Origin of the sequence: Gallibacterium genomosp. 1 (genome assembly GCF_000771875.1) — a bacterium.
Classification (GTDB): Bacteria; Pseudomonadota; Gammaproteobacteria; order Enterobacterales; family Pasteurellaceae; genus Gallibacterium.
Genome location: NZ_JPXX01000018.1, coordinates 115,344 through 173,014 on the forward strand (window position 1 = coordinate 115,344; position 57,671 = coordinate 173,014).

Consider the following 57,671-nt stretch of genomic DNA (forward strand, 5'->3'; position numbering starts at 1 on the left):
CGATAAAATTCTATATAAATTAAATTTTTATTTTTTTTATAACAAGCTTATGTTATCGTGCACGATAAATATAAAAAGAGATAAAACATTACAACACGGAGAACAATAATGGAAGTTTTACACCAATTAATTAAAAACATTAATGATCCTCTGTGGAATATCGTCACAATTATGTTGTTAGGTACAGGGCTTTATTTCACATTATCAATGTTTTTTGTCCAAATCCGCTTACTGCCACAAAGTATTCGCGAAATGCTTGGAGCCCGTAGTGTTGATAGAAAGCACGCCATTAGCCCGTTTCAAGCTTTTGTAACCGGATTAGCGAGTCGAGTCGGAGTTGGCAACATTGCAGGTGTATCATTAGCAATCACTTATGGTGGTCCTGGCGCAGTATTTTGGATGTGGATGACGGCTCTGCTTGGAATGAGTAGTGCATTTGCTGAATCCTCTTTAGCGCAATTATTCAAAGTAAAAGATCTTGCCGGACATTTTCGTGGTGGCCCAGCTTATTATATTACTTCCGGCTTAAAACAGCGTTGGTTCGGCTGGCTATTTGCGATCTGTCTGATTATTACTTATGGTTTTGTATTTAACGCTGTACAATCAAACACCATTGCTGAAGCAGGAAACGGGGCTTGGGGATGGACACCGGAAGCAACTGGTGTTGCACTAGTCATTCTCACTGCACCAATGATTTTTGGTGGAATTCGTAGAATTTCTAAAATTGCAGAAGTCTTAGTGCCTTTGATGGCATTGCTCTATATTGCTATGGCTGTTTTTATTTTATGCAAAAATTTTTCGTTATTACCAACTACCATTCATCTAATTATTTCTTCCGCATTCAATTTTGATGCTGCCGCTAGTGGTTTTTTCGGTGCAATATTTTCACAAGCTATGATGTATGGCATCAAACGCGGTCTATACTCCAATGAAGCAGGAATGGGATCTGCACCTAATGCGGCTGCAACTGCAGATGTTGATCACCCTGTCAGCCAAGGCCTCATTCAAATGTTGGGCGTTTTTGTTGATACTATTGTTATCTGTACCGCAACTGCCGTTATTGTTTTACTTTCTGGTGAATCCATCTCTTCTGAAATTACTGGAGCTCAATTAACTCAACTTGCTATTGAGCATCAAGTTGGTGCTTGGGGAAAAGATTTCCTTGCTTTAATTTTATTTATGTTTGCCTTCTCAACCATTATCGGTAATTACGCTTATGCAGAAGGAAACATTAAATTTATTAAAAATAATCCAACAATGATTATGTTATTTAGAATGTTAGTGCTAGCAATGGTTTATTTTGGTGCAGTTCAAAAAATGCAATTAGTTTGGGATATGGCGGACACTTTTATGGGATTAATGGCAATGATTAACTTAATTGCAATTCTATTACTTTCGCCAATCGTCTGGTTGCTTTTAAGAGATTACCAACAACAATTAAAAACAACTAAATCGCCTATATTTAAGGTTGAAAAATATCCTCATTTAGCCTCTCGAGTTAAAGCGAATATTTGGCGTTAATCAAAATAAAAATGGCAGGGTTAATCTCATTATTAAACCTGCCATTTTATGATTAGTTTACAGCAACTACTTAATTCCCTTATGCCTTAACAACGCGTCCAACTTAGGTTCGCGTCCTCTAAAACGTTTAAACAATGTCATCGGTTCTTCTGATCCACCCTGCGTCAAAATATTATCTAAAAATGATTTCCCTGTTTCTGCATTAAAAATACCTTCTTCTTCAAAACGAGAAAACGCATCTGCCGATAATACCTCTGCCCAAAGATAACTGTAATAACCAGCGGAATAACCACCTGCAAAAATATGACTGAAGCTATGAGGTGTGCGTACCCAATCAGGAGTTTGGAATACTGCCACGTCTTTTTTCACCTCTTTTGCAATCTGCTTCAATTGATCTTTTTTATTCGGATCAAATTCATAATGCAAACGGAAATCAAATAAACCAAATTCCAACTGGCGCAATACAAACATCGCTGCGTGGAAATTCTTCGCTTTAATCAATTGCGATAATTTCTCTTTTGGCAATGGCTCGTGAACTTGATAATGACCAGAAATAAAGTTTAGAGCCTCTTCTTCCCAACACCAATTTTCCATAAATTGACTTGGCAATTCGACTGCATCCCAAGGCACACCATTAATCCCAGAAACATCACCAGTTTCAATTTTCGTCAACATATGATGAATACCGTGACCAAATTCATGGAATAAAGTTGTTACTTCATCGTGTGTAAACAATGCCGGTTTATCTCCTACCGGACGATTAAAATTACACACTAAATACGCTACCGGTTTTTGCAATGAACCATCCAATTTCCGTTTGCGACTAATGCAATCATCCATCCAAGCGCCACCACGTTTATGTTCTCGAGCGTAAAGATCCAAATAAAAACTTCCTCTGATTTCCCCAGTTTCATCAACCAAATCGAAAAAACGAACATCAGGATGGTAAGTATCCACATCAAAACGTTCTACTGCATTAATCTTAAAAATCCGTGAAACCACCTCAAATAAACCAGATAATACGCGATTTTCTGGGAAATATGGTCTAAGTTCTTCATCATTAATGGCAAAAAGTGCCTGTTTTTGTTTTTCACTGTAGAAGGTAATATCCCAAGGCTCTAAATGCTCAATACCAAAATTGTTTTCACAAAATTGCTGTAATTCAGCAAACTCTCTATCCCCTTGTGCTTTCGAACGATGGGCAAGATCAGTTAAGAAATCCAACACCTGTTTTGGACTTTCCGCCATTTTAGTTGCTAAAGATAGATCAGCATAAGTTTTAAAACCTAACAATTTTGCCAATTCATATCTAAGCGTCAAAATTTCTTGCATAATCGCAGAATTATCCCATTTACCAGCATTCGGACCTTGATCTGACGCTCTAGTGGTAAATGCTCTATACATCTCTTCACGCAATGCTCGATTCTCACAATAAGTCATTACCGGCAAATAACTTGGGAACTCTAACGTAAAACGATAACCTTCCACACCTTTGCTTTCTGCCGATGCTTTTGCAGCCAACAACGCACTCTCAGGCAAACCGGACAATGCTTGCTCATCAGTAATAACTTTATCCCAGCCCATTGTGGCATCCAGCACGTTATTGCTAAATTGCGAACTTAATTCTGATAAACGCGCAACAATTTCTGCATAACGTTGTTGCTGTTCAGCAGGCAATGAAATCCCAGATAATTCAAAATCACGCAGACTATTTTCAATTGCTTTCTTCTGATCTTTAGCTAATGTTTCAAACTCGGCACTATTTTTTAACTGTAAATAGGCTTGATACAAACCTTGATGTTGTCCAATCCAAGTGCTGTATTCAGAAAGCAACGGTAAACACGCTTGATACGCTTCCCTTAACTCCGCACTATTCTTAACCGCATTTAAATGCGCTACCGGCGACCAAGCTTTGCTTAAACGGTCATTCACTTCTGACAGTGGTAAATAAAAATCGTGCCAAGTAAATTTGCCCTGTTTTAACACTTTTTCAACCATATCACGACACTCTTGAATTAATTTTGTAATTGCTGGCTGAATGTGTTGAACTTCTATCTTAGAAAATTGAGGTAACCCTTGAAAATTAAGTAATGGATTTGACATTGTTATTATCCTTTTTTCATACAAACATAGCTGTTGTATTTGGGGAAAGTTTGATAGATTTCAAGGGGAATTCACAAAACAAAAAAACCTCCTAAAGCTGACTATCTAGGAGGTCTCACTTTATTAATTTACATTACTATTAACTAAATTCTTCTGTGGCTTTTCTACTTTAAATGCCTCAATCAAATTATAAACAGCTTCCTTTGCCATATTATATCTTGTTTCAAAAGTCGCCGATCCTATATGTGGAGTCATTACTACATTATCTAATTTCAATAATTCCGAATCCAATGGTAAGGGTTCTTGCTCAAACACATCTAAACCAGCAGCTAAAATTCTTTTTTCTTTTAATACTTCTATTAAAGCATTTTGATCAATTATCTTACCGCGACCACCATTAATCAAAATAGAAGAAGGCTTCATTAATAACAATTTTTCTTTATTAATCAATTTTTCTGTTTCTTTTGTTAATGGCAAAGTAATACAAACAAAATCAGATAACTTCAATAGTTCATCTAAACTATACCATTTAGCCTTATAATCATTTTCTACATCAAATTTTCTACTTCTATTTGTATATAAAACTTCCATATCAAACCCTAAGTAAGCCCTTTTTGCCACAGCTGCACCAATTTTTCCCATCCCAATAATACCTATTTTTTTATGGTGTACATCTGTTCCAAATAAGGATTCATCAATACCCTTTTTCCATTTTCCTTGATATATAAAATTTGATGTTTCTACTACTCGTCTAGCCGTTGACAATAATAATGTAAAAACTAGATCTGCTGTAGTATCAGTCAAAACATCAGGTGTATGCATTAATCTTATACCTTTTTCTGTTAATTGATTAACATCAAAATTATCATAACCTGCTGAAATAGTAGAAATAACTTTTAAATTATCGGCGCTATCTAAGATATCTCCTTTTAAATCAAAACTAGAACCGACTAACCCTTCGGCAGAAGGTAATTGCTTAATAAATTCAGAATAATTTTCCTTATTAATTTTATTAAAAAATACTATATCAAAATTATCTTTCAAAATATTTAGTAAATCATCCGGAATTTTTTTATATAAAATAACTTTTTTCTTTTTCATAACTCATAAATCCTATATATCATATTTTGATAATTGTTCTTTATTCGGTAAACCGTCATTATCTCCAGGAAATTGAATAGCCAAAGCACCAAAAAAATTTCCTCTTTTAGCAGCTTGCTCTAATGTCTTATCTTCTAATAAAGCACTAATTACTCCCACAGCAAAAGCATCGCCAGCACCGACAGTGTCAATAATATTATCAACTTTAACCGCCGGAACAGTCCCCTCATTCCCAATTGAATCTCTAAAATAAGCACCTTTTTTTCCTAATTTTATAATGACCTTTTTGGCTCCATTTTTTATATAAAAATTAGCAATATCTTCATTAGAGTCATATCCTGTCAATATCTTTCCTTCATTAACTCCCGGTAAAACAATATCTGACTTAGAAGCTAAATAATTAATCTTCTCTCTCATAATATTTTCGTTTTTCCAAAGAACAGGGCGAAGATTAGGATCAAATGTGATTATTCCGGATTTACTACGAACTTGATTTATCAAATATTCTGCTACATCAAAACAATTATCCGATAAAGCCGGAGCAATTCCTGTAATATGCAAGAATTTAGTATTTATTACTTTATCCAGATCTGCAATAGATAAATAACTAGCAGCAGATCCTCTTCTAAAGTATTCAACTTCAGGATCACCGTTCATATTTTTTAATTTAGATTTTAATTGAAATCCGGTTCTATGCGTAGAATCTATTTTAACAAAATCACTATTAATATTTTCCTTATTTAAATAATTTAATATTGTTCTACCAAAAGAATCCTTTCCTATTTTACTAATCCAACTTACATTAAAACCTAATCTGGCTATGCCCGTAGCAACATTCAATTCTGCTCCTGCAACTCCTTTACTAAAATAACTAACATCATCTAAAGGTTTTTCTTCCCCTGCAATAAACATTATCATTGCCTCACCAAAAGTCACTACATCAAAAATATTTTTCATATTTTATCCTCTATAATATTGTAGAACCTCGTTCAATTAACCTTCCGGAATAAGCAATATTATTTCTTTCTACAACTGATTTATTAATCCTATTTATTAGTAATTTACAAGCCATATAACCAATATCGTAAGTAGGTTGCTCTAATACAGATATTCCTCCTGGTATAATATTACTCCAATTAGGATTATCAAATGTAATAAATCCAATATCCTTACCCACCTTTATCTCTATTTTTTCAAGCATAGATAATAAATTCAATGCTACCTTTCCATTTACAGAGATAATAGCTATTTTTTTATCTTTATTCTTGATAAAGAAATTTAAAATTTCATTTTTTAAAAAAGAAGAATTTTCTGAATAATTTACTTCTAAAACTTTCCCTATCACATTAATATTACTTACAATATATTCTTTAAATGTTTGTACTCTGATTGATCTCGCTTGACTTAACTGCACATTTTCTGTCACGAATAGTAATGCATTAAATTTCTTATTTAATAAATAATCAATCATCATTCTAGTAGATTTTTTATTATCCAATCCCACTAGATCACATTTGTAATTAGATATCTCTCTATCTACAGAAACAACAGGAATACTATAAGAAGAAAGAACATAATTTTCTATCTGTAAACTTTGAATAATTACTCCCTCAACCTGATAACTAGATAATGATTTTAAAATTTTTGTTTCTCTTTCAAAACTATCATTTGTACTAAATAACAATAGTGCATAGTCATTCTCAAAAGCATACTTTTCTACGCCTTGAAATAATTCAATTGAATAAGAGTTATTTATATCAGAGACAATGAGAGCAATCAGTTTAGTATTTCCTCTTTTTACTCCTTGTGCAATTTGGCTAGGGAAGTAATTTAATTTTTCAACTGCCTTTTCTATCCTAGCTACAGTATCTGGAGCTATTAAATTAAATTTTTTATTTAAAAATCTTGATACTGTAGCTTTACTTACTCTTGCTAATTTTGCTACATCATTTATCGTCGTTTTTTTTTGCATATCTCGTAACATAATTAACTGATAACAATATCACTTAACAGAATACTTGGGATAAATATAACAACTGCTAATACTGCTACAATAATTGCTATATATGGTAAAACTGCTTTAAATGATCTATCTATAGATAATCCACCAATTACACTAGAAATTAGCAAACACAATCCATAAGGCGGTGTAATCAATCCTATAGATAATGTAATAATAATTACAATACCTAACTGAACAGGATCAACACCGATAGATTGAGCCACAGGATAAATGACAGGAACAAATAATACCATTGCCGGAATAGCATCCATAAATGTTCCAATGAATAGGAAGAATAAAATAATTAATAAGAAAAACACATATTCTCCACTATATAAATTACTAAAAAATCCAGCAACAATATGGTTGATTCTCATATATCCTAAGAACTCTCCCAATGCGGAGGCTGCTGCCAGTGCAAATAAAGATAAACAACTTAGCTCTAAAGTTTCTATTAATATTTTAGGAATATCTCTATAACTAATTGTTTTATAATAATACGCACTCACTAAATAGGCATAAATCGCCGAAAATGCCGCTGCTTCAGTTGCAGTAAATATACCGAATACAATGCCTAAAATAATAATTAATGGCGTTAATAATGCTGGCAATGATTGCTTAAAAAGTTGCCAAAATAGAGATAATGTTATTGGTTTTTCTTTCGGCAAGTGTTCTTTTATTGCAACATAATAAACAAAAGCCATCATTCCAAGACCAATTAATATTCCTGGTAATAATCCACCAATAAATAACTTACCAACAGAGGTATTAGTTAATCCGGCATAAATAACCATAGTAATACTCGGAGGAATAATACTGCCTATGGTCGAAGATGCCGCAGTAACGCCTACAGCCATCTCTTTACTATAGCCTTTATCTATCATATTCGGGATCAATATTTTTCCTATTCCTGCTGTATCTGCTTGAGATGAACCGCTTACTCCAGCAAATAACATAGAAACTAAAATATTTGCATGTCCTAAACCACCAGGATAACGTCCTACAATTCCTAATGAAAAGTTGATTAATTTCTTTGAAATATTTCCTCTATTCATAATAGAAGCAGTTAAAATAAATAAAGGAACAGCTAATAAAACATAGGAATTTAAACCATAAAACATTTTCATTGGAATAACTGTATACGGGACATTGCCAATAAAAACAATGCCAAGTAAAGCAGAAATAGCAATAGAATATGCAATAGGAATTCCAATAAATATAAATAATATGAATAATATAGTAATCGCTAAAAGTGTCATTGTTTCTTCCTTATCAGCAAGCTCATTTGCTCAAAGCTATCTTCTAATAAAAATAGGATAATACTTGAAAAAGTAATTGGTAAAATTAACCAAACATATCCCTGTCTAAAGGCTGGGATAGTGACCCATTTAGAATTCCAAAATGATGAAGTAATTTCAGCTGAGTAGACTAGACATATTATAGAAAAACATAATATTATCCCATTCTGAATAAGAGATAATATACATTTATATTGTTCTGATTCTATTTTGTTTTTTAAGAAAGAAAAGCTGAAATGTCTTTTTTTTCTTGTCATTACTGCTGCGCCTAATAATATCGACCAAATAAAAGCATTTACTGAAAGCTCTTCTGTCCAAATAACGCTGATATGGAAATAGCGACTAATAACTTGTATAAATGTTGTAACTACAAATATTGAAAGAAAACAAGCACTAATCACGAGCTCCAATTTAGCTATGAAATCAATTATCTTACGCATAATTAATCCTTAGCTAATTTTCTAATTTGCTCTATCACATCTACCATATTATGTTCTTTACCCCATTTATCTTGAATTTCTACAGCTTTTAGAACAAATGGTGTAGTATCAAGACTATTAACTTTTGCTCCATCAGCGATAGCTTTTTCTTTATAATTTTTTTCTTCCACATATACTGCATTTCTTTCAGCATCTGTCGCTGCTTTCATTGCATTTTCAAATACTTCCTTATGTTTATCATCTAATTTATCCCACAATCCTGCACGTACTAACAAAAATCTTGTTGTATAATCGTGACCTGTTTCAGAAATATATTTACCATTATTTGTTTTGTGGTGTTCCATTGGAACTAAATAAGGATAAGCATTTTCAGCACCATCAACGACATTACTGCTTAATGCTTGATATAACTCTGCCCAAGCAACAGATGTAGGAATTGCACCAATGCTAAGCCAATAATCGGAAACCACTCCTGATGTTTGAGTTCTAATTTTAAGCCCTTTTAAATCCTCAGGTTTAAATACTGGTTTCTTACCATACCAATGACGAACACCGGCAGTCCAATAACTTTTCACATAATATTTCTTACCTGATTTTTCATAGATAATATCTGCAATTTTCTTACCGATATCTCCATCAACAACTTTTTCCCAATGTTTATAATCATTGAAAAGATAGAGTAGAGAAAATATATCTACCTCATCAATTCCTAATGAAGTCATAAATCCTGGTGAAACTAAAACAACATCAGCACCACCTAAAATAAGTTTTTCAACTAATTCATTTTCATTTGTACCAATAGTTCCGGCATGCACCTCAATATTAAATAGTTGAGATTGTTCCGCATCATCTTTAAGTTTTAACATTCCTGTCTGATAAGGACTATCTAAATTTGTCTGATTATGTGCAGCAACAACATTTACTTTTCCTGTATCAGAAGTATTTTTATCATCACATCCATTGAGTAATACTAAAGAAGATAATAGCAATGCTAAAATTGATTTTTTCATAAGGAACTCCCGTTAACATAATGACTAAATTTATACTTAAACCTATTATGAAACCGGTTTCACAACAATAAGGAAAGTAAAGAAAGGTGATCACTATCACAAAAAATTTACGCTTTTTATTTATTAATCTATATCAAATATCCAAAACACCTTTCCAATTTTGATCTAGATACTTTAGAATATTGCTTACATTTCCATCATTACCGATTCCTTTTACTATGAATACATCAATGAAAGTTGAAGAATTAGAAAATAAAATTAGAGAACGTTACGACAGTTTAAGTAAACGATTAAAACAAGTTGCCAAATATATTTTAGATAATCCAAATAGTGTTGTTTTTGATACTGTTGCCGTCATCGCTGAACGAGCGGGTGTTCCTCCTTCTACCTTAATCCGTTTTGCCAATGTATTTGGTTTCAACGGTTTCAATGAAATGAAACAAATTTTCAAAGAAAGCTTAATGGAATCAACTGCTGATTACCAAGAACGTGCGGAGTTATTCCATAAAATGGGGGAAAAAAGAAATGAGCAAAGTAGTCCTGAAAATATTCTCGCCGTTTTTTCACACGCCAATGCTACAGCGCTCACGCAATTATCTAATAGCATTGATCCAAAACAACTCAATGAAGCTGTAAAATTGCTGGATTCTGCTAATACAATATTCATTATCGGCTTAAGACGTTCATATAGTGTGGCGTGTTATTTAAATTATGCCCTACATCATCTCAATCGCAGCTCCTTTATTATTGATGGTTTAGGCGGAATGTTTGAAGAACAATTAAATGTTATAAAACCGGGAGATGTGGTCGTCGCAATCAGTTTTTCACCTTATGCCAAAGAAACACTTAATATTTTGGACTCTGTAGCTAAAGCTGGAATTAGACAAATCGCGATTACAGACAGTCAGTTAAGCCCTTTAGTCAGTTTTAGTGATATCGCGTTCATTATAAAAGAGGCTCATATCAATGGATTTCGCTCACAATGTTCAACAATGAATCTTGTGCAAAGTTTGGCAATTTCACTTGCTTTTAAACAAAAATCATAATAAAAACGGCTAATTTCCCAACAAAATTAGCCGTTTAACACATATAATGATAACTAATCTTTACCCTTTATACTTTTTCCATAAATGAATCAACCGCTGATATTTTTCACGAACAGACTTCATTAACACATCATCATTAATTTCATTTGCTAACCATTTGGCTGACGCTTCTGCAAAAATAGTTCTTCCAACTGCAAATCCTTTGACGATATCTGCATTAGCGGCTTCTTTAAAAGTTTCATCAAAGACACTTTCCGGCGCATCTAGACCTAAGATCAAGACGCCACGACAATAAGGATCATTGGCTGAAATCACCGCTGTAAGCTGCTGCCAAGTGACTGCTTTTAACCCCGGCAATTTCCACCAATCCGGTTTTATACCTAATTGATACAAATGACGAACAACATCAAGATAATAGCTCTCTTTTTGTTCCATTGTTGATGGTAAAATGATCTCTAACAATAATTCGTGACCTGTACGACAACAAGCCTGATACACCTCAAGCAATTTTTTATCCTGAGTTTGTCTCATTACTTCATTATCATTTGGATGATAAAAAACCAAACATTTTACAATATGCTCTTTAGGCCATAATATTAATTGACTACCTAAATCACCGTATTCCAAGGCCAATGGACGAGATGCCGGTTGCTCTATCGGACGACCAATCCACCATTTCTTTCCGGTAACTGCATTTAATACATCTTGACCATATGTAGTATCTGCTAAAATCCCAGCCTGACCATTTGCAATTCCCTCTTTCTCTGCTGTTTTTTCTGCTGCTTTCAATAGCAATTTTTTTAGCACAGGGATCCGATGAAGATCAGCCCCACATTTATTTGCCATTTCCTCAAGTTGTAAACGGTGATCGAAAGCAAAAATACAGACATTATCCCATTGTTGCTTTCTAGTGGTAACACGATGTAAATGATTTAGTCTATCATCTAGATCCGGTCTAGGGACATCCTCAGAACGAGATAAATAATCATCCAACTCCGCTTTTGTTGGCATCGCTGGCGCACAGCCATGACGAGAGACCACTAAAGCCCCACAAGCATTAGCATAGCGACACGCTTGTTCCCAACCTTCTCCATTAACATAACCACGCAATAGCCCAGACATAAATGCATCACCAGCACCCAATACGTTCAATACAGCAACACGAACGCCATAAACATTTAAGCCACCATCCAGATCATTAGGAATATCCCCCTCAAAGACAGAACACCCTGATGCACCTCGTTTACACACTAAAGTCGCCTGACTATATTTACGGATATTCTTCAATGCTGTCAAAGTATCCGTTGATCCTCCTGCAATATGAAATTCTTCTTCTGTTCCAACCAGTACATCAAAATGATGTAATACTTCCTGCAATGATTTCGTTACCTTTTCAGAATCTATATAGCGTGTTTCACCATCACCTAGAGAAGTCAATCCCCACAGCACTGGCCGATAATCAATATCTAATAAACGTTTTGTTCCATTTCGTCCAGCATATTCTAAAGCGGTTAAAACTGCTTGACGTGTTTTAGGATGAGAAAGATGCGTACCTGTAATGGCTAATGCTTTTGCTGAGGCAATGTATTCTTCATCAAAATCATCCGCTGTGATCGCCATATCTGCACAATTATCACGATAAAAAATAAGAGGAAATGTTTCCTTATCTTTGATTCCTAAAATAACTAATGCAGTAAGACGCTCTTTATCAGTAATTAAATGACTGGTATCCACGCCAACACTTTGCAATTCTTCTCGCAAAAAACGCCCCATATGCTCATCGCCAACTCTTGCCAACATTGACGACTTCAAACCTTGAATCGCCGTTCCATACGCAACATTACCGGAAGAACCACCTAAATATTTTGAAAAACTGCTCACATCTTCCAAACGAGAACCAATCTGTTGTGCATAAAGATCGACTGCGACACGCCCCAAACAGATTACATCTAATGTTTTAGACATTTTATGCCTCCTAAAATCTATATGATGAAATAAACGATTTAATATTTCACAACTTATAGTTATAGCCGTTATATTTAAATAAACTTCTTATCTAAATAGGTGCTTCACTAGCATATTTATAATTTATTCAATCAAACAAATAATATTTATGAAAGTATCCTAGGAATCCACAATGAAAAACTTGGAAATAAAATCATTAATAAAATAACAAAAAATACTATAGACAAATACGGTAATAGATATTTTAAAGTTTTATCTAATTTAACCTCTGCTATCCCCATAGTAATAAATAAGACTCCTCCTACTGGTGGAGTAACTCCAGCATAAACTAAAACAACGATCATTATAATTGCAAATTGAATCGGATCTATACCGTACTGATAAGCTATTGGCATTAATATTGGAGCAACAATAATTGTCGCCGCTATTGTTTCGACAAACATACCAATAAATAGCAGAAATAAAACTAATAAAAATAAAATTACATATGGACTATCCGTAATTCCTGTTAAAAAATTTATAATAACCTCTGGCAATCTTGTAAAAGCAATAATCCAAGATAATACAGTTGCTCCAGAAATAATTAGAGTACACATAGCAGTCATTGTTGCCGCATTAATTATAGCTTTTTTAACTTTATAAAAGTTTAATTCCTTATAATATATTCCAACAAAAAAAGCATATATAACAGCTATTGCTCCTGCTTCTGTAGGAGTAAATAATCCAGCTAGAATTCCTCCAATAATAATAAACGGCATTAATAAAGCTAAATATGAATTTTTCATAGCCATACATAATAACTCTCTTGATGCCTTACTATCTCCTCCTAATTTTAATTTTTTAGCATAAATATAAGTAACAATAACTAAACCTAATGCTATTGCTATACCAGGAACAACACCCGCTAAAAATAAATCTTTGATAGATAACCCTGTTAAAGAAGCAAAAATAATAGCCGTAAGTGAAGGAGGGATAATAGGTCCTAGAGAGCCAGCAACAGCTTGCAATACAGCGCTTAATCCAGCTGGATATCCATTTTTTTTCATAGATGGGATCATTAAAGAACCTACGGCTGCAGTATCTGCTGCTGCAGAACCGGAAACTCCAGCAAATACTACGGATGTAGAGATATCTATCATTCCCAGTCCTCCTTTAAAATGACCGACCAGACATTTTGATAAATATATTAATCTTTTAGATATACCACCATGTTCCATTAATTCACCTGCCAACATAAAAAAAGGAATAGCTAACAGGGAAAAAGTATTTAATCCAGAAAATAGGCGTTGAGATATCAAAGTCAATGGCAAATCATTAGCCATTATTGCAATCACTGCTCCTAATCCCATAGAAAAAGCTATAGGTACTCCAAGAATAATTAATATAAAGAAAGTTAAAAATGCAATTACTAACATAATTTTCCATCCTTATGTTTTATAAGAAAATGTATTTGCTCTATTAACATCAACACACCACCTATAGGAATTGATAAATTAATCAGCCACATTGGAATATTTAATAATGGAGAAAAGACTAATAAATTATTTATACATAACTCATATCCGAAATAGATTACCAATCCCACATAGAAAATAGAAATAATATCTACTAATATATATGGTACTCTGCCTAATTTATCACCAATGGACTGTAATAATATATCAAAAGTGATATTTGCTCCCCTAGCTATAGTAAGGCTGGATGATACCCATGCCAGCCAAATAAATAAAAATCTAGACAATTCTTCAGTCCAAGCAAATGGAGTCGAAGTCAAAAACCTAGAGAAAATACCTATTGAAACAGTAATTACTAAAAAAGAGAATAAAAAAACAACTACCCATTCTCTAAAAACATTTATATATTTCATTTTGATATTTCCTCATATAAATTATGCAAATTATTTTTATTAATAAAATTGTCTACCATAGATTTTGTTTTTTCTTTTAAAATAGAGAAATCTACTTGATTGAAAATTACACCTTTATCCAATAAATACTTTCTCCATTTTTTATCTGTATCTTGACTTTTTATATAAAAATTATCTACCGCATAATTTACAGCATCAGAAACCCATTTTTTTTCTTGTTGACTTAACGATTGATATTTTTTATTACTAATATTTAATGCTGTAAACGTCATGGCATGTTGAGTTTCATACCAATTTTTAGCGACTTCATTAATTTTTATAGAACTAAGAAATTCAGGATTTCCCTCCATTCCATCCACTACTCCCGTTTGTATTGCTGTATATGCTTCTCCTGAAGGAATCGGGTTAGGAGTAGCTCCAATACTTTTAATTATGTCAATTAATGTAGGAGAATTTGGAGTTCTAATTTTTATTCCAGAAAAATCACTATTTTTTACCAATGGTGATTTCAAGATGATATTTCTATAAGCAACAGGTTGAATACTAAGGATTTTTACCTCTGAAATTTTTTGTATCTCATCAATCATTGGTTGCATCACATTGCTTGAAAAAATTTTTTTAATTGACATACGATCTTTAAATATATATGGCAAATCTAGTATTCCTATTGGGGGATAATAAGAGCCAATAATACTAGTATCAGAAATTGACATATCTATTGTTCCTAGCTTCATCCCTTCAAATAATTCAACTTGTCCTCCTAAAATACCATTAGGATAAACATCTACAGTTAATGTCCCATCTGACAATTCTTTCAACTTATTTGCAAAATCTAAAACAAGGATATGATTCACATTATCTGTCGTCATATGATGCGCCAATCTTAGAACTGTAGCAGAACTTCCAAAAGAAACAGCTCCAGCCAATAAAAATGTCATTGTTTGTCTAATAAATAAATTACGCATAAGATTCTCCTTAGTTAGTGAATCAATTGATATATAGAACTTTTAACACCTCTCAAAAGAGATATTTCAATAATATTGAATTTAGAATAAAAATTCTGTGATGATGCTCACATTTCTATCATTAAAATATTCTTTTGAATAAAAATTAATCAAGTTAAATTAAATATATGATTTATATAAAATAAATTCATTAATATTCTGAACTTAAGTATATAAATCAACTCATTTAATACGTATAACATAAAATAAGATATTGATTTCTTTTAAATTAATTAAAAAATTAATTTTTCATTTATTTTAAATTGAAATTTTCATTTCAAAAGAGTATGTTATCTCCATCATCAACCTAAAGAATGTTAAACAGAGAGGATTACTATGAACTCAATTATTCCAAATTTTATCAATGGTCAACCTATAGAAAGTGAAAGCCAACGTATTAGTTTTGTTTATAATCCTGCCACTGGTGAGCAGACAAAACAGGTGAAACTTAGTACGACTGCTGAAATGGAAAATGCAATCAGTGCAGCTCAAGATGCTTTTCCGGCTTGGTCTCAACAATCTCCATTACGTCGAGCGAGAATTTTATTTAAGTTCAAATCATTATTAGAAGAAAACTTCGATGAATTAGCTCGTCTTATCAGTAATGAACACGGAAAAATTTATTCTGACTCCATTGGAGAATTGACTAGAGGGTTAGAAGTAGTCGAGTTTGCAACTGGTATTCCACATCTATTGAAAGGAGAATATTCAGCTAATGTAGGACGCGGTATTGATAGTTTTTCACTAATGCAGCCTTTAGGTGTTGTTGCAGGCATCACCCCATTTAATTTTCCTGCAATGGTGCCAATGTGGATGTTTCCTATTGCATTAGCTTGTGGTAATACCTTTGTATTGAAACCTTCTGAAAAAGATCCTTCATTATCGATTCGTTTAGCAGAATTATTAAAAGAAGCTGGATTACCGGATGGGGTATTTAATGTAGTTCAAGGAGATAAAGAGGTTGTTGATGTATTATTAAAAGATCCTCGTATTCAAGCTGTAAGTTTTGTTGGTTCAACGCCAATTGCACAATATATTTATGAAACCGGTTCTAAATATGGAAAACGTGTGCAAGCATTAGGTGGAGCAAAAAATCACGCATTGATTATGCCTGATGCAGATATTGAAACTACGGCTAACTCACTATTAGGAGCAGCTTTCGGCGCCGCTGGCGAACGTTGTATGGCGCTTTCTGTAGCCGTTACAATTGATGATAATTATGCAGATACACTTGTCCAACATTTAATACCAAAAATAAAAGGATTGCGCATTGGTCCTGGAGTTTTACCTGAAGGTAAACCAGAAAATGAAATGGGACCATTAATTTCTAAAGCTCACTTAGAAAAAGTATCTGGTTATATAGACCAAGGTGTGAGTGAAGGTGCAAAATTAGTGGTTGATGGACGAAATTATAAAGTTAAAGGTTATGAAAACGGTTATTTCATTGGTGGTAGTTTGTTCGATAACGTTACTCCGGAAATGACTATTTATAAAGAAGAAATTTTTGGGCCTGTTCTTGCGATCGTCCGTGCTAAAAACTATCAAGAGGCTATTCAACTTATTAATGAACATCAATACGGTAACGGCAGTGCAATCTTCACCAGTGATGGCGATGCTGCACGTCAATATAGTCACGATGTCAAAGCCGGTATGGTTGGCATCAATATTCCGATTCCTGTTCCTATGGCATTCCACTGTTTTGGTGGCTGGAAAGCCTCTATCTTTGGTCCTCTTAATGCTTACGGCCCTGATGGAGTTCGTTTTTATACTCGAATGAAGACTGTTACTAGCCGTTGGCCGAATCATCAAATGAGAGAACAAGGTACTGCATTCAGTATGCCAACGTTATAATCTAAATAATTTTAAATAAAAATTTTGATCTGTACCCCTAAAGTTCAACTTATTATCCAACCACAGGGGTGCAGATTTTTTATGAGCAAATATAACCAAATTTTCAAACTGCAAGCCATACAGACTGTTCAAAACTGTAAATTGAATATGGAATAAGTCGGTTTATATTTTGTTGACATCCTCCTTCGCCTAAAGTCGGGGGATTCCTACTAGCTCCTATTGCATGCAATAGGCTACTCTCGGTGGGTTCTTGCTGCTGACCGCTAATGCGGTTCACTTCACAAGCGCTACGGGCATACCCTGCCCTAAAAACTGTTTAGATAATGCTACGGATGAAAGTAGAATATTTTATGGGAAATCTTTTGAAAACATTGAAGAGCTTGAAAGAAAAACCAACCCGACTTAAATCGGGCTGGGAAAATATTATATAAATATTTTTTGATTAATAATCGCTAAGCTGAAAACCACAACAGTAGAATTGCCAACAATTGCGGTGTTATGATCCTGAGGAACATTACTAACGGGTACACTGTCGCATAAGAGAGCGATGCTGCGCCACTTTCTTCCTTTAATGCATTGGCAAACGCTAATGCCGGAGGATCAGTCATTGATCCTGCAAGTAGCCCACAGATAGTGAGGTAATTCAACTTACCATAAATTCTCGCCACAATTCCAGTAATAAATAATGGAATAAAGGTGATAACCGCACCATAAAGCACCCATTCACCGCCATCACCATCAATTAATGATTCAAGGAAATTACCGCCTGATTTCAACCCAACAACGGAGAGAAACAACACAATGCCAATTTCACGCAATGCTAAGTTAGCACTTGGTGGCATAAACCAATAGAGTTTTCCGATACTACCGATTCTCGCTAAAATTAACGCAACCACTAACGGGCCACCTGCAAGCCCAAGTTTCAATGCCACGGGGAAACCTGGAATTTGTACCGGAATAGAACCCAATAACACCCCAAGACCGATACCGATAAAGACCGGCAACATCTGAACTTGTTGCAATTTTTGCTGCGCATTTCCGATAATGGCGGTAACTGCTTCAATGGCATCCAAACGACCAACAAGATTCAATACGTCCCCGAACTGTAAGCTAGTATTCTGGCTAGGAACCAATTCAACCCCGGCACGGTTCAAACGAGAAATAACTACTTCATATTTTTGGTGGATATTTAAATCACGAATTTTTTTACCAAGAACCTGTTCATTGGTCACAACAACACGAACAGTACGCAAATCCGTACCACGCGTTGTTAAAAGCTCATTCGCTGCCAATTCACCAACCACTAACTGCACACGATGAAGCACCGCCGGTTCTCCGACTAAATGCAGATAATCGTTCAAATTTACGATAGTGTCATCTTTCGGCACTAATAACAAATCACCACGTTTTAAACGTGAACAAATGACATCTTTCAACTCCAAGCCCGGAATTTCAGACATCCTCAATCCGGCTAAATTAGGATTGGTAACGCGCACATTAATCGCACTTAGTGTCTCTTTATCGTGATTCATCTCACGTTCAAAGGCTGCCGCTTCCTGATCCACTTTAATTTTGAAGAATAAACGAATTAGCCACATTGTTAATAAAATACCGCAAATACCGAACGGATAAGCCATTGCATAAGCTGTACCCATTGTTTCTGTGATATTAGTAAAACCAAGTTCTGCTAGGATTTGCTGTCCTGCACCTAAAGACGGAGTATTAGTAATTGCACCGGAGAAGATCCCTAAAATAACCGGAAGTTCCAATCCAAACAATTTATACATTACGATAACAATTAATGCGCCTAAAAAAACGATCATCATTGCAAATAAATTCAGTTTTAGACCGGATGATCTTAAAGAAGAGAAGAAGCCCGGGCCAACTTGAATTCCGATAGTATAAACAAACAGAATCAAACCGAATTCTTGCACAAAGTGCATGGTGTGAGCATCTAATGTAATACCATACTGCGTTGTGAAATGTGAAACCAATATTCCACCAAACAGCACACCGCCGATCCCTAAACCGACGCCCCTAATTTTCCAGTGTCCTATCCATAATCCAAGTACAGCAACTAATGATAGGAGACTGATAGTGATAGCAATATCACTCATACAACTACTCCTTAATAGTTAAAAAATAAAACTGCGCAAGATTATATTGCTTTCTAAGATGAAAAAAACTGAGGAAAGGCAAATTTTATTGAATTTTTTACAAAAATTTTTGCCTAAACGACTTTATCTAGGCAAAATAGCCCACAGTTTTTTTAAAAAATAAAATATCTCGGATTTTTCAATGGATTTAGTCTCTGAAGCAATTAATTCTTTTTGGTGGATTGCCAAAAGTTTTATTATCAGCTCAATTTGTTTTGCAATCGCACTGTTTTTACTGATCAAATCAACTCGATGGGGACATCAATTTTGGCAACTGGCTAAACATTATTTTGTCGGCAAACAAGGCATTGCCCCGATTGCTACCTTTTGTGTAATTGTCCTGCTGACTCTACTTTCTGTTAGAATCGATGTAATTTTCTCGCAATGGTACAACAATATGTACAAAGCCTTGCAGGAACTGGATGAAACTGCATTTTGGCAACAAATGATCTTCTTTGGTGTCATTGTCAGCATTAACTTACTGAATGCTCTTATTATCTACTACATCAAAAATCGCTTTAATATTCATTGGCGAGAATGGCTTAATCAACATTTTTTGGATCGTTGGTTATCGAATCAAACCTTTTACAAAACACAATTCAGCTACAACCAATTGGATAACCCGGATCAACGTATTCAACAAGATATTACTTCTTATATTGAGAACTCTCTCAATTTTGCCACCGGTGTCATCAGTGCCTGTGTTTCGATTGTTGCCTTCACCATTATTCTTTGGAATTTGTCCGGCCCAATGACTATCGCCGGAGTAGAAATCCCACATATGATGGTTTATCTTGTCTTTATTTATGTTTTAATTACCAGCGTTTTTGCTTTCAAACTTGGTCGACCATTAATCAAGCTAAACTTTGCTAATGAAAAATTAAACGCTGACTATCGTTATTCACTGATCCGCTTAAAAGAATATGCGGAAAGTATCGCTTTTTATGCCGGTGAAAAAATAGAACGAATTTTGTTAAATCAACAATTTAAACGCATTATTGATAATGTTTGGAAACTTGTTTTCCGTACACTAAAACTTTCAGGATTTAATATTGTAGTTAGCCAAATTTCTGTAGTGTTTCCATTTATTATTCAAGCACAACGTTTTTTCTCTAAACAAATTACATTGGGAGATATGGTACAGACTGCACAAGCATTCGGGCAAGTTCACAATTCGCTTTCATTTTTTCGTAATAGCTATGACACCTTCACTGAATATCGTGCAACATTAGATCGTTTAAGCGGATTTACCGCTGCAATGCAAAGCTGCCAATCACATTCAACTGCACATATTCTGCCTTCACAAAGCAATGTTGTTTTTGAAAATCTCTCAATTTATAACGCAGACGGGAAAGTATTACTCAAACAACTCAATCTAACCTTAACTGACGGACAACGTTTATTAATCCAAGGTCCATCAGGCATTGGTAAAACCACTTTATTACGCACAATTGCCGGCTTATGGCTTTATTCAGATGGGAAAATTTATTGCCCACAACAAACACTGTTTTTATCACAGAAAAGCTACTTGCCTCAAGGCAGTTTACGCGCAACGTTATATTATCCGAACCCTATCCCACAACAGAATCAACAAAATGCAGTTGATGTGTTGAAATCCGTTCAATTAGCACATTTGGTTGATAAATTAGACGAAGAACGTGACTGGACACGCATTCTCTCACTAGGTGAACAACAGCGACTTGCAATTGCTCGCTTACTTTTAGCTAAACCTAAAGTGGCTTTCTTAGACGAAGCCACATCCAGTATGGATGAAGGGTTGGAATTTGCGATGTATCAATTAATTCTCGACCAGCTTCCTGACACCATTTTAATTAGTGTCGGACATCGTTCAACATTAAAACAGCATCACAATATTGCATTAATGTTGACGGGGAATGGGGAGTGGTATTGTGACGCCACACATTAAACATAAAAAATCCGCTCATAGGAGCGGATTATGTATAAATAATTTTCTCTATGTGACAACCTGAAACCCTCGATTGAAATAAATCAAACCATTACCGTCATACACATCGATTTTATCCAGTGTCACGAAAAATAACGAGTGCGTGCCAACTTCGTGAATCATAGTGATTGTACCGTGCAGATTAGCCAATGAACCAATTAATGCCGGAGCGTGATAAAATTCGTGTTTTTCTTTCCAGATGTCCATATTAAAACGCTCTTCCATTGAACTTTCACGCATACCTGCAAAATGACAAGCAAGCTCTTGCTGCTCTGCGGATAGAATATTAATACAAACCTGTTTATTCTGTTTAAATACAGCATTCATTTGACTATTACGATTCACACAAACTAAAACTGTTGGAGGTGTATCTGTGATAGAACAAACCGCCGTCGCCGTAATTCCACAAGTTCCTGCCTCACCTTGTGTTGTAACAATATTCACTGCCGCTGCTAATTTAGACATCGCATTACGGAAGTTTTGTTGTTCGGGCGTTAATGTTTCTGCTATTTTTGCCATATTTTCAAATTATCTTAAGCGAAAAACGCCGGTAAATTACCGGCGTTTAATAACTAATCATTCAACCCTAATTTTTTCTCAAGGTAATGAATGTTGGTACCACCTTTTTGGAAATTTTTATCTTCCAAAATCGATTCGTGTAATGGGATATTGGTTTTAATGCCGTCAATAATTGTTTCCGCTAAAGCATTTTGCATTCTGCGAATAGCCACTTGACGATCTTCACCATACGCAATCAATTTACCAATCATTGAGTCGTAATTTGGCGGCACAGTATAACCACCATAAATGTGAGAATCCCAACGAATACCGAACCCACCCGGTGAGTGAAGATGTTCGATTTTACCCGGAGATGGTAAGAATGTAGTTGGATCTTCTGCATTAATACGACATTCAATCGCGTGCCCGCGTACTTGAATATCTTCCTGTTTGAAAGATAATGGCAAGCCTGAAGCAATGCGTAACTGCTCTTTTACTAAATCAACGCCGGTGATCATTTCAGTAACCGGATGTTCCACTTGAATACGAGTGTTCATCTCAATGAAATAGAATTCACCGTTTTCGTATAAAAACTCAAACGTTCCCGCACCACGGTAACCAATCTCTTTACAGGCATTAGCACAACGCTCACCGATATGACGACGCATCTCTTCAGTAATTCCTGGTGCTGGCGCTTCTTCAACTACTTTTTGATGACGACGCTGCATTGAACAGTCGCGTTCAGCTAAATAAATCGCATTTCCGTGTGTATCTGCCAGCACTTGAATTTCGATATGACGTGGATTTTCCAAATATTTTTCCATATAAACCATATCATTATTAAATGCCGCTTTCGCTTCCGCTTTAGTCATTGCAATGGCTTCTTCCAAAGCACTTTCGTGACGAACAACACGCATTCCACGACCACCGCCACCACCAGACGCTTTTATAATAATTGGGTAGCCGATACGCTTAGCAATCTCTTTATTCTTATTGATATCTCTACCCAATGGTCCATCAGAACCCGGTACACAAGGTACACCAGCCTTTTTCATTGCATTAATCGCCGAAACTTTATCTCCCATTAAACGGATAACATCTGCTGTAGGCCCAATAAATACAAAACCCGAACGTTCTACTTGTTCTGCAAAATCAGCATTTTCTGATAAAAATCCGTATCCTGGATGAATTGCATCTGCACCTGTCACTTCTGCGGCTGCAATAATTGCCGGAATATTTAAATAACTTTTGGCAGATGGTGCCGGCCCAATACAAACAGTTTCATCCGCAAGCAAAACGTGTTTTAACATACGATCCGCTGTTGAATGTACCGCCACAGTGGCAATACCTAACTCTTTGCACGCTCGTAAGATACGCAATGCTATTTCACCACGATTAGCGATAACTACTTTTTCTAACATAGTTCTATCCATAAAAATCGACACAATTTGATATGATGGTTATCAAATTATGTCATAGTAAATTTATTCAATTACGATTAATGGTTCATCAAATTCAACCGCATCACCGTCATTAACTAGAATAGCTTTTACTACACCAGCTTTATCAGATTCAATACGATTCATCATTTTCATTGCTTCGACAATACAAAGCGTATCACCGACTTTCACGCTCTTACCAACTTCAACAAATGGTGCAGCTTCGGGACTTGGACTACGATAGAATGTCCCCACCATCGGTGAGCGAACGGTATGACCGGAAATTGCATCCGCTTCTGCTGCCGGAGCTGCCACCGGTGCTGCTGTGGGTGCTGCAACCGCTGCCGGAGCAGCTGATGGTACGATGATCGGTTGTGGCGCAACCGGTGCCGACGCCACTACTGCACTACCACGACTAATACGCACAGATTCTTCACCTTCGGAAATCTCAATTTCCATAATACCTGATTCTTCAACTAATTCGATGAGTTTTTTAATTTTACGAATATCCATAGTTTGATCCGCTATCTAGTTAATGTTTAATCGACAAATCGCTACAAAAAACCGGTAGCGATAATTAATTTGCTTGCTGCTGTTGCAAATAGGCAACGGCAAACTGTAACGCATATTGATATCCTGCCGCACCTAATCCACAAATTACCCCCACAGCAATATCGCTTAGATAGGAATGATGGCGAAAAGGTTCACGACAATGAATATTTGAAAGATGAATTTCAACGAAAGGAATTTCTACTGATAATAACGCATCCCGCAATGCCACACTGGTATGGGTAAACGCCGCCGGATTAATCAAAATAAAATCCACTTTTCCCAAACTTTCGTGAATTTTATTAATCAGTTTTTCTTCGCTATTGGATTGGAAACAACTCAATTCAATGCCATACTTTCCGGCACTTTCTTGCAACGCCGTTTCAATATCTTGTAAGGTCTGTCTACCGTAATGCTTCGGCTCCCGTTTCCCCAACATATTCAAATTAGGGCCATTTAATAACAAAATATGAAATGACATAGTTTCCTCTCACTTCTCGTCTATAAAAATTCAACATTATAACGATTTTATCGAAAATCACAGCATTTATCTGCTCTTACCACTCATTTTCTTTAAAATTAACCTAAATTACCCTTTCAGAACTGCTGACTTCGGCACAACCAAAAGCGCCTAACTTGGTCTTGATATGTTACACTATCAACAGGAAAGCAAAATTTAAATTTAATAGGAGTATTACGATGAAAATCGCTGTTTATAGTACAAAAAGTTATGACCGAAAATATTTGGAACTGGTCAATGTCAAATACAATTTTGATCTCGAATTTTTTGACTTTATGCTCAGTAAGCGTACTGCAAAAATGGCGGAAGGTTGCCAAGCGGTCTGTATTTTTGTAAACGATAATGCCGATCGGGAAGTGCTCACCGAACTTGCGCAAATCGGTGTCAAAATTATTGCTTTACGTTGTGCCGGTTTCAACAATGTCGATTTAGAAGCGGCAAAAGAATTGGGATTAAGTGTGGTTAGAGTGCCGGCATATTCTCCGGAAGCGGTCGCCGAACATACGGTCGGCTTAATGTTGACATTAAATCGTCGCATTCACCGCGCTTATCAACGCACCCGTGAAGCCAATTTTTCGCTTGAAGGCTTAATCGGTTTCAATATGCACGGACGCACTGTTGGCGTTATCGGAACCGGGAAAATCGGTTTAGCCGTAATGCGAATTCTAAAAGGCTTTGGTATGCATATTCTCTGTTATGATCCATTTAAAAATCCGGCAGCAGAAGAACTTGGCGCCACTTATGTTTCTTTAGATGAACTCTATGCCCATTCGCACGTCATTACGCTTCATTGTCCGGCAACCCCGGAAAACTATCATCTGTTAAATGCCGAAGCATTCAAAAAAATGAAAGATGGTGTAATGATCATTAACACCAGTCGTGGCACATTGATTGATACCCAAGCGGCGATTGAAGCTTTAAAATCCCGTAAAATTGGCGCATTAGGTATGGATGTTTATGAAAATGAACGAGATCTCTTCTTCGAAGATAAATCGAATGAAGTAATTTTAGATGACGTATTCCGTCGTTTATCTTCTTGCCATAACGTGTTACTGACAGGGCATCAGGCATTTTTAACAGAAGAGGCATTAACCAGTATCTCGGATGTGACACTTAGCAATATCCACGCACTGGTTACAAATCAACCTTGTGCAAATCTACTTTAAGTTTTGGCTATTGCTGGAATTGTATTTTGTGCAACAAATTAGTGTTATACTACCGTAACATTTTTAACATTGATGAAAAAATAAACTTCAATTAAGGATTAAACTTTATGAGCGATAAAATTGTTTATTCAAGCGATGCATCTTTCGAAGCGGACGTTTTAAAATCAGATGTACCTGTTTTACTTGACCTTTGGGCACCTTGGTGCGGACCTTGCAAAATGATTGCACCGGTTTTGGATGATCTTGCAGAAGAATTTGACGGCAAAGTAAAAATCGTCAAAATTAACATTGATGAAAATCAACAAACCCCTGCACAATTAGGTGTGCGCAGCATCCCAACATTGATTATCTTTAAAAACGGTCAACCTGTTGCTACTCAAGTTGGTGCCGTTCCAAAAGCACAATTAGCTGCGTTTATTAATAATGCTCTTTAATACATTTATAAGTTAAATGCTGAATATTAAGGTCACAAATAATACTATTTGTGACCTTATTTTTATCAAGTTTTTTTATAATTTAATAAACTTAAATAATCTTCAACAGTATCCATTTCTCCAGCATCACTGTCATTCAACAACAATGTTCTAACTGCTAATTTTTTGGTTAGAATTAATTTTCTAGGAATATCATCCCAATAATATTTTGGATTATTTAAAATATCAGATTCTAAATAATTAGATAAAGCTTTCTTTATTGAATAACAATCTTCACCTATCCAAAAAGATACTCCTAAAAGAGATGGTTTATCATCATTGCTAACATCTATCTGACGAATAATTCCCATTTTATCTATAATTGGCACCCATTCTTTTTCTCTTTTTAATCTATGTATTAAGAAATAAGTACTACTTTCTAATTTTTCTAAAAAAATATTTTTATATAACACAACATCCGCATCAATAACATAACTATTTTCAAAGTAATTAGATACCTTAAAAAAAGAATAAATGTTATTGTATTCCTTATATTTTTCATTATAAATAATTTTACATTTATATTTATCATTCAAATATTCGAATAAATGAGCATTATGTCCTGTCACAATAAAAATATCAAAAATATTAGCTTCTTGAAGAAATTTAATAGTTCTTTCTATATTAGGCATAGATAAAATTGGAAGTAATGCTTTATGACTATTACTTACAAAATCTTTAAATCTACTTCCTAAACCAGCTGCTAAAATAATTGCATTCATTTTTCACCTTTTGAAAAGCTAATTACTATCGAACAAAAAATACAAAAGCCACCAATTATACTAATGATAGTAAAATTATATGTTGTAAATAAAAACAACATAATCCACAAAATATAACTTATGTTGAAGTTTATTGCACAAGATGATCCGATAATACTTATTGATGTATAATAAAAAAAGTAAGATAATACTGAAAAAATACTAACAATAAATAAATTAAATAAGAATTCTATATTTATACTAAAATTACCATCTAGATAAAAAAATATTAAACACAAGATTATAGAAATGCATATAGAAATTATATATCGAAAAAATAATATTGTTTCAGGAAATATTGATTTAATAGAAAAATACTCACAACATACAGACTCACTTCCCCAAGAAAATGCACATAACAGTGCAAAAAATATTCCAAAAACTTGAAGATTATTAATTTCTAATGGTTCTATAGTAAGATATAAACCAATAACTGATAATATTATAGAGATAACCACTTTAAAGTTTATCTTTCTATACAAAAAGAACAATATTAATAACGAAAATATTGGGTATATCGATGTAAAATAAGTCGTAATAGCAACCCCAGAAAATACAATAGATAATATATACAATCCCATACCTATAGAAGGGAATACTAAGAAAATAATATTTTTCCTAATAACAAAAGCATTTTTAGAAATATCTAAAGTTATTTTTCTTATTCTTAAAAATGACAAAAAGACAAGTGAAAAAAACTCTGTAAAAAGCAGTATTATTACAGACAAAAAAAGATAATCATCACTCAACTCTTTATATAAAGATGCGACTCGATCTATCAATATTAAATTTATTGCCCAAAGTAATCCAGATAGAATTCCTAAAAGTTCACCTCTAAACTTATAGATTAAGTCTTTCCACATCATATATAATTTTCCTTATACTCTGAATATAAAGAAAAGATTCTTTCTAGGCGTTTATATTTATAATTACCAAAGAAATCACCTCTAGACTCTTTAGCTAATGTCCATAAGTACCAAAGTGCATTTTGTAGAATTTTATATATAAGAATTTTTTCTTCTAAAATATCTATTTTAGAAAGTGAAGGGGGGGGGGTAGAAAGGTCATAAGAAAAATTATTTTTTTTAATATTCCATAAATTGCAATAATTTTCTAAAAATTTTCTTTCAATATGTTTTGGAAAATTAGATTCTTCAAATAATGATGCAATATCCCACATAGGATCATTCAAGCCAGAATACTCCCAGTCTATTAAATATAACTTTTGATAAATTAATATATCATCTCCTAAAACAAAATTCTCTGCCACAAGATCATTATGACAAGGAAATGAATTTATACCTAAATCAGCAAATAATCTTCTATACAATCCTAATATCTTAGATTCAAAATGATAGTATTTATCATCAATTACAACATCACTATCTAAAACTATTTTTTTATAAAGTTTATATTCTTCTAAATAATCCCATGTATTTGTAAATTTAGCACCTGAAGAATGAGTATCAACTAATAAATCTACAACTTTATTCAAATATCCAAAAATATTATAAGGAGATAACGTCATAGCATTATTAATATATTTAGTAATTTTATCACCATTATTTTCATTAAAATATATGATATCCGAATTGATTCCCAATTCACTCATTAATACACTATTATTATGTTCATTTTTTCTATTAATAATTTGATTAGAAGTTTTACCAGAAACTCTAAAAACAAATCTTTCATTTTTAGTGGTTATTAAATAGTTTGTATTTGTCATTCCTCCAATCCTATCACAAGATAAAATTGATTTCTCCTCTATATTTATTAAAGAACAAAAAATAGATATTATACTCTTATCATTCATTCGTATATACCTCAATATTATGTCCTTTTCTCTCATTTTCCGGAGGAAAACTCATATAATTACCATATTGCTGCTTTAATAAGAAATCATATTGTGCTGATACCGGAAACATATACTCTTCAAAAGGCAAATAAATTATATTCTTAAAATCTTTTCTTTTATAAATAATCTTATCTATAGGCTCATATACAGAAACACTTTCTGACTTTTCCTGTTTTGTAATATTTTTTAATTTATTAATAAAGAAATAAATAGAAGGTATTTTTATAGAAATTTTCTTTGCTAAAAAATTTAAAATTGAGGCGTGCTTAAAAAAATGAGACAGCAACTTTCTATAAAACTTATATTTCTTTTGTTGTTTATCTGCTTTTTTTGAATCAGAAGAGATATCTTCTAAGATAAAAATATCAATATAAATCCCATACTCAATAATATGATTTTTTGTTTTTTCTATTAACAACGTATTTTTATCAAAAAACTTCACTAAATGACCATAGAAAAAATTTTTCTCATCATCAATCCCCCATAATTCGTAATTATCTTTAAGAAGATTACTGCTTTCATTCCATAATTTAACAAATTTATCATATTCTTCTCTTAACATAAAAATATCAATATCATCATCCCAAGGAATAAACCCTTTATGCCTAATAGCACCTAACATTGAACCATATGCTAAAGAATAAGATATGTTATGCTTTCTACAGAAACTATCAAAATTAACTAATACCTGAAGCAAAATTGATTTATAGTCTTTCTCATTTATTTTTTTTCTATCCATAAATATATTCTCAAATTATTTATAAATAACTCTACCTTCCCGCATTTTTCATAATACGATCTTTGGTGAGCTTCCATTCTCTCTCTTTAATGTCTTGGCGTTTATCGTGTTGTTTTTTACCTTTAGCAATACCAATTTTGACTTTTGCCCACGCACTTTTCCAATAAAGTGACAACGCTACAATCGTATATCCATCACGATTTGATTTACCAAATAAGGAGTCAATTTCTCGCTTGCTTAAAAGTAATTTACGTGTGCGAGTTGGATCGCAAACTATATGGGAAGAGGCTACATTTAACGGCGTAATATTTGCCCCGAATAAAAAGGCTTCTCCGTTCTGGAAAATAACATAACTATCACCAATATTGGCTTTGCCTGCTCGTAGTGATTTAACTTCCCAGCCTTGCAATGCCAAACCTGCTTCTATTTCATCTTCAATAAAATAATCGTGTCTTGCTCTTTTATTTAAGGCAATCGTATTGTCTTTTTTAGTTAATTTCTTTTTTGTCATCATTAAAATCCTTCAAAATTTGCAATTATTCTACCTAATCACTATTTGAAAAACAAAGACAAAGTGTCCCTATTCCCAGTTATCGCGCTCTGGTATAGAATGCGTTACAATTTTACGTTATTTTTATTCATCAGCTGGTATTCCTATGTCTGAACAACCTGTTTTAACCACATCCAAAGGTGCTAGAGTCGCCGTTGTTGATGGTATTCGTACTCCCTTTATTAAGAAAAATACACTTTTCAAAGAGGCAAGAGCAAAAGATCTCGGAGCAATGGTCGCTAATGAATTATTAAGTCGTTTAGCCGTTCCAAAAGATAAAATTGAGCAAGTCGTATTTGGACAAGTAATCCAAGATCCTGATATTCCTAATCTATCTCGAGAAATATCGCTCTTGTTAAATATGCCAAAAGCGCAATCTTACACTGTTAGCAGCTCTTGTCCAACCGGATTACAGGTGCTAATCAATTTAAGTAACAGTATTTTGATGGGAAATGCTCATTACGCATTAGCAGGTGGAGCCGACTCTTTATCCAATGCACCAATTCGCCTTAATTCTCATTTAATTCAATTGTTTAGAGATGTGATGGCAGCAAAAAGCTATGAAGAAAAATATCGTCTGTTACGTCAAATCACTTGGCAAGATTTCAAATTGCAGGCATTGAATTTAAAAGATCCATTAACACAGCTTTCTCTTTCCGCTGTATCTGAACAGATGGCTCAAGATTTTCATCTCAGTCGTCAAGAATTAGACGAGTATGCGGCACGCTCCCATCGTTTAGCTTATCAAGCTTGGCAAAGTGGTGAATTACGCCAACAGGTAATGGTTTCTTTTCCACCTCCTTATAAAGAGTTCGTGGTTTCCGATAACCAAATTGAGAAACACGTTAAACCGGAGTTTTACCAAAAATTTAAACCTTTTAATGGAAAAAATTACGGTACGGCAACTGATTGGAACACTTCTCATTCGTGCGATGGCGCAGCGGCTGTATTGCTGATGAATGAACACACTGCAAAGGCTGAAGGATTGAATATTCTTGGTTATATCCGCCACTATACAATGACAGCAAATGATGTTTGGAAAAATATGTTTGTTGGCGTAACCTATTCTATTGCAAAAGTGTTGCAAAACGCTAATATACGCCTTTCCGATCTAGATTTAATTGATATTCACGAAACCTCTTCAGCTCAAATTTTATCCAATTTAAAACTGATTGAATCGGAGACCTTCGCTCGGCAGCATCTTAATCGTTCAACTGCAATTGGCAATATTGATATGAGTAAATTAAATATTTTAGGAGGTTCTCTTGCTTATGGTAATCCACGTGCAGTCAGCAGTTTACGTTTGATTATCCAATCATTATATGCTTTGAAACAACGTGGCGGTGGGCGTTCTCTTATTGCGTCAAGCGGTTTAGGGGGCATCGGTGGGGCTATGATTTTGGAGAGCGAATAATGAACAATTTACAGCAAAATACTCAACATTCTCCATTTACACTATCAATTGATGATCAACAGATTGCATCATTGATCGTGAATGTAACTGATAAAAAACGTAACATCTTGTCAGCAGAATTTGTCGATCAGATGTTGCAACTGTTAAACAATCTGCCTAAACAAACAAAAGGTTTAATTTTTTATTCCAGCAAGAAAAATAATTTTATTCAGGGCTTTGATCTCAATAGTTTAATGGGAAAATCTGATAATGAATTGGAAGCCTTTTTGGATAAAATTCATCATTTAATGGAAATAATTCGTCAATTACCATTTCCAACAGTAGCAGCAATTCACGGCTCTTGTTTCGGTCTTGGCTTAGAATTAGCTCTAGCATTTCAATATCGCATTGCTTCTGATGATATTAATACACAATTTGCAATGCCGCAGGTTCGTTCCGGTATTGTGCCTTTCGCCGATGCAATTTCTGCGTTAGTTTCTCACGTTGGCTTAAAGAAAGCCCTCTCTATTTTGCTTTCCGGTGACAAATTTGATGTGCATACAATGCAATCATTAAATTGTATCGATGACGTTGTGCCACAAAGCTTATTGTTACCTACCGCCTTTGAATTTTTCAGCAAAAAAACATTAGTTGCAAAAACGCTTTCAAAAACCGCAAAATTTTGGCAAAAAATTCAAGGATATCGGCATAACAATCCAATATTCCGCCATATTTTGTTTGATGCAGCAGAAAATAAAGAATGGTTGGGGCCGATTGATAACTATCCTGCAATGGCAAAAATTATCGAAATTTTAAAACAGCCAACCCATCCATTGCGTTTAGAAGTTGAACGCCAAGCTTTTATCAGTTTGTTCAACAGCGATAACTCCAAAGTGTTGCGCAACCTTGAACAGACGAAACGAGCAATGCGTTTGCAATATGAAGCTAGAGGAAATAATGTACGCGATGTGAATAAACTTGCCATTATCGGGGGCGGTTTTATGGGCGCAGGCATTGCTTACATTACTGTGCGAAATGCTAAAATTCCAGTAAGAATCAAAGATATACACCCATCCGGCATTGCTAAAGCATTGCATTTAACGCATTCATTATTGCAACAAGAAGTCGGGAAAAAACTGTTATCTTCTGGTGAAATGCAGCAATTAATGTATCTGATTTCCGGTGGTGAACGCTTTTTAGCTGCACCTGATGCTGATTTTGTGATTGAAGCAGTTTATGAGGATCTAACCACTAAACAACAAGTTTTAGAAGAAAGTGAAGTATTCTATAGTGAACATACTATTTTCGCCACTAACACCTCAACATTGTCGATTGCAGACATTGCCAGTGTTGCCAATCGTCCAGAAAACGTTATTGGCTTCCACTATTTTTCCCCGATTTCCAATCGCAAAATGTTGGAAATTATTCCTCATCCTAAAACATCAGAAAAGACGATTGCGACAGCCATCCACTTTGCTATTCAGCAAGGTAAAATTCCGCTTCTGGTTTCCGATAAGCCGGGATTTTTTGTCAACCGCATTCTTATTCCTTATTTGTTGGAAGCCTTTTACTGCTTATGTGATGGCGAAGCGGTTGATTTTATCGATCGTGCTTTGCAGGAATTCGGTTTTGAAATCGGTCCATTGGCTATGTTGGATGATTTTGGTCTGGATCTTTTTGCTAAAATGTTGCCAAGTTTGGAAAGACACTACGGAATGCGTTTTGCCGTGCCGGCAAAATTAGGCAACTTAATCCGCGATCAACGCAAAGGCAGCAAGAATCGGCGTGGTTTTTATCTTTATCATTCACAGAACGGTCAACGCTCTATGGTGGATAAAAGTATCTATTATGTGATGGAAACCATTTCCGAAAATAATTTGGAATCCGAACAGGTGGTTCGCCGTTGTATTCTGATGATGATTAACGAGGCGGCTCGCTGTTTGGAAGAGGGCGTGATCAATGATCCGAATGAAGGTAATATGGCTTCAGTATTGGGCGTATTCTTCCCTGAATTTCGTGGTGGCATTTATGCCTATATCGAACATATCGGTGCCATTTCAATTGTTAAGGCATTGAATGATCACGTAAAACTTTACGGTGAACGCTTCCTGCCTTGTGATTGGCTACTGAATAAAGCCGAACAGGAACAGCAACTTATGCAGAGGTAACACAGATGGCTTCTTCGCAACGTTGGGATATTTACAGCAAAATTTATAATCTCTTTTTACAAGCTGCCGATGGAATGCGTAGAAGCCAGTTTGCTCTTCTGGATCAACATAACATCTGGTTGAGCGCGCCCCAATCGGTCTATATCGCCGGTGCCGGAACCGGTTTAGATCTCCCCTATTTAACCTCAAGATTATCTGAAAAAAGCCACTTAACCTTGGTGGATTTCTCGTCGTCAATGCTGCAAAAAGCGGAAATCTTAATTCAAAAGCACAATTACCCTTGGCAGATTGAAACCAAAGTCGGTCGTGCGGAACAAAGTGGATTGCCGGATCAAAGTTGCGATTTAGTGATAATGCACCTGATTTTAGCGGTAACTTCAACGCCGGAACAACTGCTGTCAGAAGCGGTTCGCATTTTAAAACCGAATGGCGTGATTTCACTTTGGGATAAGTTTCTAGCTGATGATCAACAACCGTCCTGTGTTCGTAACGGCTTTGATCGGATTACAACTGCGTTAGGGACAACCATTAATTTACGTCTGAATGATCTGATTGCTGATTTACCGCTTAAAATCGAACAGCGTAATTTCTGTCATTGGGGCTTAATGCAACAAGTGGTATTACGAAAAACAACGTAATACCACCTACTCGCTCCTCAATGTTAATAGCCGTTCATATTATCTTTCGGCAAAAACACTTTATCTTTAATGCGATGCACCTTAGTTTCCAAACGTCCATCAGGATATAAGCTGATTTCACGCCAACCCGGCTGTAGGTTATCCAAAGTGAAATAAGCACAATCCGGTTTAAACTGGATACAGGTAGACGGCGTTGCAAACACCGGAATGCCTTGCCAAACTGCATTCACTTCCTGATGAATATGCCCATAAACTATCGCTTTAATGTTTTTGTGTTTTGCCAAAATTTCAGAAAAATCATATGGATTGCGCAAATTATGCTGATCCAACCAAGCTGAATTTGTCGGCAAAAGATGGTGATGCAATACAATCAGAGTGTTCCGATCCGGATAAAGTGATAAACGTTGTTCCAGCCATTTCAACTCTTCTTCACTCAACATTCCGTGCGGTACGCCATATAACTGACTATCCAACAGAATCACTTGCCAACTCTCGCCCAACAACAGATGTTTTTCCGGCTGAATAACGGCTTTATAAAGATCAAATACCGCTTCCATTTTCGGTTGGAAATCGTGGTTACCGGGAATCCAAAAGATTTTTTTGCCCAGCTGCACAATTTCTTTCACGAAACGGTGATAACCCGCTTCACTGTTATCTTGCACAAAATCCCCTGTTGCAAGAATATAATTGCTCTCAAATCCGGATTTTTTTATCTCACTCAACACCTGTCGAAAACTGTCAAAGGTATTAATACCTAATAATTCACCGTCTTCATCTGCAAACAGGTGAGGGTCCGTTACCTGGAGCAATTTTATTACACCAGCCGATTCGTCACGAAATAGATCTGACATAATGTCTCCTTTCATTAATTCAAATTACTATCTCTACTTTAGACAATTCCATAAAAAAGTCAGCAGCTAAATTATAAAAGTGTTAGTTTACGCACATTTTTTATTGTTTTTTATTCAGAAAATGCTCACTTGTTCACAAATTAACACCATTTCTGTTGCAATTTTTTATAGTTCAACTGCAACCACTGTAACCCAATCACAGCAACACCGTTATCAATTCTGCCTTGTTCCAACCATTGGTAAGCGGTCGCTCGGCTGACAACGTGTACGCGAATATCCTCATTTTCTTCCGCTAAACCGTGAATACCGCCCACTTTGGTTGAATCTACTTTGCCGGCAAAAAGATGGATGCGCTCCGCCATTCCGCCCGGGCTATCCCAAAATTGCATAATCGGCATTACTTCAGTTAAATGCACGCCTGCCTCTTCTTCACTTTCACGAACAGCAACGCCTGCCGGCTGTTCTCCGGTTTCGATCATTCCTGCGACTAATTCCAATAACCAAGGTGATGATGGCGATTTCGGATCAATCGCACCAATCCGAACTTGCTCGACCAAAACAACATTATCCAGTTGCGGATCATAAAGTACGACGGCTGTTGCTTCATTTTTAGCAAGCAGTTCTCGCGTAACAATACCGCTCATTTCTCCGGAAAAAAGTTTGTGACGAAATTTAACCCGTTTCATCGTATAAAAGCCTTTAAATACGACCTCATCACTGACAATTTCAATATCTTTTTGCCCATATTGTTGAATAAATTTATCGTCTGACATTTTTAATCTCCTAATTTTTCTTCTCTGCGACATTGGCTAAAAACAGTGCAATCACCATTAATAAAATCGCCGCTGCCACCGCCAATGTTCCTAGCGAACTTGAGTGATCGACAATGATCAGCCTGATCATTGCCGTAATTCCGATATATAGAAAATAACGTAATGGGAAATGGAAGCCGGCGGTAAAATATTTCACAATCAGAGCTAAAAACTCAAAATAGAGAAAATAGACCACGATTCGTTCCGCCAACACATAGGCAATCGTGGTGTCACTTGCCTTCAACACAATAATCTGCCCCAATTCAAATGTCTGTTTGCCCAGTAAAATCACCAAAATTACCGACAATACCACCAAAGCAATATTTAAAATCCACTGCAATACGCCGGCAAATTTTCGCCCGAAAGCGTGTGGATCCAATTTATTTATTTATTTATTTGTTCTTCTGTCATTACAATTTCCTATTAATCACTCGATAACGTTTTAATTTTACCTTCTGTTGCAGCAAGGATGCGTTTTTTTCTTGCCAACAAAAACAGTGTGATATTGTGCCACTTCCTTGTACAAAGCAAGCTAAATAAAAAGGCAATTCCTGTGCAAAAAAAAGTTGCCCGTTTGGTGCCTCTTGGGTAAAAAAACAACTATTTTCCGGCTCAAACCGCACTTTTGAAATAGCACCGATTCCCCGCCCTTTCGCTTTTAAAATCGCCTCACGAGCACACCAAGTCAAATAAAAAGCCTCATCCTGCTTTTGCTGCGATTGCCACCACGCTATTTCTGTTTTTGAGGCATAATAATGCAATAAACGTTCAAAATTTCTTACCCTCAACGGATGCTCAATATCAATTGCCACCGACTCATTATGCGCTCGTTGTACTAAAATCACTGCCACCCAATCCCCGGAATGGCTTAAATTAAAATCAAATTGCGGTGCATTAAAATGCGGTCTGCCCTGTTGATCCTTTTCAATTCCTTGAGCAAAAACCTGTTCTTGCCCAAGCTGCTGCAATAATTTCCATAATAAAAAATAACCGATTTTGCGCTGCCTTTGTTTATTAGGTGCCATTGAAGTGTGCTTAAAAATCGTGCTTAGATACGAGATCGGTGGCAAAAGGTGAAATGGATAAGATTGATGAATATTTCCCCAAACAACAAAAACCTGCGACATAATGAAAGAGATGTGCATAAAACATAGTGCAAGTGTACTCAAATTCGGCGCCAATACCAATAATATTTCTATTAATTACCTAGATTTTAAGCTATTCTATACCACATTTTTTAATATCATTTTTCATTTCAAATTTCAGTACTCATAGGACAACTTTATTATGCAAGAACAATATCGTCCCGACTTAGTCGAGAGTCGTATTCAAAAATACTGGCAAGATAATAAAACCTTTAAAGTTCAACCCGATCCAAGCAAAGAAAAATATTACTGCTTATCAATGTTCCCTTATCCTTCCGGTCGTTTACATATGGGGCACGTTCGTAATTACACTATCGGCGATGTTATTTCCCGTTACCAACGAATGAACGGCAAAAATGTATTGCAGCCTATCGGTTGGGATGCTTTCGGTTTACCGGCAGAAAATGCAGCAATTAAAAATAAAGCAGCGCCGGCAACTTGGACTTACGATAATATCGAATATATGAAAAACCAACTGAAGATGTTGGGCTTCAGTTATGACTGGGATCGCGAAATTGCGACCTGTAAACCTCAATATTACAAATGGGAACAGTGGTTTTTCACTGAATTATATAAAAAAGGGTTAATTTATAAGAAAACCTCTACCGTTAACTGGTGTCCGAATGACCAAACCGTATTGGCAAATGAGCAGGTAAACGACGGTTGCTGCTGGCGCTGTGATACGCCGGTGGAACAAAAAGAGATCCCACAATGGTTTGTCAAAATTACCGATTATGCTGAACAACTGTTGCAAGGATTGGATCAGTTGCCTGAATGGCCGGATCAAGTAAAAGCGATGCAGCGCAACTGGATTGGTCGTTCCGAAGGGGTTGAAATTACCTTTAAAATGCAAGATAGCGATGAAACTGTAACCGTTTATACTACCCGTCCGGATACGTTCTACGGTGTGTCTTATCTTGCCGTGGCTGCCGGACATCCACTGGCGGAACAAGCCGCGAAAAACAATCCTGAATTAGCGCAATTTATCCAAGAATGCCGAAATACCAAAGTGGCAGAAGCGGAATTGGCGACAATGGAGAAAAAAGGGATGTTTACCGGTCGTTATGCACTTCACCCGATTACCGGTGAGGCTGTGCCGGTTTGGATCGCTAATTTCGTTTTAATGCATTACGGTACCGGTGCGGTGATGGCTGTGCCGGCACACGATCAACGCGACTATGAATTTGCGCAAAAATATCATTTACCGTTAAAACCGGTGATTGCACCGCTTGACGGTTCAGAATTGGATCTATCCAAAGCCGCTTACACCGAACACGGTGTTGCCATTAATTCTGCTGAATTCAATGGCTTAGATTTTGAACAGGCTTTTAATGGCATTGCCGATAAATTGGAAGCGATGGGCGTGGGTAAACGCCAAGTGAACTATCGGTTACGCGATTGGGGAGTTTCTCGCCAACGCTATTGGGGAACACCAATCCCGATGCTCACCTTAGAAAACGGTGATGTTGTGCCGGTGCCACTAGCAGATTTGCCAGTCGAGTTGCCGGAAGATGTGGTAATGGACGGAGTGCAAAGTCCGATTAAAGCCGATCCGAATTGGGCAAAGACCACTTACAACGGTCAACCTGCGTTGCGTGAAACCGATACTTTCGACACCTTTATGGAGTCATCTTGGTATTATGCTCGTTATACTTGCCCACAATATCAACAAGGTATGTTAAACAGCGAAGAAGCGAATTATTGGTTGCCGGTGGATCAATATATTGGTGGAATTGAACACGCCACAATGCACCTGCTTTATTTCCGCTTCTATCATAAATTATTGCGTGATGCCGGTTTACTTGCTTGTGATGAACCTGCAACTAAACTTTTATGTCAAGGAATGGTGTTGGCGGATGCCTTCTATTACACTTCAGAAACAAACGAACGCATTTGGGTATCACCAACCAAAGTGACTATTACTCGCGATGAAAAAGGTCGTATTATCAAAGCAGTTGATCCAGAAGGTCACGAATTGGTTCACGCCGGGATGACCAAAATGTCGAAATCGAAAAATAACGGTATCGATCCGCAAGAAATGGTAGAAAAATATGGCGCGGATACGGTTCGTCTATTTATGATGTTTGCCTCTCCGGCAGAAATGACTTTGGAATGGCAAGAATCCGGAGTCGAAGGCGCTAACCGCTTCTTACGCCGTTTGTGGAAATTAACTTATGATTATTTACAACAGCCGGCCACTGTTGAACTTGATCCGAAAGCGTTAAGCGCAGATCAAAAAGCATTACGTCGTGATCTACATAAAACCATTGCTAAAGTGAGCGATGATATTGGTCGTCGTCAAACTTTCAACACCGCCATTGCTGCCATTATGGAGTTAATGAATAAACTCACTAAAGCACCATTGGTGCAAGAGCAAGATCGTGCGGTAATGAAAGAGGCGTTAAATGCGGTGATTAAGATGCTTTATCCAATCACGCCGCATATCTGCTTCCAATTATGGCAAGATCTCGGCAATCAAGATAATATTGATTTTGCGCCGTGGGTTATTGCCGATCAGCAGGCGATGGTCGATGAAGAAAAATTGGTTGTAGTTCAGGTTAATGGTAAAGTTCGCGGAAAAATTACTGTTGCGGCAAGTGCTTCCGAAGAAGAGATCAAAACTGCAGCAATGGCGGATGAAAATGTACAAAAACACTTAGACGGTTTAAATATCGTTAAAGTGATTTATGTGCCTGGCAAATTGCTCAGTTTCGTTGCTAAATAAAAGCAATCATCAACGTGCCACCGCATTAAACGGCGGTGGCACATTACAGTAATCTTAATACTTTAGTTGGAAGTTATTATTTAACCTCACTTGCAACGATTATTAAGATGTCAATGAATAAGGAGATTTTGATGCATAAACTAAAATATATTTTCGCCTTGTCTGCGACATTGTTACTCTCTTCTTGCGGTTTCCACTTTGCTAATGACCAACTTTCACAAAAACTTTTTAAAGAAGTCAAACTCAGCAGTGGCGACAAATACAGCGATATTGCCATTGCAATGCGCAAAGAATTGCGTACCCACGGTGTTACTTTGGTTGAAGAAGGAAATGTTCCGACATTAAAATTAAACGGTTCTACCAGCAGTGATGAAGTGGTGTCTGTCTTTAAACAAGGCCGTGAAGCGGAATCCTTACTTTCTTTATCCGTAAGTGCATCTTTGCAAATGCCGGATAAAAAGCAATATCCAATAGAAGTGCAAGTTTCGCGTACATTTTTTGACAACTCTCGTGCCGCATTAGCAAAAAATGCGGAACAGCAACTAATCCGTAATGATATGTACAAGCAGGCGGCACAACAAATTTTAATCAAAATGATCAGTATCCAACAACAATACTAATCTCAATTATGATAATACGGATCTTTGCCAACCAACTTGTCCACACATTGCAACAAAAAACCTATCCTGCATATTTGTTGGTTGGGCAAGATCCATTGTTGATTGAAGAAAGCAAATATCACCTTTTTCAATTCGGCAAACAGCAAGGAGCAACACAAAAACAGGAAATCGTTATCGATAGTAATACTGATTGGGCAACACTCTTTACCGATCTACAAACTTTCGGTTTATTTTCACAACAACAGATTTTCCTTTTTACTTTGCCGGATAATATTAACGCCCAGTTACAACAGCAATTACAACAGCTAGTTTCTTTGTTGCATTCCGACATCATCGCTATTTTTCAAATCGCAAAACTGACCACTACCATCGAAAAACAGGCGTGGTTCAAAACATTAGAACAGTTCAAAACATTGCAAATCAATTGCCAAACACCCACTTTGGAACAGTTGCCGCAATGGATTCAGCAACGCGCTAAGATGATGGAATTAAGCATTGATAACGAAGCCGTCGAGCTGCTCGCTTACAATTATGAAAATAATTTAGCGGCATTAAAACAGACGCTGCAGCTAATGCAACTGCTTTATCCGCAACAAAAAATTACGCTAATAAATGCCGGGCAATGTATTGAACAATCTGCTGTTTTTACGCCGTTTCAATGGATTGATGCCATTTTGCAAGGCAAAAAATATCGTTGTATCCGCATTTTAGAACAGCTACAAAATGAAGGCGATATTCAGCCAGTAATGTTATTGCGTATTTTGCAAAAGGAATTACTCCTTTTATTACGGCTTGGCAGTGATGACAACATAAAAATTAAAAATACGCAACAAATGTTAAACTCCCAGTTGTTACGTCAAAAATTTGATCAATACAAAATTTGGAAAAACAGACGACCACTTTATAGTGCAGCCATCCAACGCTTAAATTATCATCGCTTATACGATGCCATTCAGCATTTAGCTGCCATCGAAAAAGCAATCAAACAACAGGGTGATGAAAACAGTTGGCAAGCATTACAACAACTTACCGTAAAACTTGCCGCCTAATCAGCTTCTGTTTCAGCCAACAATCGTTGAATAATTTTCACATTTGCCGGTGGAAATTGCCCGACATCCAACTCTTTCTGTTCCAACCAAAAACCCTCTTGCCCTTCCCGACCAAAAGGCTCGCCAACCCATTCATCCACTAAATAGAAATAGAACGAAATTCTTTTACTCGGATACTCAAACTCGAAATGCTCGTATAATTTTGCGTGCAATACAAAAATACCGATTTCCTCTTCCAGTTCTCGTTTTAATGCCTGTTCCGGTGTTTCACCTTTATCCACTTTACCGCCGGGGAACTCCCAAGACTGCGCAAAATCCTTTCCCTCTAATCGTTGAGTTAAATAGATCTGTTTGAATTCATTACGAATAATGCCTGCCGACACTTTTACCAATGGCTTCTTCACATTCAATTACCTCTTATAAGAATAAGGCTTCACGCTAAGTGAAGCCTCACAATTATTTACTGGATACGTCCGTGACAATGTTTATATTTTTTGCCCGAACCGCAAGGGCAAGGTTCATTTCTGCCGATTTTACGTTTTGGATGAGAAAAATCCTCATCTCCGGCTATACTGTTCTCTGCCGCATCCTCGCCACTGTGATACTGAATATGTGCCTGTTCGGCAGCACGCTGCGCAGCATCCATTCTGGCTTTTTCAGCCGCCTCAATTTCCTCTTGAGTACGTACCTGAACTTTGGTCAAAATGCTAACCACATTAAACTTCAATGTTTCCAACATTTCCGTAAACATTTGGAAAGATTCTTTCTTGTATTCCTGTTTCGGATCTTTTTGTGCATAACCGCGTAAATGAATGCTCTTACGCAAATAGTCCATTGCGGCAAGATGTTCTTTCCATAGTTCATCTAGGGTTTGTAACATTACGCCTTTCTCAAAATTGCGCATTGTTTCTGCGCCGACCAACGATTCTTTATTTTTATACTCGTCCACTGCAATTTGAATAATGCGTTCACGTAAGGTTTCTTCGTGCAGATTGTGATCTTCATCCAACCATTTCGAGATTGGCAAATCCATATTGAAATCTGACTTCAAGCGTTTTTCTAGTCCTTCTACATCCCAAAGTTCCTCCAAAGATTGTGGTAGGATATATTGATCAATGACGTGATTGAAAACATCTTCACGAATCACATCAATCGTTTCGGAAATATCATCATTTTCCAACAATTCATTACGCTGTGCATAAATGGCGTGGCGTTGATCGTTGGCAACATCATCAAACTCAAGCAGATTTTTACGTCCGTCAAAGTTATGCGCTTCCACTTTTGCTTGGGCAGAAGCAATCACTTTGGTCAACATTTTAGATTCCATCGCCTCACCCGGTTCGGAAAATGCTTTGCGCATTAAGTTCAACTTACCTTCATTCAAGTAAATCCGCATCAATGCATCATCCAAAGAGAGATAAAAACGAGAAGAACCCGGATCTCCTTGTCGTCCAGAACGACCTCGTAACTGGTTGTCAATTCTACGAGATTCGTGACGTTCCGTACCAATAATATGCAAACCACCCGCTTTCATCACTATATCGTGACGTTCCTGCCACGCTTTTTTAATCTCTTCGATCTGTTCTTCAGTCGGATTTTCCAATTTTGCCACTTCTGCTTTCCAGTTACCGCCTAACACAATGTCGGTACCACGACCTGCCATATTGGTAGCAATAGTCACCGCTCCTGGATAACCGGCATCCGCAACAATTTCCGCTTCTTGGGCGTGGAATTTTGCATTCAACACATTATGTTTAATGCCCTCTTTTTTCAAAATATCAGATAACAATTCTGATTTTTCGATAGATACTGTCCCAACCAAAACTGGCTGTTGGCGAGCAACACAATCTTTAATATCTTCCACAATGGCTTGAAATTTATCCGCTTCATTTTTAAACATTAAATCTGTTCTATCATCACGAATCATTGGCTTATTTGTTGGAATAACAATGGTCTCCAAACCATAAATTTGTTGGAATTCAAAGGCTTCGGTGTCGGCTGTACCGGTCATTCCTGCTAATTTTTCATATAAACGGAAGTAGTTTTGGTAAGTAATAGATGCAACCGTTTGATTTTCACTTTGAATCTGAACCCCCTCTTTTGCTTCAATGGCTTGGTGCAAACCGTCAGACCAACGACGTCCAGCCATTGTGCGTCCAGTGTGTTCATCAACAATGATCACTTCTCCATCTTTCACAATATAATCCACATCACGCTCGAATAAAGCGTGAGCACGCAACGCAGCATAAACGTGATGTAAAAGGGTAATTTTTGAAGGTGAATAGAGAGACTCGTCCTCTTTCATCAAACCGGCCTGTACCAGTAATTTTTCGATTTTAATTTGACCTCGTTCGGTCAAATAGGCCTGTTTATTTTTCAAATCAACAGTAAAATCACCATCGCCTTGGTACTCATCGCTATCCTCTTTATCCTGTTTAATTAATTGAGGGATTAATTTATTGATCGCGATATAGAGATCGGAACTGTCTTCTGCCTGTCCGGAAATAATTAATGGCGTACGTGCTTCATCAATCAAAATTGAGTCAACTTCATCGACCAACGCATAATATAGTGGACGTTGAAAACGTTCGTGCATTGTATGTGCCAGATTATCTCTTAAATAATCAAAACCTAATTCACTATTAGTCGCATAAGTAATATCCGCCGCATAAGCCGCTCGTTTTTCTTCGGGCAATAAACCTGGTACATTGACCGCTACTGTCATTCCTAAAAACTCAAAAAGTGGGCGGTTAGTTTCCGCATCACGTCGTGCAAGGTAATCATTAACGGTTACCACGTGTACGCCTTTACCAGTTAACGCATTAAGATAACAAGGTAATGTTGCAGTTAACGTTTTACCTTCACCTGTACGCATTTCTGCAATACAACGATTATTCAACACCATTCCGCCGATTAACTGAACATCAAACGGACGTAACCCCAAAACACGTTTACTCGCTTCACGCACGGTAGCAAAAGCTTCCGGCAGCAATTGTTCCAATGTTTCACCTTTTTCCAAACGATCACGAAACTCTGCTGTTTTTGCTTTTAGCTGCTCATCGGAAAGAGCTTCAAATTCAGGTTCTAATTTATTAATTAAATGCACACGCTTATTTAAGCGACGCAAAATACGGTCATTACGACTTCCAAAAAGTTTTCTTGCAATAGCTGATAACATAATAATTTCTTTTTCAAAATAGAATAAATACCTTACCGGTTACCTTTCACCGATACCTACATCATAAACTAAACTATTGGTTTAGGCCCGGCACGAATAAGAATTTGGTAACGATTAAGATGCTGAGGACGATTCTGCACCACCGAATATTGAACCGGTTGCATTCTACTTTTTTGCCGGATAACTTCTATTTGCTGCAACTGTTTTTTTAATGCAACAAACTGCAAATTTATCTGCTGTGATTCAATGCTAATAACAGATTGATTCGCTTCCGGTTGCAATGGAATAACCTGATTAGGCTGCTCGCTGTGAATCGGCAAAAACAGTAACGTTAGCAAACTTAGAATCAAGCGATGCCAGGCTGTTTTTTTTCCGATTTTCAATGAAAAAAGATAATTCACTACAATACCTAATAAAACTGGTTAAAATGGAAAAGATTATAAAATAGTTGCGTTATAATAGCATAAAATTCACTGACGGAAGGGGCGGAAATGTCATTAAATGATAAGAAACAGATTAGAAATCAAAAAACATTGAATGTGAATGAAATTTTACAACACTCCTCGCTTTCTGGGCTGTTAGAGCAACACCAAAAACGGCAACAATTTTATCGCAATATTGAACAATGCATTCCAACTCAATTCCGAGGTCAGATCCGTATTGCTCAATACAATGAAGAAAAAATTTTATTCCACGTTGCCAACGGCAGTGTACGACAAGCATTACTGCTTCAACAGGCTCAACTACTCCGTAGCATCAACACGCTTTATCCTGATATCAAACAACTCGAATTTAAGGTGATTCCGACAATGCCGCTCTCATCTGCTGTTTAGCTTGCCATTTTTGCAAATTTTGCTTTTCAAAAACCGCGATCAACTCTTTCACTTTAATGCGTTTTTCTCCGGAATGGCTGATCGAGCGCTGCACATTAATGCGCTTAAACCTTGCCCCTTGATAAATACGGCGTGTAAAAACGGTATCGTGATTAGAGATCATCACCAGTGCATTATGCTGCTGGGCGGTCTGTTTGGATAACTCAGCCAACTCTTGCTGCTGGGTTAAACCGAAATCATTGCCGGCATAACGGGTAAAATTACTCTCCTGCTTTATCGGCGCATAAGGCGGATCGCAGTAGATCACACTGTTCTCACTTGCAGCGGCAAATGTTTGCTGAAAAGAGGCACAGATAAACTCTGCTTTCTGCGCTTTTTCTGCAAAATAGTGCAATTCCTTCTCCGGAAAATAGTGCTGACTATAACTGCCAAAGGGCACATTGAACTCATTTTCGCTGTTATAACGACATAGCCCGTTAAAACCAAAACGATTTAAATAGAGAAAAATTATTGCTCGTAACCAGCGATCATCGCTCTGATTAAAGAGTGCTCTTAATTGGTAATAACGTGTTGCCGTATTTGCTTCAGGATGTATAAAAAGCGAACGACTCTCTTTGATATAAGTATTAACGTCCGCCTTCACAATATTGAAGAGATTGATCAAATCGGGATTAATATCCGCCAGTAAATAATGATCAAAATCACTATTTAAAAAGACGGTTCCTGCCCCGACAAAAGGTTCTATTAATTGCGTCTTTCCTTTCGGATAAAGACGCTTAATATCATCAATAACGCGATATTTACCACCTGCCCACTTCAGAAAAGAGCGGTATTTTGGCATCAGGATCTTTGACGGCATAAATTAATGCGGTTTAATGCAGTCTTGGATTGATTGCAACACCAGTGCTTTATCCACATCCGATGTTACATAAGCACTTCCCAGTGATTTTAATAAAATCAAACGAAGTTTTCCTGCCAACACTTTTTTGTCGCGCATCATATGCGGCAAATAGTCATCTGCCGTCATTTCATCCGGAGAGTGTACCGGCAAATCAACCTGTTGCAACAGATGTTGTAAACGTGAAATATCACCAACGGAAAGATCGTCTAAATGATGAGAAAGATATGCCGCCATCATCATTCCGGCAGCAACAGCTTCACCATGAAGCCATTTACCGTAACCAAGATGGGTTTCAATCGCGTGACCAAAAGTATGACCTAAATTAAGCAACGCTCTTTCACCTTGCTCAGTTTCATCTTTTGCTACGGTTAACGCTTTTAACTCACAGCAACGTTGAATGCAGTACTGCAAAGCACTCGGCTGCAACTGAATTAATTCATCAATATGCTGCTCCAACCAAACAAAGAAATCATAATCTAGAATCGCACCATATTTAATCACTTCTGCCAATCCGGCACTCACTTCTCTGCTCGGCAAAGTACTCAACGTATCTGTATCAATAATAACTTTACTTGGTTGATAAAATGCACCAATCATATTTTTACCAAGCTCGTGATTGACCGCTGTTTTGCCGCCAACAGAGGAATCCACTTGCGCCAATAGTGTGGTTGGAACCTGAATAAAACGAACACCACGTTGATACGACGCTGCTGCATAACCGGCAATATCACCAATCACGCCACCGCCTAGTGCTAATATGGTAGTATCACGACCGTGTTTTGCTTCCAACAAAGCCGTGAAAATCTGATTTAAAGATGCCAATGTTTTATACTGCTCACCATCATTTAATAGCACTTCATCAACTACGCACCCTAGCTGTTGCAACGTATTTTTCACCGTAGTTAAATAAAATTTTGCAACAGTCGGATTGCTGACAATCATTACCTTATCGCCTGCTTTCAAAGGAGAATAATGGCTAGGATCGGATAATAATCCACTACCAATCGCAATCGGATAACGACGCTCTTTAAGTTCTACATATACATTGACCATTTTTCTATCCTTAATTCAAGCTACAAGCTATCGATTAGCCGGCAAAATTTTCTAATAAATCGATAATATTATTTGCCATTAATTTAGCACTTTGATCATCTGTCTGCAGTGTAATGTCTGCAATTTCTTCATACAACGGCGTACGAATTTTAGCCAAATCTTCCAATACTTTACGCGGATCTTCCACACCCTGTAATAGAGGACGTTTTTTATCACGCAAAGTACGTTGATGTTGTTTTTCCACTGTAGTTTCTAAATAAATCACAATACCACGCGCTGAAAGATGATTGCGATTTTCTTTAGACATCACTGCACCGCCGCCGGTCGATAAAACAATGCCTTGACGTTGAGTCAATTCATTAATAATGCGTTCTTCTCTTTTTCTGAACCCTTCTTCGCCCTCAACATCAAAAATCCAACCGATATCAGCACCTGCTCGCTGTTCAATTTCAGTATCAGAATCCACAAAATCCATACTTAGCAGTTGAGCAAGTTGACGACCAATCGTACTTTTCCCTGCTCCCATCGGGCCAATTAAAAAAATATTTCTTTTTTCCGCCATTTTTATCGTTCTTAAGGTTTAAAAATTATGAATAGTTTGATCTTTGAATATTGTAACACTCACACACAATGTTGTTTTTATTACAAAAGAAAAAGAATACCGAAGTATTCTTCATAATTACAACACTCAAAAGATCCCCTAGACCTCGAATGTTTATTGAGATAGTTCAATATTATCTCAAGAAATGGGATTATATTTCAACCTTGCATTGTATTTTTATCAAAGATTGTTTCCTTGTATAAAATCCTGTTTCCGCTTTTGATAATTTTCTATCGTTTCTTGGGAATTATGAATAATTCTTGGCGTAATAAAAATCACCAGTTCACGTTTCTGATGACGCTCCGATTTGCTACTAAATAACTTGCCTAATCCGGGAATATCCCCCAACAACGGCACTTTATTTTCACCTTTTCCTATCAGATCGTGAAAAATACCACCCAACACCACAGTTTCTCCATCTTTCACCAACACTTGCGATTGCACTTCCTGTTTATCAATCGTTACCACTTGCCCGGCACCATAAGGGATACTCGCACCTGCCGAATTCTGTGTTACCACCAGATCCAGCGAAATCACGCCTTGATGCAGCACTTGTGGAGTCACTTCCAAACCCAATACTGCTTCTTTAAATTCAATATGAGTACGACTGCTACGTTCTGTATCATCTTCGATAACATAAGGAATTTCAGAACCTTGCTTAATCGATGCCTTTCTTTGGTTAGATGTCAACAAATGTGGGCTGGCAATAATTTCCACATTATTTTCCTGTTCCAACGCTTTTAACTCTAAATCCAACAGCCGTCCGTGAATTTTCGCCACCTGTAATGCAATAGATGCAGCCTCCGAACTCGTTGAAAAATTAACATTTAAATGAGAACTTAAATTTTCCAAGCCAAAACTATCAAATTTAGCCGCCACTTTGTGAAAATTATCCGCATCACTAAACATTCCCCAACGAACGCCAAGCTCATTTAAACTTTCATTATTAATCGTCACTATACGTGCCTCTATGGCAATCTGCTTACCCGGTTTATCCAGTTGAGAAATTAACTGTTTAAATTTTTGTATCTGCTGTTTATCCCCTTTTACCAACAATAAATTGTTACTCGGCTCGACACTAAATCCGCTCAAACCAGACAAAAGCCCATTTCCGTTTTCATTAAAAATTTTATATAATTCATTCACTTGTATATATTTCACAGCAATTGCTTCAAATTCATCTGTTGAAGCCAAATTTTTATCCTCTATCAATTCAGGCATTATGTTCGCCTCTTCCGCAAAAAAAGGATCTGGTATCACTTTTTGGCTCCAACCGTTCAATGAAATCATCATACAAACCACGAGTATTATGCCTTTCTTCATTAATGGAACTCCTCTGCAAATAACTGAATAGAAATATGTAATACACGCGGTAACATCGGATCACGCTCCAGCTTCACTGAAGAAACTGCCCATTCCGCCAAAATAGATTGAAACAACAAATCAAGATTCATAATAAATTGTTGAAATTCCATATAAATTTGTAATTCTACTTTCACTGTTTCATTGTTATTAACCTGCATTTCAAAAGGAATATTTCCCATATCAGATGCGAACTGTGATAATTGCTGATGAAGATCGGATAATTTTTGCGTATTTTGTTTAGAACTTAAACGCTCACTCACACGTTTTTGCAATACTGTAAGTATCTGTTGCTGCTGATCTGTTTTTAAACGTAAATTAGCAATCTGTTGTGAAAAATCAGCTATCTGCTGCGAACGTTGCCAACTTTGCCACAAAGGATAATCACAAATAAAAATAAAAAGAAACAGCCATCCACAAGCTAACCAATAATGCGGCAAATTTAAGCAATACCAATACACACCTTTTGGATATTTCGTACCAAGTTCCATCACTCCTCCTTGCTTTTGCTAAAATCCAATTTGAAGCGATATAACTTCTGTTCGTCCGGTATCAATTCATTGCTTAAAAAAGTTATCGGATAGGGCCACTTTGCAAGCAGATGTTGTTGCAATGCATAAAATGATTGCTGATCAATTTTTTCTCCGCTTAACATAAAAACAGTGCTGTTCCGCTGTTCTTGGCTAAAAGGATTAATCTCAATTCTCACCAAATTTAACAACGCACCGTTAAGTGGTAAATGCGACAAATTTGTCATAAAAAAGTTGATATCATCCAATGACAACTTCTCTAGTTTGACCTGATTACTGAGTATTTTTCGCTGGTGTAGCTGTTTATTTTCTATTTGTTGTAATTGTCGACTTAATTCCTGATATGAACTTTTTAATTGATTCAGTGAAAGCCGTTGTTGCCGTTCATATTGCAAACCCAAATACCAAATCGTTGCTGACAAGATAATTAACAACAACACTAATAGTAAAAGCCGACGTAATCTTTGCCGATACAATGGAGAGCGCCAATCTAATAAATTAATCTCATTTCGCACTGATATCTTCTCCCCATAATGCACATCCCAAACTTAAAAAAGCATACTGCGCTTTTGGCTCTAATAGTATGTAATTTTTCGGCAACTCAATTTGAGATAAGTTACTCTCTTTGGACTGCTCTTGGTAAATCACCATTTTGGAAAAGCGATTAGAAAAACGTTCCTGAAAACGGATCCAACTTTGTTCCAACGAAGATTGACTGACCACTATTTCTGTTTTTAACGAAGAATACAGGATAAATATCGTCTGTTCAGCGCAATAACAATATAGCAATGTTTCTGTCTTATCCGGTTGAATTTCATAATAAAATGCTCGCAACAACACTCTAGGCAATACATCCAAAATATTCAGATCAAATTGTCGATACTTAGCCAGTTCCACTTCTGCATTTTTTTGTTTAACCACATAAAGATCTATCTGTTGTCCTTGATACACATAATCAAACCAGATCGGCATTCCATCGTTGGGTACGTCATTCTCCAACATTGAATAAACCTGTTGCGCAACCTCGTATTGTGTTAATGCTTGCGGGCAGAGATAACGTTTATGCCAAACTAAATGTATCGGTAACACGGAAATATAAAGTAAATGTTTTACTTCAATTTGGAACTGTTGGGAAAGCAGTTTTTCCAGCTGCATACGATCTTCAACTTTCCCACACACAAGTTCACCATCTTGCTTAAAAAAAGAGTAGAAAAAACAATTATCTATAAAAACGATTCCGACTTTAACCAATTTTGAGGATACTTTTTTTCGTGGAGCAAAAGGAACTTTCATCGTATAATCAACATCCAATTTTACAAACATAAGCTCAATTTACTTTTTTTTCACTTATATCACATCAATACAGAGAGTCATTTTTCGATGAAGATCGCAAAATTAATATTTAGTTCTATTTTAACTGTATTTGTACTGGGCTGCGTTGCTTGCGGCTTATTTTACTTTCATATCAAATCACAACTTCCTGATGTCAGCGAATTAAAAAATGTTGAATTACAACAACCTATGCAAATTTTTACTGCTGACGGAAAACTGATTGGCGAAATTGGTGAACAACGCCGCATTCCGGTAACACTAGATAAAATTCCGCAACAGATGATCAATGCGGTTATCGCTACCGAAGATAGTCGTTTCTATGAACATCACGGATTAGACCCTATCGGCATTGCACGTGCGCTTAAAGTGGCAATCACTTCCGGCGGAGCTTCTCAAGGTGCCAGCACTATTACACAGCAAGTAGCACGGAACTTTTTCCTTACTCCGGAAAAAAAATTAATGCGTAAAATCAAAGAAGCCGTGCTTGCTATAGATATTGAAAATAATCTCAGCAAAGATGAAATTTTAGAACTCTATCTCAACAAAATTTATTTAGGTTATCGTGCTTATGGTGTTGCGGCGGCAGCACAGACCTATTTTGGCAAAAGCTTAGATCAACTTACACTTAGCGAAATGGCAATGCTTGCCGGCTTGCCCAAAGCGCCGTCAACAATGAATCCACTTTACTCCTTAAAACGAGCAACTGATCGTAGAAATGTTGTACTGGCACGAATGCTAGATGAAAAATATATTACTGAAGAACAGTACCAACAGGCACTCAAGGAACCGATTATCGCTAACTATCACGGTTCAAAACTTGAATTACACGCTGATTATGTGGTGGAAGCTGTACGTCAAGAAATGGTGAAATTATATGGTGAAGAGCAAGCTTATACTAAAGGATATCAAGTATTTACGACCATTAACTCACAAGATCAAATAAATGCACAAAATGCATTGCGGAATAATCTTCTTGCCTATGATATGCGACACGGTTATCGCAAAAATGTAACTTTATGGAAAGCAAACGAAACAGCGTGGGATAAAGAACATATTATCGTTTTTTTGAATCAACAACCAAATGTGAAACCGTTACAGCCAGCGGCAGTTTTAGAAGTGAAAAACAATAAAGCGCAGGTCTTACTTGCTAACGGCGAAAACATTACATTAGATCAAAATGCTGTGAAATGGGCTGGATCTATCAATAAAATTCTACATAGTGGTGATATGATCTGGTTAATGCAAAACGACAAACAGCAATGGTTATTACGCCAAATTCCTTTGGCTAATTCCGGAATGGTTTCTTTAAATAGCACCAATGGCGCTATCGAAGCAATGGTCGGCGGTTTTAGTTTCGCACTCAGCAAGTTTAATCGTGCCACTCAATCGATGGTTCAAGTTGGCTCTTCAATTAAACCATTTATTTATGCTGCCGCTTTAGACAAAGGACTGACTTTGGCAACAATTCTAAACGATGCTCCTATTACCTTACGAAAAGCAGGACAAGCACCTTGGCAACCGAAAAACTCACCGAATGTATTTAATGGCCCATTGCGTTTGCGTGTCGGGCTAGGCTTATCTAAAAATGTAATGATGGTTCGTGCCGTTAATATGGTCGGAATTGATTACATTGCTGATTATTTACAGCGTTTCGGCTTTCAAAAAAATCAATATGCTGCTACCGAAGCTTTAGCACTAGGTGCGGCTTCGTTCACTCCTTTAGAAATGGCTCGTGGTTACGCTGTTTTTGATAATGGTGGTTTCTTAATCGATCCTTATTTAATCCAATCGATTAAAGACAATAACGGTCAAGAAATTTTTACAGCGAAACCGAAAATTGCCTGTTTCCAATGTAGCGATAAACAAATCCCAGTCATCTATGGTGATGTTAAACCAATAGATTTTCTCTCCGTTAAAGTGGATAACTCGGCAACAGAAAATACTCCGCTCGATACTTCACTATCTAACCTTTCTGTTGATGAGGATAATAGCGAAGCCGTTCCAGATGTACCGGAATTAAATACTAACAATGTGCAATTAGAAAATGCGCCGAGTTTATTAGGTAAAAATGAGTCTAAAGATAATACCTCTCAAACAGAATTTGCTCCGCGTGTATTAAGCGGTAAATTAGCCTTTTTAATTCGCAGTGCATTAAACTCCGGTATTTACGGTGAACCCGGTGGCGGTTGGGTTGGTACCAGTTGGCGTGCAAAATCGATTGGACGTCCTGATATAGGTGGGAAAACTGGAACTACCAACAACTCAAAAGTAGCTTGGTATGTCGGTTTTGGTGCAGATTTAGTCACTTCCGTTTATATCGGTTTTGATGACAATAAATTTGACTTAGGGCGCGGCGAATCCGGCGGTAAATCAGCAATGCCAGCTTGGGTCGATTATATGACCAACGCATTAAAACCGTTACCGGTACGTGAAGATCCTATGCCTGAAGGGGTGATTCAAAAACGAATTTCAATGCAAAACGGGATGTTGACCGACTCAGGTGGTAGAATGGAATATTTCATTGAAGGCACTGAACCGACACAATATTATGTGCCGGAGCAGGGCAATAAAATCATCAATAACAAAGGTGAAGTGAAAGAGTTGTTCTAAAGAGATAAGAGGGCTATCACTGATAGCCCTATTTTTTAATCATTTTCAAGCAAGAGCTGTAATAGCTCAATCGCCAATCTTGCCCGACCAAAACCGCGTTCATCACTCACCAACCAGAAACTTAATTTCTCCTGTTCTGTATTAACTTGGCTGATATGCAATAACGGCAACGCTTCGCCATTTTCCTCAATTTCACCGTTTAAAACCGGTGTCATCAATTGTTCGGCGTGATAGCGTAATAAATCATCCTGTTGCCAAACTAAAGGAATATCAACCTCATTAAACTCATAGCCGACAACTGTTACCATCTGAGATAAGCCATAAAAAACGGGTACTTGAATACTATGTTCAATAAATTGTCCATTAAATTCTGGTAAAATTTTCTGTAATAACAGTTGATCTTTAATGCTCTCCTCCTGGTTATCAATCGGACTAACATTAAACGCTAACCGTTGTTGATCTTCATTTAGCGGAATGCCGTTTAACAATTGTGCGGTTTGTCCAACCAACTCTCTTACTTTTTCCTCGCCTTTATAGGTCATTGGCAATAAAGAAGTTACCATTATCTGAACTAACTGATATTGCTGCAAAATCGGTTTTAACGCCAATGCTAATTGAGAAATCTGCGGATTAGGCAATGAAACAATATTGCGCTGTCTAACCGCCTGCAACGCTTCATTATTCACTCCTGGAACAACCGCCGGAATATCATTTAGATAAGCACAAATTCCCAACACATCAATCACTATACAACCGGCTTCTGCTGCAGTTGCCACATAAGTTACCTGAGGCAAAGAACCAGCAAATAATAAATAATCATAATTTGCCCAATCGACATCACCAAAACCAAGCTGTTCAACATATTTGTTGTTGAAGCGAATATTCTGTTCCTCTGAAAATTTTTCCGCTTCAATAACAGTGATCGACAAATTGGATAAAGCGCTTTGTTCCAAAATCGTTACCAATTTCTCTGCCAACGAAAAATCAGCCGCAATGGCAATATTTAAACTTGAATTCATTTTCTTCTCCGTGATACGCTGATGCACCTATTTTAACAATTAAAAATTATCACGGGAACGTTTTCAATGACTCCTGCAATCAATCTACTAAAAAAGAAAAAAATTCCATTTACACTTCATCAATATGAACACGATGCTAATAACACCCATTTTGGGCAAGAAGCCCTAGAAAAACTGAATCTCTCACCGCTACAGACCTTCAAAACATTGCTTGTTTCCATCAATAATGATGATAAACATCTCGCTGTAATGGTTGTACCAATTTCTTATAACTTAAGTCTCAAAAAAGGTGCAAAAGCCTTGGGCGTTAAGAAAATCGAAATGGCAGACAAGCATATTGCAGAAAAAAGCACAGGATATCTTGTCGGCGGTATTAGCCCATTAGGACAGAAAAAAGTACTACCTACTATCATTTCCGCAACTGCACAACAATTTGAAACGATTTTTGTATCGGGTGGCAAACGTGGCATTGATATTGAAATTAATCCTTCGGATTTAGCTACTTTATTACGTGCTGATTTTGCAGATATCAATGATGAATAAAACTTTTTAGTTCAAGCTCCTCTTTTTAGATTATTTTTCAATCATATTGTTTCTGATTAAAGCAAATAAAGAAAAAACTAAAAATTTTTATTGATTAGTTTCACAAAATCAGTATTATAAGCACCCGTTGCAATGTGGTGACACGTTGGGTCGTTAGCTCAGTCGGTAGAGCAGCGGACTTTTAATCCGTTGGTCGAAGGTTCGAATCCTTCACGACCCACCACTATAAAGCACCATCTAATTTGGGTCGTTAGCTCAGTCGGTAGAGCAGCGGACTTTTAATCCGTTGGTCGAAGGTTCGAATCCTTCACGACCCACCACTTACAATATCGAAGAGATGATTAAGTGGGTTATTAGCTCAGTTGGTAGAGCAGCGGACTCTTAATCCGTCGGTCGAAGGTTCGAGCCCTTCATGACCCACCACTATAAAGCACAATCTAATTATTCTGGGTCGTTAGCTCAGTCGGTAGAGCAGCGGACTTTTAATCCGTTGGTCGAAGGTTCGAATCCTTCACGACCCACCATTTCAAATAATTACTTCATAAATTTTCCTAAATGCTTTTATATTAAAAATCAATTATCATTTTTTACAATCTGCATATAATCCTTATTGAAATAAAAATAATCTTAATAAGGAGAATTTTATGCAATTTGTTAGCACAAAAAGCGCAAGTACCGCTAATTATTGATAATACGTTCGCTACACCTTTTTTCTGTCGCCCTTTTGAGTTTGGTGCCAACATTGTTGTCCACAGCACTACTAAATATCTTGATGGACACGCCGTTGCTATGGGAGGCGTCATTATTGATGGTGGAAATTTTAATTGGAACAACGGCAAGTTCCCTGCATTTACCCAGCCAGATGATTCTTATCACGGCTTAATTTATACAGAAACCTTCGGTGCTGCCGCTTATATCATAAAAGCAAGAGTACAGCTAATGCGTGATCTAGGTGCAACTCCTGCTCCACAAAACAGTTTTTTACTCAATTTAGGAATGGAAACTTTGCCTCTACGTATGCAGGCGCACTACAATAATGCGCTACAAGTAGCCCAATATTTGGAAAAATAACCTTTGGTTAATTCTGTCAATTACCCTGCTTTAGCCAGCTCTCCTGATTATGCACTCAAACAAAAATATGTACCGAACGGTCTATGCGGCGTCATCTCCTTTGAATTAAAAGATGGTAGGGAAGCAGCAGCGAAATGGTTAAATGCTCTAAAATTGGTTTCTCGTGAAGTACACGTTGCCGATATTAGAACTTGTGCATTACACCCAGCGACTTCAACGCATCGACAATTAAGTGAAGAAGGACTAGATAAAATTAATATTTCTGCAGGGCTAATCCGAATCTCTGTCGGGATTGAAAATATACAAGATATTTTGATGGATATTGAGCAAGCCTTTAGTGCGCTATAGCTTAATCTATAGTAGATAATATCCTCACTCTATACTTTCAGTGCTTATAAGAAATGTTCATTATTTAATCTTTATTGTTTAGAAATTCAAGAATAGATGAAATTAATGAACATTTCTTTTTTTATATGTTGCAGTTAGATTGTAAATTAAAAGGAAAACAAAACCCCAACCATTTGGTTGGGGTTTAATCTGAATAATATTTTGAAAATTATTCTGCAACGATGATTACATTTAATGACGCAAATACTTCACCGTGGAATTGGAAACGCACTTCGTGTTCACCTAAAGTACGTAGTGCACCATTTGGTAAACGCACTTCGCTTTTCGCGACCTCAACACCTTTTGCAGTGATTGCATCAGCGATATCACGAGTACCGATAGAACCGAATAAACGCCCTTCATCACCAGCTTTAGAAGCGATTGTTACTGAACCTAGTGCTTCAAGTTTTTCAGCACGATCCATTGCAGCAGTTAACGCTTTAGCTGCTTTCTCTTCTAATTCTGCACGACGACTTTCAAAATATTCAATATTTGCTTTAGTTGCCATAACTGCTTTTCCTTGTGGGATTAAGAAGTTACGAGCATAACCAGATTTTACATTTACTTGATCACCAACATTGCCTAGGTGAACAATTTTATCTAAAAGAATTACTTGCATTACCGTATCCTCTCTAATTGATTACTGATGATTGTCAGTGTACGGTAACAACGCTAAATAACGCGCACGTTTGATTGCACGAGCTAATTGACGTTGGTACTTCGCACGAGTACCGGTAATACGGCTAGGGACAATTTTGCCGCTCTCTGTAATGTAGTTCTTTAATGTAGCAATATCTTTATAATCGATTTCTACTACATTCTCCGCTGTGAAACGGCAGAACTTACGACGACGGAAATAACGTGCCATATGGCTATTCTCCTAATCTATAAATTCGATTTGCTCAGCGTGTAAGACTAATTGGCTAAGCCCATTATTCGTTTTGTGTGAGTGGATAAATCCTGCTAC

The 57,671-nt window shown here is 36.6% G+C and carries 54 protein-coding genes, 4 tRNA genes and 1 pseudogene (1 of these 59 only partly in view); 20 read left to right on the plus strand and 39 right to left on the minus strand.

The window, feature by feature from the left end; translation table 11 throughout:
- Positions 1 to 108: 108 nt before the first annotated feature.
- The gene (locus JP36_RS06310) at positions 109 to 1,521 is read left to right on the plus strand and encodes an alanine/glycine:cation symporter family protein (protein ID WP_039173110.1); all 1,413 of its coding nucleotides are present in this window, start codon (positions 109 to 111) and stop codon (positions 1,519 to 1,521) included.
- Positions 1,522 to 1,587: 66 nt separating this feature from the next.
- On the opposite strand, the gene prlC is transcribed toward JP36_RS06310, so the two are convergent.
- From prlC to JP36_RS06345, 7 genes are all read right to left on the minus strand, one after another.
- Positions 1,588 to 3,630: an oligopeptidase A gene (gene prlC, locus JP36_RS06315; RefSeq protein WP_209434480.1), complete on the minus strand. Its 2,043-nt coding sequence runs from the start codon at positions 3,628 to 3,630 to the stop codon at positions 1,588 to 1,590.
- Between the two features lie 117 nt (positions 3,631 to 3,747).
- Positions 3,748 to 4,725: a 2-hydroxyacid dehydrogenase gene (locus tag JP36_RS06320; protein ID WP_039173117.1), complete on the minus strand. Its 978-nt coding sequence runs from the start codon at positions 4,723 to 4,725 to the stop codon at positions 3,748 to 3,750.
- Positions 4,726 to 4,737: 12 nt separating this feature from the next.
- Complete coding sequence (locus JP36_RS06325) at positions 4,738 to 5,682, minus strand: sugar kinase (RefSeq protein ID WP_039173121.1); 945 nt, start codon at positions 5,680 to 5,682, stop codon at positions 4,738 to 4,740.
- 10 nt (positions 5,683 to 5,692) lie between these two features.
- Entirely contained in the window at positions 5,693 to 6,709 is a 1,017-nt protein-coding gene (locus tag JP36_RS06330; RefSeq protein WP_234702158.1) for a LacI family DNA-binding transcriptional regulator, read from the minus strand.
- Between the two features lie 2 nt (positions 6,710 to 6,711).
- Positions 6,712 to 7,986, minus strand: coding sequence for a TRAP transporter large permease (locus JP36_RS06335; RefSeq protein WP_039088766.1), 1,275 nt, complete (start codon positions 7,984 to 7,986; stop codon positions 6,712 to 6,714).
- Complete coding sequence (locus JP36_RS06340) at positions 7,983 to 8,465, minus strand: TRAP transporter small permease (RefSeq protein ID WP_039173125.1); 483 nt, start codon at positions 8,463 to 8,465, stop codon at positions 7,983 to 7,985. The genes JP36_RS06335 and JP36_RS06340 overlap by 4 nt, the downstream gene beginning before the upstream one ends.
- Positions 8,466 to 8,467: 2 nt before the next feature.
- Entirely contained in the window at positions 8,468 to 9,475 is a 1,008-nt protein-coding gene (locus tag JP36_RS06345) for a TRAP transporter substrate-binding protein (protein ID WP_039138811.1), read from the minus strand.
- A gap of 218 nt (positions 9,476 to 9,693) precedes the next feature.
- On the opposite strand from JP36_RS06345, the gene JP36_RS06350 reads away from it, so the two are divergent.
- Positions 9,694 to 10,521, plus strand: a complete 828-nt coding sequence (locus JP36_RS06350) for a MurR/RpiR family transcriptional regulator (protein ID WP_418904665.1) — start codon at positions 9,694 to 9,696, stop codon at positions 10,519 to 10,521.
- A gap of 60 nt (positions 10,522 to 10,581) precedes the next feature.
- On the opposite strand, the gene JP36_RS06355 is transcribed toward JP36_RS06350, so the two are convergent.
- The 4 genes from JP36_RS06355 to JP36_RS06370 form a co-directional block, all read right to left on the minus strand.
- Positions 10,582 to 12,486 (minus strand): bifunctional 5-dehydro-2-deoxygluconokinase/5-dehydro-2-deoxyphosphogluconate aldolase, encoded by a 1,905-nt coding sequence (locus JP36_RS06355; RefSeq protein ID WP_039173133.1) that lies wholly within the window; start codon positions 12,484 to 12,486, stop codon positions 10,582 to 10,584.
- Positions 12,487 to 12,632: 146 nt separating this feature from the next.
- A complete protein-coding gene (locus tag JP36_RS06360; protein WP_039173135.1) occupies positions 12,633 to 13,901 on the minus strand; it encodes a TRAP transporter large permease in 1,269 nt (422 codons plus the stop codon).
- Complete coding sequence (locus JP36_RS06365) at positions 13,895 to 14,353, minus strand: TRAP transporter small permease (protein WP_039173138.1); 459 nt, start codon at positions 14,351 to 14,353, stop codon at positions 13,895 to 13,897. The genes JP36_RS06360 and JP36_RS06365 overlap by 7 nt, the downstream gene beginning before the upstream one ends.
- Positions 14,350 to 15,318, minus strand: coding sequence for a TRAP transporter substrate-binding protein (locus JP36_RS06370; protein WP_234702159.1), 969 nt, complete (start codon positions 15,316 to 15,318; stop codon positions 14,350 to 14,352). The genes JP36_RS06365 and JP36_RS06370 overlap by 4 nt, the downstream gene beginning before the upstream one ends.
- A 375-nt stretch (positions 15,319 to 15,693) precedes the next feature.
- On the opposite strand from JP36_RS06370, the gene JP36_RS06375 reads away from it, so the two are divergent.
- Positions 15,694 to 17,208 (plus strand): CoA-acylating methylmalonate-semialdehyde dehydrogenase, encoded by a 1,515-nt coding sequence (locus JP36_RS06375; protein WP_039173141.1) that lies wholly within the window; start codon positions 15,694 to 15,696, stop codon positions 17,206 to 17,208.
- A 452-nt stretch (positions 17,209 to 17,660) separates the two neighbouring features.
- Here JP36_RS06375 and JP36_RS06380 read toward each other — a convergent pair whose 3' ends face one another.
- Positions 17,661 to 19,325, minus strand: a complete 1,665-nt coding sequence (locus JP36_RS06380; RefSeq protein ID WP_039086192.1) for a putative transporter — start codon at positions 19,323 to 19,325, stop codon at positions 17,661 to 17,663.
- Between the two features lie 181 nt (positions 19,326 to 19,506).
- Between JP36_RS06380 and JP36_RS06385 the strand changes: the two genes are divergently transcribed.
- Positions 19,507 to 21,291, plus strand: a complete 1,785-nt coding sequence (locus tag JP36_RS06385) for an ABC transporter ATP-binding protein/permease (protein WP_039173145.1) — start codon at positions 19,507 to 19,509, stop codon at positions 21,289 to 21,291.
- Positions 21,292 to 21,339: 48 nt separating this feature from the next.
- Here JP36_RS06385 and hpaC read toward each other — a convergent pair whose 3' ends face one another.
- The 4 genes from hpaC to aroQ form a co-directional block, all read right to left on the minus strand.
- Positions 21,340 to 21,849, minus strand: coding sequence for a 4-hydroxyphenylacetate 3-monooxygenase, reductase component (gene hpaC / locus JP36_RS06390; RefSeq protein WP_039173149.1), 510 nt, complete (start codon positions 21,847 to 21,849; stop codon positions 21,340 to 21,342).
- Positions 21,850 to 21,902: 53 nt separating this feature from the next.
- Positions 21,903 to 23,249, minus strand: coding sequence for an acetyl-CoA carboxylase biotin carboxylase subunit (gene accC, locus JP36_RS06395; RefSeq protein ID WP_039134072.1), 1,347 nt, complete (start codon positions 23,247 to 23,249; stop codon positions 21,903 to 21,905).
- Between the two features lie 63 nt (positions 23,250 to 23,312).
- Positions 23,313 to 23,780 (minus strand): acetyl-CoA carboxylase biotin carboxyl carrier protein, encoded by a 468-nt coding sequence (gene accB, locus JP36_RS06400; RefSeq protein ID WP_039173151.1) that lies wholly within the window; start codon positions 23,778 to 23,780, stop codon positions 23,313 to 23,315.
- Between the two features lie 64 nt (positions 23,781 to 23,844).
- On the minus strand, positions 23,845 to 24,297 hold the full coding sequence (gene aroQ / locus JP36_RS06405; protein WP_039173155.1) for a type II 3-dehydroquinate dehydratase: 453 nt from the start codon (positions 24,295 to 24,297) through the stop codon (positions 23,845 to 23,847).
- 218 nt (positions 24,298 to 24,515) lie between these two features.
- On the opposite strand from aroQ, the gene JP36_RS06410 reads away from it, so the two are divergent.
- Together JP36_RS06410 and trxA are read left to right on the plus strand one after the other, a co-directional pair.
- Positions 24,516 to 25,502 carry a 2-hydroxyacid dehydrogenase gene (locus JP36_RS06410; protein ID WP_013746258.1) on the plus strand — a complete coding sequence of 329 codons (987 nt, stop codon included), beginning with the start codon at positions 24,516 to 24,518 and terminating at the stop codon, positions 25,500 to 25,502.
- Between the two features lie 107 nt (positions 25,503 to 25,609).
- Positions 25,610 to 25,936, plus strand: a complete 327-nt coding sequence (trxA, locus tag JP36_RS06415) for a thioredoxin TrxA (protein ID WP_018347013.1) — start codon at positions 25,610 to 25,612, stop codon at positions 25,934 to 25,936.
- A 65-nt stretch (positions 25,937 to 26,001) separates the two neighbouring features.
- Here trxA and JP36_RS06420 read toward each other — a convergent pair whose 3' ends face one another.
- Genes JP36_RS06420 through smpB form a run of 5 tightly spaced genes read right to left on the minus strand, consistent with a single transcriptional unit; the run spans position 26,002 to position 29,844 of the window.
- Positions 26,002 to 26,697 (minus strand): NTP transferase domain-containing protein, encoded by a 696-nt coding sequence (locus JP36_RS06420; protein WP_018347012.1) that lies wholly within the window; start codon positions 26,695 to 26,697, stop codon positions 26,002 to 26,004.
- Positions 26,694 to 27,602: a DMT family transporter gene (locus JP36_RS06425; protein ID WP_039134059.1), complete on the minus strand. Its 909-nt coding sequence runs from the start codon at positions 27,600 to 27,602 to the stop codon at positions 26,694 to 26,696. Before JP36_RS06425 ends, JP36_RS06420 begins: the two co-directional genes overlap by 4 nt.
- Complete coding sequence (locus tag JP36_RS06430; RefSeq protein WP_039173159.1) at positions 27,599 to 28,552, minus strand: choline kinase family protein; 954 nt, start codon at positions 28,550 to 28,552, stop codon at positions 27,599 to 27,601. Before JP36_RS06430 ends, JP36_RS06425 begins: the two co-directional genes overlap by 4 nt.
- A complete protein-coding gene (locus tag JP36_RS06435; protein ID WP_039173163.1) occupies positions 28,545 to 29,333 on the minus strand; it encodes a LicD family protein in 789 nt (262 codons plus the stop codon). Before JP36_RS06435 ends, JP36_RS06430 begins: the two co-directional genes overlap by 8 nt.
- Positions 29,334 to 29,364: 31 nt before the next feature.
- Positions 29,365 to 29,844 (minus strand): SsrA-binding protein SmpB, encoded by a 480-nt coding sequence (smpB, locus tag JP36_RS06440; protein ID WP_039093971.1) that lies wholly within the window; start codon positions 29,842 to 29,844, stop codon positions 29,365 to 29,367.
- 145 nt (positions 29,845 to 29,989) lie between these two features.
- On the opposite strand from smpB, the gene JP36_RS06445 reads away from it, so the two are divergent.
- The 3 genes from JP36_RS06445 to JP36_RS06455 are packed head-to-tail and all read left to right on the plus strand — an operon-like array spanning position 29,990 to position 34,082.
- Complete coding sequence (locus JP36_RS06445; RefSeq protein WP_039173168.1) at positions 29,990 to 31,297, plus strand: acetyl-CoA C-acyltransferase; 1,308 nt, start codon at positions 29,990 to 29,992, stop codon at positions 31,295 to 31,297.
- Positions 31,297 to 33,444 carry a 3-hydroxyacyl-CoA dehydrogenase NAD-binding domain-containing protein gene (locus JP36_RS06450; RefSeq protein ID WP_039173171.1) on the plus strand — a complete coding sequence of 716 codons (2,148 nt, stop codon included), beginning with the start codon at positions 31,297 to 31,299 and terminating at the stop codon, positions 33,442 to 33,444. The genes JP36_RS06445 and JP36_RS06450 overlap by 1 nt, the downstream gene beginning before the upstream one ends.
- 5 nt (positions 33,445 to 33,449) lie before the next feature.
- Entirely contained in the window at positions 33,450 to 34,082 is a 633-nt protein-coding gene (locus tag JP36_RS06455; RefSeq protein WP_039173175.1) for a class I SAM-dependent methyltransferase, read from the plus strand.
- A gap of 23 nt (positions 34,083 to 34,105) precedes the next feature.
- On the opposite strand, the gene cpdA is transcribed toward JP36_RS06455, so the two are convergent.
- The 4 genes from cpdA to JP36_RS06475 all read right to left on the minus strand — a co-directional run bounded on the left by cpdA (position 34,106) and on the right by JP36_RS06475 (position 36,770).
- The gene (gene cpdA, locus JP36_RS06460; protein ID WP_013746264.1) at positions 34,106 to 34,933 is read right to left on the minus strand and encodes a 3',5'-cyclic-AMP phosphodiesterase; all 828 of its coding nucleotides are present in this window, start codon (positions 34,931 to 34,933) and stop codon (positions 34,106 to 34,108) included.
- A gap of 140 nt (positions 34,934 to 35,073) precedes the next feature.
- The gene (nudF, locus tag JP36_RS06465; RefSeq protein ID WP_013746265.1) at positions 35,074 to 35,706 is read right to left on the minus strand and encodes an ADP-ribose diphosphatase; all 633 of its coding nucleotides are present in this window, start codon (positions 35,704 to 35,706) and stop codon (positions 35,074 to 35,076) included.
- 10 nt (positions 35,707 to 35,716) lie between these two features.
- The gene (gene psiE / locus JP36_RS06470; RefSeq protein WP_081964351.1) at positions 35,717 to 36,133 is read right to left on the minus strand and encodes a phosphate-starvation-inducible protein PsiE; all 417 of its coding nucleotides are present in this window, start codon (positions 36,131 to 36,133) and stop codon (positions 35,717 to 35,719) included.
- Between the two features lie 22 nt (positions 36,134 to 36,155).
- Positions 36,156 to 36,770 carry a 4'-phosphopantetheinyl transferase family protein gene (locus tag JP36_RS06475; RefSeq protein WP_039173181.1) on the minus strand — a complete coding sequence of 205 codons (615 nt, stop codon included), beginning with the start codon at positions 36,768 to 36,770 and terminating at the stop codon, positions 36,156 to 36,158.
- 262 nt (positions 36,771 to 37,032) lie between these two features.
- Between JP36_RS06475 and leuS the strand changes: the two genes are divergently transcribed.
- The 3 genes from leuS (at position 37,033) to holA (ending at position 41,284) form a co-directional block, all read left to right on the plus strand.
- Positions 37,033 to 39,615 (plus strand): leucine--tRNA ligase, encoded by a 2,583-nt coding sequence (gene leuS / locus JP36_RS06480; protein WP_039173185.1) that lies wholly within the window; start codon positions 37,033 to 37,035, stop codon positions 39,613 to 39,615.
- Between the two features lie 128 nt (positions 39,616 to 39,743).
- Positions 39,744 to 40,235, plus strand: coding sequence for an LPS assembly lipoprotein LptE (gene lptE, locus JP36_RS06485; RefSeq protein ID WP_026211100.1), 492 nt, complete (start codon positions 39,744 to 39,746; stop codon positions 40,233 to 40,235).
- Between the two features lie 8 nt (positions 40,236 to 40,243).
- On the plus strand, positions 40,244 to 41,284 hold the full coding sequence (gene holA, locus JP36_RS06490; protein ID WP_052119455.1) for a DNA polymerase III subunit delta: 1,041 nt from the start codon (positions 40,244 to 40,246) through the stop codon (positions 41,282 to 41,284).
- Here holA and mutT read toward each other — a convergent pair.
- From mutT to secM, 3 genes are all read right to left on the minus strand, one after another.
- Complete coding sequence (mutT, locus tag JP36_RS06495; RefSeq protein ID WP_039088782.1) at positions 41,281 to 41,688, minus strand: 8-oxo-dGTP diphosphatase MutT; 408 nt, start codon at positions 41,686 to 41,688, stop codon at positions 41,281 to 41,283. The two genes, holA and mutT, sit on opposite strands and share 4 nt — an antisense overlap.
- 56 nt (positions 41,689 to 41,744) lie before the next feature.
- Positions 41,745 to 44,462 carry a preprotein translocase subunit SecA gene (gene secA / locus JP36_RS06500; RefSeq protein ID WP_039173190.1) on the minus strand — a complete coding sequence of 906 codons (2,718 nt, stop codon included), beginning with the start codon at positions 44,460 to 44,462 and terminating at the stop codon, positions 41,745 to 41,747.
- Between the two features lie 68 nt (positions 44,463 to 44,530).
- Positions 44,531 to 44,863 (minus strand): secA translation cis-regulator SecM, encoded by a 333-nt coding sequence (gene secM, locus JP36_RS06505; protein WP_039134031.1) that lies wholly within the window; start codon positions 44,861 to 44,863, stop codon positions 44,531 to 44,533.
- A 90-nt stretch (positions 44,864 to 44,953) separates the two neighbouring features.
- On the opposite strand from secM, the gene JP36_RS06510 reads away from it, so the two are divergent.
- A complete protein-coding gene (locus JP36_RS06510; protein WP_039173193.1) occupies positions 44,954 to 45,295 on the plus strand; it encodes a DciA family protein in 342 nt (113 codons plus the stop codon).
- On the opposite strand, the gene JP36_RS06515 is transcribed toward JP36_RS06510, so the two are convergent.
- The 7 genes from JP36_RS06515 to JP36_RS06545 form a co-directional block, all read right to left on the minus strand.
- Positions 45,255 to 46,154 carry a Dam family site-specific DNA-(adenine-N6)-methyltransferase gene (locus JP36_RS06515; RefSeq protein ID WP_052119456.1) on the minus strand — a complete coding sequence of 300 codons (900 nt, stop codon included), beginning with the start codon at positions 46,152 to 46,154 and terminating at the stop codon, positions 45,255 to 45,257. The genes JP36_RS06510 and JP36_RS06515 overlap by 41 nt on opposite strands.
- A 3-nt stretch (positions 46,155 to 46,157) precedes the next feature.
- Positions 46,158 to 47,249: a 3-dehydroquinate synthase gene (gene aroB, locus JP36_RS06520; protein WP_039173196.1), complete on the minus strand. Its 1,092-nt coding sequence runs from the start codon at positions 47,247 to 47,249 to the stop codon at positions 46,158 to 46,160.
- Positions 47,250 to 47,283: 34 nt separating this feature from the next.
- Positions 47,284 to 47,811 (minus strand): shikimate kinase AroK, encoded by a 528-nt coding sequence (gene aroK, locus JP36_RS06525; RefSeq protein ID WP_013746277.1) that lies wholly within the window; start codon positions 47,809 to 47,811, stop codon positions 47,284 to 47,286.
- A gap of 219 nt (positions 47,812 to 48,030) precedes the next feature.
- Positions 48,031 to 49,173, minus strand: coding sequence for a type IV pilus secretin PilQ (pilQ, locus tag JP36_RS06530; RefSeq protein ID WP_052119457.1), 1,143 nt, complete (start codon positions 49,171 to 49,173; stop codon positions 48,031 to 48,033).
- Positions 49,173 to 49,703: a hypothetical protein gene (locus JP36_RS06535; protein WP_039173199.1), complete on the minus strand. Its 531-nt coding sequence runs from the start codon at positions 49,701 to 49,703 to the stop codon at positions 49,173 to 49,175. Before JP36_RS06535 ends, pilQ begins: the two co-directional genes overlap by 1 nt.
- On the minus strand, positions 49,703 to 50,257 hold the full coding sequence (locus tag JP36_RS06540; protein WP_039173202.1) for a hypothetical protein: 555 nt from the start codon (positions 50,255 to 50,257) through the stop codon (positions 49,703 to 49,705). The genes JP36_RS06535 and JP36_RS06540 overlap by 1 nt, the downstream gene beginning before the upstream one ends.
- The gene (locus JP36_RS06545) at positions 50,247 to 50,921 is read right to left on the minus strand and encodes a hypothetical protein (RefSeq protein ID WP_234702160.1); all 675 of its coding nucleotides are present in this window, start codon (positions 50,919 to 50,921) and stop codon (positions 50,247 to 50,249) included. The genes JP36_RS06540 and JP36_RS06545 overlap by 11 nt, the downstream gene beginning before the upstream one ends.
- 201 nt (positions 50,922 to 51,122) lie before the next feature.
- Here JP36_RS06545 and JP36_RS06550 point away from each other — a divergent pair, with 201 nt between their 5' ends.
- Positions 51,123 to 53,684 carry a penicillin-binding protein 1A gene (locus tag JP36_RS06550; protein WP_039173207.1) on the plus strand — a complete coding sequence of 854 codons (2,562 nt, stop codon included), beginning with the start codon at positions 51,123 to 51,125 and terminating at the stop codon, positions 53,682 to 53,684.
- 35 nt (positions 53,685 to 53,719) lie between these two features.
- Here the strand turns inward: JP36_RS06550 and JP36_RS06555 are convergent, their stop codons facing one another.
- A complete protein-coding gene (locus tag JP36_RS06555) occupies positions 53,720 to 54,703 on the minus strand; it encodes an Asd/ArgC dimerization domain-containing protein (protein WP_039173211.1) in 984 nt (327 codons plus the stop codon).
- Between the two features lie 66 nt (positions 54,704 to 54,769).
- Here JP36_RS06555 and ybaK point away from each other — a divergent pair, with 66 nt between their 5' ends.
- The 6 genes and pseudogenes from ybaK to JP36_RS06585 form a co-directional block, all read left to right on the plus strand.
- Positions 54,770 to 55,246, plus strand: coding sequence for a Cys-tRNA(Pro) deacylase (ybaK, locus tag JP36_RS06560; RefSeq protein ID WP_021460939.1), 477 nt, complete (start codon positions 54,770 to 54,772; stop codon positions 55,244 to 55,246).
- Positions 55,247 to 55,393: 147 nt separating this feature from the next.
- Positions 55,394 to 55,469: transfer RNA gene (locus tag JP36_RS06565), tRNA-Lys, on the plus strand.
- Between the two features lie 21 nt (positions 55,470 to 55,490).
- Positions 55,491 to 55,566: transfer RNA gene (locus JP36_RS06570), tRNA-Lys, on the plus strand.
- A gap of 27 nt (positions 55,567 to 55,593) precedes the next feature.
- A tRNA-Lys gene (locus JP36_RS06575) sits at positions 55,594 to 55,669 on the plus strand.
- A gap of 25 nt (positions 55,670 to 55,694) precedes the next feature.
- Positions 55,695 to 55,770: transfer RNA gene (locus JP36_RS06580), tRNA-Lys, on the plus strand.
- Positions 55,771 to 55,900: 130 nt separating this feature from the next.
- Positions 55,901 to 56,665 (plus strand): annotated as a pseudogene (locus JP36_RS06585) (PLP-dependent transferase); the annotation flags it as partial.
- Positions 56,666 to 56,873: 208 nt separating this feature from the next.
- Here JP36_RS06585 and rplI read toward each other — a convergent pair.
- The 3 genes in view from rplI to priB are tightly spaced (at most 21 nt apart) and all read right to left on the minus strand, a layout consistent with a single transcriptional unit that may run on beyond the window.
- Positions 56,874 to 57,323, minus strand: coding sequence for a 50S ribosomal protein L9 (gene rplI, locus JP36_RS06590; RefSeq protein WP_039173213.1), 450 nt, complete (start codon positions 57,321 to 57,323; stop codon positions 56,874 to 56,876).
- Between the two features lie 21 nt (positions 57,324 to 57,344).
- Positions 57,345 to 57,572: a 30S ribosomal protein S18 gene (gene rpsR / locus JP36_RS06595; RefSeq protein WP_005759927.1), complete on the minus strand. Its 228-nt coding sequence runs from the start codon at positions 57,570 to 57,572 to the stop codon at positions 57,345 to 57,347.
- A 12-nt stretch (positions 57,573 to 57,584) separates the two neighbouring features.
- On the minus strand, positions 57,585 to 57,671 hold the end of the coding sequence (priB, locus tag JP36_RS06600; protein WP_039173215.1) for a primosomal replication protein N. The gene runs 240 nt beyond the window's last position; the window shows 87 of its 327 coding nt (coding positions 241-327); its start codon lies off the right edge, out of view — the gene reads right to left on this strand; its stop codon occupies positions 57,585 to 57,587.

Bases quoted from the DNA above. Each gene is read 5' to 3' on its own strand.
- JP36_RS06310 (WP_039173110.1), top strand. From the start codon at position 109: ATGGAAGTTTTACACCAATTAATTAAAAACATTAATGATCCTCTGTGG.
- JP36_RS06320 (WP_039173117.1), bottom strand. From the start codon at position 4,725: ATGAAAAAGAAAAAAGTTATTTTATATAAAAAAATTCCGGATGATTTA.
- JP36_RS06325 (WP_039173121.1), bottom strand. From the start codon at position 5,682: ATGAAAAATATTTTTGATGTAGTGACTTTTGGTGAGGCAATGATAATG.
- JP36_RS06330 (WP_234702158.1), bottom strand. From the start codon at position 6,709: ATGTTACGAGATATGCAAAAAAAAACGACGATAAATGATGTAGCAAAA.
- JP36_RS06335 (WP_039088766.1), bottom strand. From the start codon at position 7,986: ATGACACTTTTAGCGATTACTATATTATTCATATTATTTATATTTATT.
- JP36_RS06340 (WP_039173125.1), bottom strand. From the start codon at position 8,465: ATGCGTAAGATAATTGATTTCATAGCTAAATTGGAGCTCGTGATTAGT.
- JP36_RS06345 (WP_039138811.1), bottom strand. From the start codon at position 9,475: ATGAAAAAATCAATTTTAGCATTGCTATTATCTTCTTTAGTATTACTC.
- JP36_RS06350 (WP_418904665.1), top strand. From the start codon at position 9,694: ATGAATACATCAATGAAAGTTGAAGAATTAGAAAATAAAATTAGAGAA.
- JP36_RS06355 (WP_039173133.1), bottom strand. From the start codon at position 12,486: ATGTCTAAAACATTAGATGTAATCTGTTTGGGGCGTGTCGCAGTCGAT.
- JP36_RS06360 (WP_039173135.1), bottom strand. From the start codon at position 13,901: ATGTTAGTAATTGCATTTTTAACTTTCTTTATATTAATTATTCTTGGA.
- JP36_RS06365 (WP_039173138.1), bottom strand. From the start codon at position 14,353: ATGAAATATATAAATGTTTTTAGAGAATGGGTAGTTGTTTTTTTATTC.
- JP36_RS06370 (WP_234702159.1), bottom strand. From the start codon at position 15,318: ATGCGTAATTTATTTATTAGACAAACAATGACATTTTTATTGGCTGGA.
- JP36_RS06375 (WP_039173141.1), top strand. From the start codon at position 15,694: ATGAACTCAATTATTCCAAATTTTATCAATGGTCAACCTATAGAAAGT.
- JP36_RS06380 (WP_039086192.1), bottom strand. From the start codon at position 19,325: ATGAGTGATATTGCTATCACTATCAGTCTCCTATCATTAGTTGCTGTA.
- JP36_RS06385 (WP_039173145.1), top strand. From the start codon at position 19,507: ATGGATTTAGTCTCTGAAGCAATTAATTCTTTTTGGTGGATTGCCAAA.
- hpaC (WP_039173149.1), bottom strand. From the start codon at position 21,849: ATGGCAAAAATAGCAGAAACATTAACGCCCGAACAACAAAACTTCCGT.
- accC (WP_039134072.1), bottom strand. From the start codon at position 23,249: ATGTTAGAAAAAGTAGTTATCGCTAATCGTGGTGAAATAGCATTGCGT.
- accB (WP_039173151.1), bottom strand. From the start codon at position 23,780: ATGGATATTCGTAAAATTAAAAAACTCATCGAATTAGTTGAAGAATCA.
- aroQ (WP_039173155.1), bottom strand. From the start codon at position 24,297: ATGTCATTTCATATTTTGTTATTAAATGGCCCTAATTTGAATATGTTG.
- JP36_RS06410 (WP_013746258.1), top strand. From the start codon at position 24,516: ATGAAAATCGCTGTTTATAGTACAAAAAGTTATGACCGAAAATATTTG.
- trxA (WP_018347013.1), top strand. From the start codon at position 25,610: ATGAGCGATAAAATTGTTTATTCAAGCGATGCATCTTTCGAAGCGGAC.
- JP36_RS06420 (WP_018347012.1), bottom strand. From the start codon at position 26,697: ATGAATGCAATTATTTTAGCAGCTGGTTTAGGAAGTAGATTTAAAGAT.
- JP36_RS06425 (WP_039134059.1), bottom strand. From the start codon at position 27,602: ATGATGTGGAAAGACTTAATCTATAAGTTTAGAGGTGAACTTTTAGGA.
- JP36_RS06430 (WP_039173159.1), bottom strand. From the start codon at position 28,552: ATGAATGATAAGAGTATAATATCTATTTTTTGTTCTTTAATAAATATA.
- JP36_RS06435 (WP_039173163.1), bottom strand. From the start codon at position 29,333: ATGGATAGAAAAAAAATAAATGAGAAAGACTATAAATCAATTTTGCTT.
- smpB (WP_039093971.1), bottom strand. From the start codon at position 29,844: ATGACAAAAAAGAAATTAACTAAAAAAGACAATACGATTGCCTTAAAT.
- JP36_RS06445 (WP_039173168.1), top strand. From the start codon at position 29,990: ATGTCTGAACAACCTGTTTTAACCACATCCAAAGGTGCTAGAGTCGCC.
- JP36_RS06450 (WP_039173171.1), top strand. From the start codon at position 31,297: ATGAACAATTTACAGCAAAATACTCAACATTCTCCATTTACACTATCA.
- JP36_RS06455 (WP_039173175.1), top strand. From the start codon at position 33,450: ATGGCTTCTTCGCAACGTTGGGATATTTACAGCAAAATTTATAATCTC.
- cpdA (WP_013746264.1), bottom strand. From the start codon at position 34,933: ATGTCAGATCTATTTCGTGACGAATCGGCTGGTGTAATAAAATTGCTC.
- nudF (WP_013746265.1), bottom strand. From the start codon at position 35,706: ATGTCAGACGATAAATTTATTCAACAATATGGGCAAAAAGATATTGAA.
- JP36_RS06475 (WP_039173181.1), bottom strand. From the start codon at position 36,770: ATGGCACCTAATAAACAAAGGCAGCGCAAAATCGGTTATTTTTTATTA.
- leuS (WP_039173185.1), top strand. From the start codon at position 37,033: ATGCAAGAACAATATCGTCCCGACTTAGTCGAGAGTCGTATTCAAAAA.
- holA (WP_052119455.1), top strand. From the start codon at position 40,244: ATGATAATACGGATCTTTGCCAACCAACTTGTCCACACATTGCAACAA.
- secA (WP_039173190.1), bottom strand. From the start codon at position 44,462: ATGTTATCAGCTATTGCAAGAAAACTTTTTGGAAGTCGTAATGACCGT.
- JP36_RS06510 (WP_039173193.1), top strand. From the start codon at position 44,954: ATGTCATTAAATGATAAGAAACAGATTAGAAATCAAAAAACATTGAAT.
- JP36_RS06515 (WP_052119456.1), bottom strand. From the start codon at position 46,154: ATGCCGTCAAAGATCCTGATGCCAAAATACCGCTCTTTTCTGAAGTGG.
- aroB (WP_039173196.1), bottom strand. From the start codon at position 47,249: ATGGTCAATGTATATGTAGAACTTAAAGAGCGTCGTTATCCGATTGCG.
- aroK (WP_013746277.1), bottom strand. From the start codon at position 47,811: ATGGCGGAAAAAAGAAATATTTTTTTAATTGGCCCGATGGGAGCAGGG.
- pilQ (WP_052119457.1), bottom strand. From the start codon at position 49,173: ATGAAGAAAGGCATAATACTCGTGGTTTGTATGATGATTTCATTGAAC.
- JP36_RS06535 (WP_039173199.1), bottom strand. From the start codon at position 49,703: ATGGAACTTGGTACGAAATATCCAAAAGGTGTGTATTGGTATTGCTTA.
- JP36_RS06550 (WP_039173207.1), top strand. From the start codon at position 51,123: ATGAAGATCGCAAAATTAATATTTAGTTCTATTTTAACTGTATTTGTA.
- JP36_RS06555 (WP_039173211.1), bottom strand. From the start codon at position 54,703: ATGAATTCAAGTTTAAATATTGCCATTGCGGCTGATTTTTCGTTGGCA.
- ybaK (WP_021460939.1), top strand. From the start codon at position 54,770: ATGACTCCTGCAATCAATCTACTAAAAAAGAAAAAAATTCCATTTACA.
- rplI (WP_039173213.1), bottom strand. From the start codon at position 57,323: ATGCAAGTAATTCTTTTAGATAAAATTGTTCACCTAGGCAATGTTGGT.
- rpsR (WP_005759927.1), bottom strand. From the start codon at position 57,572: ATGGCACGTTATTTCCGTCGTCGTAAGTTCTGCCGTTTCACAGCGGAG.